Source organism: Hydrogenophaga sp. (assembly GCF_051858985.1).
In the GTDB taxonomy this organism is placed as follows: domain Bacteria; phylum Pseudomonadota; class Gammaproteobacteria; order Burkholderiales; family Burkholderiaceae_C; genus Hydrogenophaga.
This window is the reverse complement of the sequence record NZ_JBHYGM010000002.1, coordinates 1-56,381: the sequence shown is the minus strand read 5'-3', so window position 1 is coordinate 56,381 and position 56,381 is coordinate 1. Positions and strand designations below refer to the sequence as shown.

The 56,381-nt window shown below is 64.9% G+C and carries 52 protein-coding genes (1 of these 52 running past the window's edge); 28 read left to right on the top strand and 24 right to left on the bottom strand.

Going from position 1 to position 56,381, the window contains the following annotated elements:
- Positions 1–252, bottom strand: partial view of a cytochrome c oxidase assembly protein gene (locus tag ACTIEY_RS06660; RefSeq protein WP_439518336.1) — the start only. Its footprint begins 513 nt before the window's first position; the window shows 252 of its 765 coding nt (coding positions 1–252); its start codon is at positions 250–252; its stop codon lies off the left edge, out of view.
- Positions 253–434: 182 nt separating this feature from the next.
- On the opposite strand from ACTIEY_RS06660, the gene ACTIEY_RS06655 reads away from it, so the two are divergent.
- From ACTIEY_RS06655 to ACTIEY_RS06640, 4 genes are all read left to right on the top strand, one after another.
- The gene (locus tag ACTIEY_RS06655) at positions 435–3,014 is read left to right on the top strand and encodes a PAS domain-containing protein (protein WP_439518335.1); all 2,580 of its coding nucleotides are present in this window, start codon (positions 435–437) and stop codon (positions 3,012–3,014) included.
- Positions 3,015–3,078: 64 nt separating this feature from the next.
- Positions 3,079–4,263, top strand: a complete 1,185-nt coding sequence (locus ACTIEY_RS06650; protein ID WP_439518334.1) for a serine hydrolase — start codon at positions 3,079–3,081, stop codon at positions 4,261–4,263.
- Positions 4,202–5,275, top strand: a complete 1,074-nt coding sequence (locus tag ACTIEY_RS06645; RefSeq protein ID WP_439518333.1) for a serine hydrolase — start codon at positions 4,202–4,204, stop codon at positions 5,273–5,275. Before ACTIEY_RS06650 ends, ACTIEY_RS06645 begins: the two co-directional genes overlap by 62 nt.
- An 88-nt stretch (positions 5,276–5,363) precedes the next feature.
- Entirely contained in the window at positions 5,364–5,831 is a 468-nt protein-coding gene (locus tag ACTIEY_RS06640; RefSeq protein ID WP_439518332.1) for a hypothetical protein, read from the top strand.
- Here ACTIEY_RS06640 and ACTIEY_RS06635 read toward each other — a convergent pair.
- Both ACTIEY_RS06635 and ACTIEY_RS06630 read right to left on the bottom strand, forming a co-directional pair.
- A complete protein-coding gene (locus ACTIEY_RS06635; RefSeq protein ID WP_439518331.1) occupies positions 5,828–6,835 on the bottom strand; it encodes an endonuclease/exonuclease/phosphatase family protein in 1,008 nt (335 codons plus the stop codon). The two genes, ACTIEY_RS06640 and ACTIEY_RS06635, sit on opposite strands and share 4 nt — an antisense overlap.
- Positions 6,836–6,845: 10 nt before the next feature.
- A complete protein-coding gene (locus ACTIEY_RS06630) occupies positions 6,846–7,478 on the bottom strand; it encodes a CDP-alcohol phosphatidyltransferase family protein (RefSeq protein ID WP_439518330.1) in 633 nt (210 codons plus the stop codon).
- Positions 7,479–7,587: 109 nt separating this feature from the next.
- Here ACTIEY_RS06630 and ACTIEY_RS06625 point away from each other — a divergent pair, with 109 nt between their 5' ends.
- Positions 7,588–10,641 (top strand): response regulator, encoded by a 3,054-nt coding sequence (locus tag ACTIEY_RS06625; protein WP_439518329.1) that lies wholly within the window; start codon positions 7,588–7,590, stop codon positions 10,639–10,641.
- A gap of 67 nt (positions 10,642–10,708) precedes the next feature.
- Here ACTIEY_RS06625 and ACTIEY_RS06620 read toward each other — a convergent pair whose 3' ends face one another.
- The 3 genes from ACTIEY_RS06620 to ACTIEY_RS06610 form a co-directional block, all read right to left on the bottom strand.
- Positions 10,709–11,125, bottom strand: coding sequence for a CBS domain-containing protein (locus tag ACTIEY_RS06620; protein WP_439518328.1), 417 nt, complete (start codon positions 11,123–11,125; stop codon positions 10,709–10,711).
- 45 nt (positions 11,126–11,170) lie between these two features.
- A complete protein-coding gene (locus ACTIEY_RS06615; protein WP_439518327.1) occupies positions 11,171–11,404 on the bottom strand; it encodes a hypothetical protein in 234 nt (77 codons plus the stop codon).
- A 94-nt stretch (positions 11,405–11,498) separates the two neighbouring features.
- A complete protein-coding gene (locus tag ACTIEY_RS06610; protein WP_439518326.1) occupies positions 11,499–11,945 on the bottom strand; it encodes an NYN domain-containing protein in 447 nt (148 codons plus the stop codon).
- A gap of 531 nt (positions 11,946–12,476) precedes the next feature.
- Between ACTIEY_RS06610 and ACTIEY_RS06605 the strand changes: the two genes are divergently transcribed.
- From ACTIEY_RS06605 to ACTIEY_RS06585, 5 genes are all read left to right on the top strand, one after another.
- On the top strand, positions 12,477–13,931 hold the full coding sequence (locus ACTIEY_RS06605; RefSeq protein ID WP_439518325.1) for an N-6 DNA methylase: 1,455 nt from the start codon (positions 12,477–12,479) through the stop codon (positions 13,929–13,931).
- Positions 13,931–15,778 (top strand): restriction endonuclease subunit S, encoded by a 1,848-nt coding sequence (locus ACTIEY_RS06600; RefSeq protein ID WP_439518324.1) that lies wholly within the window; start codon positions 13,931–13,933, stop codon positions 15,776–15,778. Before ACTIEY_RS06605 ends, ACTIEY_RS06600 begins: the two co-directional genes overlap by 1 nt.
- A gap of 54 nt (positions 15,779–15,832) precedes the next feature.
- Positions 15,833–18,178, top strand: coding sequence for an EcoAI/FtnUII family type I restriction enzme subunit R (hsdR, locus tag ACTIEY_RS06595; protein ID WP_439518323.1), 2,346 nt, complete (start codon positions 15,833–15,835; stop codon positions 18,176–18,178).
- Positions 18,179–18,263: 85 nt separating this feature from the next.
- Positions 18,264–19,730, top strand: a complete 1,467-nt coding sequence (locus tag ACTIEY_RS06590) for a DUF3696 domain-containing protein (protein WP_439518322.1) — start codon at positions 18,264–18,266, stop codon at positions 19,728–19,730.
- A gap of 3 nt (positions 19,731–19,733) precedes the next feature.
- Positions 19,734–20,534 (top strand): hypothetical protein, encoded by an 801-nt coding sequence (locus ACTIEY_RS06585; protein ID WP_439518321.1) that lies wholly within the window; start codon positions 19,734–19,736, stop codon positions 20,532–20,534.
- A 188-nt stretch (positions 20,535–20,722) separates the two neighbouring features.
- Here the strand turns inward: ACTIEY_RS06585 and ACTIEY_RS06580 are convergent, their stop codons facing one another.
- On the bottom strand, positions 20,723–21,322 hold the full coding sequence (locus ACTIEY_RS06580) for a MarR family winged helix-turn-helix transcriptional regulator (protein WP_439518320.1): 600 nt from the start codon (positions 21,320–21,322) through the stop codon (positions 20,723–20,725).
- On the opposite strand from ACTIEY_RS06580, the gene ACTIEY_RS06575 reads away from it, so the two are divergent.
- Positions 21,321–22,295: a tripartite tricarboxylate transporter substrate binding protein gene (locus ACTIEY_RS06575; protein ID WP_439518319.1), complete on the top strand. Its 975-nt coding sequence runs from the start codon at positions 21,321–21,323 to the stop codon at positions 22,293–22,295. The genes ACTIEY_RS06580 and ACTIEY_RS06575 overlap by 2 nt on opposite strands.
- Positions 22,296–22,309: 14 nt before the next feature.
- Positions 22,310–23,533, top strand: a complete 1,224-nt coding sequence (locus ACTIEY_RS06570) for a flavin-dependent oxidoreductase (RefSeq protein WP_439519414.1) — start codon at positions 22,310–22,312, stop codon at positions 23,531–23,533.
- Positions 23,534–23,559: 26 nt separating this feature from the next.
- Here the strand turns inward: ACTIEY_RS06570 and ACTIEY_RS06565 are convergent, their stop codons facing one another.
- Positions 23,560–24,330 carry a TOBE domain-containing protein gene (locus ACTIEY_RS06565; RefSeq protein ID WP_439518318.1) on the bottom strand — a complete coding sequence of 257 codons (771 nt, stop codon included), beginning with the start codon at positions 24,328–24,330 and terminating at the stop codon, positions 23,560–23,562.
- A gap of 124 nt (positions 24,331–24,454) precedes the next feature.
- Here ACTIEY_RS06565 and modA point away from each other — a divergent pair, with 124 nt between their 5' ends.
- Genes modA through modC form a run of 3 tightly spaced genes read left to right on the top strand, consistent with a single transcriptional unit; the run spans position 24,455 to position 26,998 of the window.
- Positions 24,455–25,213: a molybdate ABC transporter substrate-binding protein gene (gene modA / locus ACTIEY_RS06560; protein ID WP_439518317.1), complete on the top strand. Its 759-nt coding sequence runs from the start codon at positions 24,455–24,457 to the stop codon at positions 25,211–25,213.
- Between the two features lie 4 nt (positions 25,214–25,217).
- Positions 25,218–25,901 carry a molybdate ABC transporter permease subunit gene (modB, locus tag ACTIEY_RS06555; RefSeq protein WP_439518316.1) on the top strand — a complete coding sequence of 228 codons (684 nt, stop codon included), beginning with the start codon at positions 25,218–25,220 and terminating at the stop codon, positions 25,899–25,901.
- Positions 25,898–26,998, top strand: coding sequence for a molybdenum ABC transporter ATP-binding protein (gene modC, locus ACTIEY_RS06550; protein ID WP_439518315.1), 1,101 nt, complete (start codon positions 25,898–25,900; stop codon positions 26,996–26,998). Before modB ends, modC begins: the two co-directional genes overlap by 4 nt.
- Positions 26,999–27,024: 26 nt before the next feature.
- Here the strand turns inward: modC and ACTIEY_RS06545 are convergent, their stop codons facing one another.
- The 11 genes from ACTIEY_RS06545 to ACTIEY_RS06495 form a co-directional block, all read right to left on the bottom strand.
- Entirely contained in the window at positions 27,025–27,285 is a 261-nt protein-coding gene (locus ACTIEY_RS06545; protein ID WP_439518314.1) for a hypothetical protein, read from the bottom strand.
- A gap of 69 nt (positions 27,286–27,354) precedes the next feature.
- Positions 27,355–27,768, bottom strand: coding sequence for a DUF3597 family protein (locus tag ACTIEY_RS06540; RefSeq protein WP_439518313.1), 414 nt, complete (start codon positions 27,766–27,768; stop codon positions 27,355–27,357).
- Positions 27,769–27,778: 10 nt separating this feature from the next.
- Positions 27,779–29,218, bottom strand: a complete 1,440-nt coding sequence (locus tag ACTIEY_RS06535) for a UDP-glucose dehydrogenase family protein (protein WP_439518312.1) — start codon at positions 29,216–29,218, stop codon at positions 27,779–27,781.
- Positions 29,219–29,324: 106 nt separating this feature from the next.
- The gene (locus ACTIEY_RS06530; RefSeq protein ID WP_439518311.1) at positions 29,325–31,502 is read right to left on the bottom strand and encodes a SulP family inorganic anion transporter; all 2,178 of its coding nucleotides are present in this window, start codon (positions 31,500–31,502) and stop codon (positions 29,325–29,327) included.
- Positions 31,503–31,594: 92 nt separating this feature from the next.
- On the bottom strand, positions 31,595–32,377 hold the full coding sequence (locus tag ACTIEY_RS06525) for an ABC transporter ATP-binding protein (protein ID WP_439518310.1): 783 nt from the start codon (positions 32,375–32,377) through the stop codon (positions 31,595–31,597).
- A complete protein-coding gene (locus tag ACTIEY_RS06520; protein WP_439518309.1) occupies positions 32,374–33,372 on the bottom strand; it encodes a FecCD family ABC transporter permease in 999 nt (332 codons plus the stop codon). Before ACTIEY_RS06520 ends, ACTIEY_RS06525 begins: the two co-directional genes overlap by 4 nt.
- Positions 33,372–34,418 carry an iron ABC transporter substrate-binding protein gene (locus ACTIEY_RS06515; protein WP_439518308.1) on the bottom strand — a complete coding sequence of 349 codons (1,047 nt, stop codon included), beginning with the start codon at positions 34,416–34,418 and terminating at the stop codon, positions 33,372–33,374. The genes ACTIEY_RS06520 and ACTIEY_RS06515 overlap by 1 nt, the downstream gene beginning before the upstream one ends.
- Positions 34,399–35,205: a molybdate ABC transporter substrate-binding protein gene (locus ACTIEY_RS06510; RefSeq protein ID WP_439518307.1), complete on the bottom strand. Its 807-nt coding sequence runs from the start codon at positions 35,203–35,205 to the stop codon at positions 34,399–34,401. Before ACTIEY_RS06510 ends, ACTIEY_RS06515 begins: the two co-directional genes overlap by 20 nt.
- A gap of 6 nt (positions 35,206–35,211) precedes the next feature.
- Positions 35,212–36,009: a substrate-binding domain-containing protein gene (locus ACTIEY_RS06505; RefSeq protein ID WP_439519413.1), complete on the bottom strand. Its 798-nt coding sequence runs from the start codon at positions 36,007–36,009 to the stop codon at positions 35,212–35,214.
- Between the two features lie 17 nt (positions 36,010–36,026).
- A complete protein-coding gene (locus ACTIEY_RS06500) occupies positions 36,027–36,812 on the bottom strand; it encodes an ATP-binding cassette domain-containing protein (RefSeq protein WP_439518306.1) in 786 nt (261 codons plus the stop codon).
- Positions 36,809–37,546: an ABC transporter permease gene (locus ACTIEY_RS06495; protein WP_439518305.1), complete on the bottom strand. Its 738-nt coding sequence runs from the start codon at positions 37,544–37,546 to the stop codon at positions 36,809–36,811. Before ACTIEY_RS06495 ends, ACTIEY_RS06500 begins: the two co-directional genes overlap by 4 nt.
- Positions 37,547–37,647: 101 nt before the next feature.
- On the opposite strand from ACTIEY_RS06495, the gene ACTIEY_RS06490 reads away from it, so the two are divergent.
- Positions 37,648–38,781, top strand: coding sequence for a substrate-binding domain-containing protein (locus ACTIEY_RS06490; protein WP_439518304.1), 1,134 nt, complete (start codon positions 37,648–37,650; stop codon positions 38,779–38,781).
- Between the two features lie 10 nt (positions 38,782–38,791).
- On the opposite strand, the gene coaBC is transcribed toward ACTIEY_RS06490, so the two are convergent.
- On the bottom strand, positions 38,792–40,018 hold the full coding sequence (coaBC, locus tag ACTIEY_RS06485; protein ID WP_439518303.1) for a bifunctional phosphopantothenoylcysteine decarboxylase/phosphopantothenate--cysteine ligase CoaBC: 1,227 nt from the start codon (positions 40,016–40,018) through the stop codon (positions 38,792–38,794).
- Positions 40,019–40,131: 113 nt separating this feature from the next.
- Here coaBC and ACTIEY_RS06480 point away from each other — a divergent pair, with 113 nt between their 5' ends.
- The 5 genes from ACTIEY_RS06480 to ACTIEY_RS06460 all read left to right on the top strand — a co-directional run bounded on the left by ACTIEY_RS06480 (position 40,132) and on the right by ACTIEY_RS06460 (position 44,843).
- Entirely contained in the window at positions 40,132–41,802 is a 1,671-nt protein-coding gene (locus ACTIEY_RS06480) for a CTP synthase (RefSeq protein ID WP_439518302.1), read from the top strand.
- A gap of 24 nt (positions 41,803–41,826) precedes the next feature.
- Positions 41,827–42,684, top strand: coding sequence for a 3-deoxy-8-phosphooctulonate synthase (kdsA, locus tag ACTIEY_RS06475; RefSeq protein ID WP_439518301.1), 858 nt, complete (start codon positions 41,827–41,829; stop codon positions 42,682–42,684).
- 40 nt (positions 42,685–42,724) lie between these two features.
- Positions 42,725–44,011: a phosphopyruvate hydratase gene (gene eno, locus ACTIEY_RS06470; RefSeq protein ID WP_439518300.1), complete on the top strand. Its 1,287-nt coding sequence runs from the start codon at positions 42,725–42,727 to the stop codon at positions 44,009–44,011.
- Between the two features lie 107 nt (positions 44,012–44,118).
- A complete protein-coding gene (gene ftsB, locus ACTIEY_RS06465; protein ID WP_439518299.1) occupies positions 44,119–44,403 on the top strand; it encodes a cell division protein FtsB in 285 nt (94 codons plus the stop codon).
- On the top strand, positions 44,403–44,843 hold the full coding sequence (locus ACTIEY_RS06460) for a hypothetical protein (protein ID WP_439518298.1): 441 nt from the start codon (positions 44,403–44,405) through the stop codon (positions 44,841–44,843). Before ftsB ends, ACTIEY_RS06460 begins: the two co-directional genes overlap by 1 nt.
- Positions 44,844–44,926: 83 nt before the next feature.
- Here ACTIEY_RS06460 and ACTIEY_RS06455 read toward each other — a convergent pair whose 3' ends face one another.
- Positions 44,927–45,904, bottom strand: a complete 978-nt coding sequence (locus ACTIEY_RS06455; protein WP_439518297.1) for an Hsp33 family molecular chaperone HslO — start codon at positions 45,902–45,904, stop codon at positions 44,927–44,929.
- 42 nt (positions 45,905–45,946) lie between these two features.
- Positions 45,947–46,471: a gamma carbonic anhydrase family protein gene (locus ACTIEY_RS06450; RefSeq protein WP_439518296.1), complete on the bottom strand. Its 525-nt coding sequence runs from the start codon at positions 46,469–46,471 to the stop codon at positions 45,947–45,949.
- 37 nt (positions 46,472–46,508) lie between these two features.
- Between ACTIEY_RS06450 and ACTIEY_RS06445 the strand changes: the two genes are divergently transcribed.
- The 7 genes from ACTIEY_RS06445 to ACTIEY_RS06415 all read left to right on the top strand — a co-directional run bounded on the left by ACTIEY_RS06445 (position 46,509) and on the right by ACTIEY_RS06415 (position 54,652).
- A complete protein-coding gene (locus ACTIEY_RS06445; RefSeq protein ID WP_439518295.1) occupies positions 46,509–47,345 on the top strand; it encodes a ferritin-like domain-containing protein in 837 nt (278 codons plus the stop codon).
- A gap of 170 nt (positions 47,346–47,515) precedes the next feature.
- Complete coding sequence (locus ACTIEY_RS06440) at positions 47,516–48,541, top strand: sensor histidine kinase (RefSeq protein ID WP_439518294.1); 1,026 nt, start codon at positions 47,516–47,518, stop codon at positions 48,539–48,541.
- Positions 48,538–50,028 (top strand): response regulator, encoded by a 1,491-nt coding sequence (locus ACTIEY_RS06435; RefSeq protein WP_439518293.1) that lies wholly within the window; start codon positions 48,538–48,540, stop codon positions 50,026–50,028. Before ACTIEY_RS06440 ends, ACTIEY_RS06435 begins: the two co-directional genes overlap by 4 nt.
- On the top strand, positions 50,025–51,419 hold the full coding sequence (gene dbpA / locus ACTIEY_RS06430) for an ATP-dependent RNA helicase DbpA (protein ID WP_439518292.1): 1,395 nt from the start codon (positions 50,025–50,027) through the stop codon (positions 51,417–51,419). Before ACTIEY_RS06435 ends, dbpA begins: the two co-directional genes overlap by 4 nt.
- A gap of 88 nt (positions 51,420–51,507) precedes the next feature.
- Positions 51,508–52,857 (top strand): FAD-dependent oxidoreductase, encoded by a 1,350-nt coding sequence (locus tag ACTIEY_RS06425; protein ID WP_439518291.1) that lies wholly within the window; start codon positions 51,508–51,510, stop codon positions 52,855–52,857.
- A 48-nt stretch (positions 52,858–52,905) separates the two neighbouring features.
- Positions 52,906–53,877 (top strand): Bug family tripartite tricarboxylate transporter substrate binding protein, encoded by a 972-nt coding sequence (locus tag ACTIEY_RS06420; RefSeq protein ID WP_439518290.1) that lies wholly within the window; start codon positions 52,906–52,908, stop codon positions 53,875–53,877.
- Positions 53,867–54,652: an IclR family transcriptional regulator gene (locus ACTIEY_RS06415; RefSeq protein WP_439518289.1), complete on the top strand. Its 786-nt coding sequence runs from the start codon at positions 53,867–53,869 to the stop codon at positions 54,650–54,652. The genes ACTIEY_RS06420 and ACTIEY_RS06415 overlap by 11 nt, the downstream gene beginning before the upstream one ends.
- Here ACTIEY_RS06415 and ACTIEY_RS06410 read toward each other — a convergent pair.
- A complete protein-coding gene (locus ACTIEY_RS06410; protein WP_439518288.1) occupies positions 54,616–55,506 on the bottom strand; it encodes a universal stress protein in 891 nt (296 codons plus the stop codon). The two genes, ACTIEY_RS06415 and ACTIEY_RS06410, sit on opposite strands and share 37 nt — an antisense overlap.
- Before the next feature lie 83 nt (positions 55,507–55,589).
- Positions 55,590–55,991 (bottom strand): GreA/GreB family elongation factor, encoded by a 402-nt coding sequence (locus ACTIEY_RS06405; protein ID WP_439518287.1) that lies wholly within the window; start codon positions 55,989–55,991, stop codon positions 55,590–55,592.
- Between the last annotated feature and the right edge of the window lie 390 nt (positions 55,992–56,381).

The window sequence follows — 56,381 nt, the reverse complement described above, 5'->3', positions numbered from 1 at the left end:
CCGCACCGTGAAGAAGGCTGAGCTCAGCGCACACAGCGGCGAGACAAAGAGCACCACCGCCAGCACCCAGGCGCCCCACAAGCTGTGGCGTCGCCCCAGCGTGAGCTCTCTGCCGACGGGCGCGCGCCACAGCGACAGCGCCAGCAGCAGCAACACCGCACCCAGCACCGGGTCAAGATTCCAGCGGCTCAGCCAGACCTCGGGGCCTGGCGCCTCGCCGCAATAAGGGAACCACCTTGTTGCTTCGTCCACCGGGGGTCCTCCGTCCAGTCTGGGTGTTGTTGAACACGGTTGCTCTCGCTTCTATCAGAACACGAAGCCACCGCGCGCACTGTTCGATAAACCACAGACGGTGTGCACGCGCGAATTTTCGCCGTCACGCCCCGTAGTACCCTTCCCGCGAACTGTACAGGCGTGAAGAGGTACTGATGAATATGCCACTGAACAGAGGCACTGCGAGCGAGGACCTGCGCCTCGCAGGACTGGATGATGGAACCGACCCGTTCGTGGCTGCCGTGCGCGCCACCCGGATGCCCATGGTCATTACCGACCCCCGCCAGCCCGACAACCCCATCGTGTTCGTCAACGACTCCTTCTGCCGGCTCACGGGCTACGCGCGCAAGGAAATCGTGGGCCGCAATTGCCGTTTCCTGCAGGGGCCGGACACCGACCCCGAGGCGGTGAGCCAGATTCGCGAGGCGGTTGCGGACCGAAGATCGATCCAGGTCGATCTGAGGAATTACCGCAAGAACGGTGAACCGTTCTGGAACCGGCTGTTGCTCGGCCCGGTGCGCGGCGCCGACGGAGAAGTGGCGTACTTCTTTGCTAGCCAGGTCGACGTCACCCTTGAGCGTGAGCGCCTGGTCGGCCTTGAAACCTCCAATGCCGCGTTGACGGTGGAACTGGCGGACCGGGTGCGGGAAATCGAGACCGCTGAATCCCGATTGCGAGCGGCCACCGACGCCGGCGAGCTGGGCGTCTGGCAGCTCGAGCTGTCCAACGCGGAGTTGTTCGCCTCCCCCCACTGCAAGCGCAATTTCGGTCGCGATGAAAACATGCCGTTTTCCTACCGGGAACTGCAGGAGGCCGTGCACCCGGATGACCAGCCGCGCATGCGTGCCGCCGTGGAGCACACCGTGCGCACGGGCGAGGACTACCGCATCGAATACCGCGTCGTCCGTCCCGACGGACAACTGGCCTGGGTCAGGATCGTCGGTCGACTGGAACGCAACGCGCTGGGCCAACCGGCGTTCATGTCGGGCATCTCCCAGGACATCACAGACGTGATGCTGGCGCAACGGCGCAGCGAATTGCTGGAATCGCTCGAGCGCGACGTCTACAGCGCGGTGCACGATCCCGCCGAGATCGCCTACCGCGCAGCCGAATCCCTGGGTCGCGCGCTCGACGTGAGCCGTGCCGGCTTCGGGCTGGTCGACAACCAGAAAGAAACGATCACCATCGAACGGGACTGGAACGCCCCCGGCATTGCCTCCCTGGCCGGCACACTGCATTTTCGGGACTACGGCAGCTACATCGAAGACCTGAAGCGCGGCGAGTCGGTGGTCTTTTCGGACGCCCGCCAGGATCCGAGAACGGCCAGCACAGCCGATGCGCTGATTGCCATCAGCGCCCAGGCGGTGATCAACATCCCCGTCAGTGAAAACAAGGGCCTGGTTGCTCTCCTGTACCTCAACCACGCCAGTGCCCGGCAATGGACCGAACACGAACTGAGCCTGATTCGCGACGTGGCGCAGCGCACTCAGCAAGCCGTGGAGCGTCGACGCGCCGAGCAGAACCTTCAGGCTCTGGCGGATTCGCTGGAGCGCAAGGTGGAGGAGCGAAGCCGGGAGCTCATGAGAACGGAAGCCGCGTTGCGGCAAGCCCAGAAAATGGAGGCGGTGGGACAACTGACCGGTGGCCTGGCGCACGACTTCAACAACCTGCTGGCGGCCATCAGCAACAGCCTGGAGCTGCTCAAGCGAAAACTGCCGGATGAGGCCGGCTTGGGACGGTACGTCGACATCGGCCAGAACGCCACCCGGCGCGCCGCTGCGCTCACCCACCGGCTGCTGGCGTTTTCCCGGCAGCAGACGCTCGAACCGAAGGTGGTTCAAGTCAACCGCCTGATCGGGGGGTTTGAAGATCTGGTGCGCCGCACTATGGGTCCGCAGATCGGGCTGGAGGTGGTGGCCAGCATCGGCACCTGGCCCATCCACGCGGATCCGGGACAACTGGAAAATGCGCTGCTGAACCTGTGCATCAACGCCAGGGACGCCATGCCGGATGGCGGCAAGGTCGTGATCGAAACCGAGAACCGCACGCTGGACGACCGTTTTGCAAGAGAGCTGGATGTGCCGCCCGGCCCCTATGTGTCCATCTCCGTGCGCGACAGCGGCACCGGCATGGCGCCGGGCGTGATCGCGCGCGCCTTCGACCCCTTCTTCACCACCAAGCCGCTGGGCGTGGGCACCGGGCTGGGGTTGTCGATGGTGTACGGCTTCGCGCGCCAGTCAGGTGGGCAGGCCCACATCCAGTCGGAGGTGGGCGCGGGGACCACGGTGTTCATGTACCTGCCGCGCCACGACGGCGATGAAGGCACGCTCGATGAGACGGAGCATCGGCAGCCCGGCGTGGAGCAACAAGGCGTGGGCGAAACCATTCTGGTCGTCGACGACGAATCGGCGATGCGCGAGTTGATGTCGGAAGTGCTGATGGAGCTGGGGTACCGCGTGTTGCAGGCAGCCGATGGCCAGCGAGCGGTGGAAGCGCTGCACGCCGATCGATCCATTGCCCTGCTGGTCACGGACGTGGGCCTGCCCGGCGGCATGAGCGGCAGGCACGTGGCCGATGCGGCGCGCGCCCTCAACCCGGAACAGCGCGTGCTCTTCGTGACCGGATACGCCGAAAGCTCCGCCATCGGCCTGGGCGAGTTGCCACAAGGCATGCAGGTCATGACCAAGCCCTTCGAACTGAGCACCTTCACCCAGCGCGTGCAGGCGCTTCTGCGGGCATGAACGCAGGTCAGCAAAAACATACAGATACAGCCTGACCTGGCCGCTCGTAGTACGGTCGAGGCTCATGAGGTTTGTCATTGCTTATCTGAGCGGCCGGCGGATCCGCCTTGCGTGCCTTGCCGCGCGGCTGGCCTTGGCCGGCGCCCTGGCCAGTGGGGCTGCTGCAGCGAGCGCTCAGCAGGCGCCGTCACTGGCACCTGCCCCCGCATGGGCCGAGCAGCTGCAGGCCGAACTGGCCCGCGTGGCCGCGCGGCACACGGCGGGCCTGGGCATCCACGTGCGCGACCTGGAGACCGGCGTTTCCGTGTCGCACCGCGCTGACGAGACCTGGTACCTGGCCTCCACCGTGAAGGTGCCGGTGGCGCTGGCCGTGCTGCGCGCGGTGGAGCGCGGCGACTTCACGCTGGACACCACCCTGCGCCTGCGCGCTGCCGACTATGTGGACGGCGCCGGCGCCACCAATTCCAGAGCCGTGGGCACACCGCTGAGCGTGCGCTACCTGATCGAGCAGATGATCATCTACAGCGACAACACCGCCAGCGACATGCTCATCGAACTGGTGGGCCTGCGTGCGGTAAACGCGCTGGTGCAGGAGCTGGTGCCGCAGGGCTTCGAGCGCATCACCACGCTGGCCGACGTGCGCCGGCACGCCTATGGCCACCTCACCAGCGAAGCGGCGCACCTGAGCGGGCACGACTTTCTGCTGATCAAGCAGCAGCGCACCGATGCCGACCGGCTGCAGGCCCTGGCCACGCTGCTGCGCGTGCCCGCCGCGTCGTTTCAGATGCCCAGCGTGGGCGATGCGTTCGAGGCCTACTACGCCAGCGGCCTCAATTCCGGCCGGCTCGACGCCTATGCCGACATGCTGCAGCAACTGGCCGAAGGCCGGGTGCTCAATGCGGGCCACACCGCGTATCTGCTGCGGGTGATGGAGCGGGTGCAGACGGGCAAGCAGCGCATCCGCGCCGGCCTGCCGGCCAACGTGAAATTCGCGCACAAGACCGGCACCCAGCGCGCGCGAACGTGCGACTCGGGATTGATCAGCGTGCCGCGACTCGGGCGCGACCAACGCGTTATCGTGGTGGCCTGCACGCGCGGTGAAATGCTCATCGGGCGTTCGGACCGTGCCCTCAAGGACGTGGGCACGGCGATCTGCAAGTCTGGCCTGCTGACCGATGGAAGACCCCATGACCCCACATGCCTTGCGGCTGCGAACGCTGTGTCTCGCGCTGGCCCTGACGACCGCTAGCCTGGCTGCCCACGCCCAGAAAAGCGCGGCCTGGAGCGACGCGCTGCGCCAGCAGATCGAGCGCATCGACAAAGCCACGCCCGGCCAACTGGGCGTGTACATCAAGCGGCTGGACAACGGCGAGACCCTGGCCTACCAGGCCGACCGCCCGTGGTACCTGGGTTCCACCACCAAGCTGCCCGTGGCCCTGGCCGTGCTGCAGCAAGCCGAGGCGGGCAAGCTGAACCTGGCACAAAAGGTGACGCTGCAGGAGACCGACAAGGTGGACGGCTCGGGCAACGTCGTGTGGCAGAAGAGCGGCACCACCTACACCGTGGAAGCGCTGCTCAAGCGCATGCTGATGGAGAGCGACAACACCGCCGCCAACATGCTGATCCGCACCGTGGGCGAAGACACGCTGAACCAGCGCGCCCGCCAGTACCTGGGCACCAACGGTTTCAACCGCCTCACCACCTTCACCGCCGTGCGCCGGGACGTGTATGGCGAACTGCACCCCAAGGCCCGCGAGCTGACCAACATCCAGCTGGTGCAGGTGGCCGCCCAGACGAACGGACCCAAGCGGGTGGACGCACTGGTGCGCACCCTCTCCATCCCCAAAAGCGAACTGCGCGCCAAGACCATGGACGAGGCCTACACGCGCTACTACGCCCGACAGTTCAACAGCGCGCCCCTGTCCGCCTACGGCAACATGCTGGAGCAGATGGTGACCGGCAAGCTGGTGAACCCCCAGCACCTGCAACGCCTGATGGCCGACCTGAAGTTTGAAACCTACGACGCCTACCGGCTCGAAGCCGGCCTGCCGCGCACGGCGCGCTTCATCCACAAGACCGGCACCCAACTGAACCGCGCCTGCCACATGGGCGTGATCAACCCGCAGGACGGGGCGCGCGCGGCCATCGTGGTGGCCACCTGTGCCGAAGAGCTGGACGAGCACCGCGAGGCCGGCCCCGCGTTCGAACAGATCGGCCGCGCCATCACGCAGACCCTGCTGGAAGACGCTGGCAAAAAATGACGTGAGGCGCTCCCCACGCGTGCCAGCCGCGACCGGGCACGCCAACTGCCCTTCCATGGAACCACCCACCCACCAGGAAGGTACGACCATGGCAAAGAGCAGCATTCAGGGCGTGAGCCCGGCACCCGCCGAACCCGCCGGCCGCGACACAGCGTCCCTCGGCCCCGGCGACAACTCCGACAGCGGCAGCGACATGATGGGCATCGAGGACAGCGAAGGCGGCGACCCCGGCCTGGCGACCGATGTGGCGGCGCGGGACGAACTGGGCGGCGCCAGCCTGCTGCCGCCCGACGCCCTGACCTCCGCTAGCGATGCCACCGGCACGGGCGAAAGCCGCAGCGCGGGCGGCGACAGCGGCAAGCAGGACGGCTGGGACATCGGCGTGGACCGCGTGTTCACGCCCGGTGTGGCGGATGCAGACGCAGATGCCGAAGAAGACCCTGACCTGGCGTTCGTGGACGAAGCCGAGGCCGGCGACCCGCTGGAGGATGAAACCGACGAGACGGAAGAAACCGACGAGCCTGATGACGGCGAAGACCGTAAGCCATCCACCTAGGCGTCTTCGCCCAGCGCCTCCTGGTCGCTCTGCGGTCGGGGGTGCAGCACCAGTTCTGTCAGCAGCGGGAAATGGTCCGATCCGATGGAGGGCAGGCGCCTGATGATGCGCAGCGTGAAGTGGTTGCTGTGGAAGATGTGGTCCAGCGGCCAGCGCAGGAACCAGTGCCCCGCGTGGAACGTGTTGTACATCCCGCGTCCCACGCGCGGGTCCAGCAAATGGCTCTGCTTGCGAAACTGGCGCGTGGTGCGCGACCACGCCACGTCGTTGAGGTCCCCGGTGACCAGCACCGGTTCGGTCAAGTCAGCCACGCGCCGTGCCACTGTCATCAGTTCGGCGTCACGCGGTCTGGAGCTGTCCTTTTCGGTTGGTGCCGGCGGCTCGGGGTGTACGAAGTGCGCCTGCACGACCTGGCCGTTGGGCATGCGGATGCGGGTCCGCATCGACGGAACGTCGTCCTCCAACAGAAATTCCACGTGGCTGTCTTCCAGCGGCAACCGGGCATACACGTGCATGCCGTAACGGTTGTCCAACGGGCACTGGATGGTGTAGGGGTAGTCGGCCTTCAGGGTGTCCAGTTGCTCTTGCCACCGGGCGTCCGATTCCAGCGTCACCAGCACATGCGGGCGGTGCTCCAACACCAGGTCCAGCAGAGCCTGGGTGTTGTGATTGGACATGAGCACGTTGGAAACCAGCACCAGAAGCGGTTCTCCCCCGTCTGCCGCCGCAGCGGATTTCACCTCTTTCGGAAACCAGCGGGTGTAAGGAATGATCCACCACGCGTGGTACGCGAGACATCCCGCCGCGGCCAAGGGCACCAGCCACGCCTGCCACCCCTCGCCGAACGCCACGAGCAGATCCACCACCAGCAACGCAGCCGTCATCGCGCACAGCTGCAGACGCGGAAAGTCCAGCGAGCGCACCCACCAGACCTTGCTGTGCGAGAGCGGGATCAGGGTCAACAGCAGGATGACGCCCGTTGCACAGGCGGTGTAGGGGTTCATCCTGCCTCCTTCAGAACTTGGGGATGCGCAGGGTCTTGCTGATCATGGCCGTACCCGACAGCGCGAACAGCAGGCTCATGGGATGCAGCTGCCAGGGCCCGAGCTGCCACACCCCGCCCCACAGTTGCGCACCCAGCGCACCCTGCCAGGCGGCCCATGACAGCACCGCCGTCAGGACCACGCTGGTGGGGATCGGCGTGCCTTCAAAGTAGGCCACCTTCCCCGCGTCGGTGGTCAGTTGTTCGGCGGTGACGTTGAAGCGCGCCAACCGGCTGACGCCGCAGCAGACGAAGTAGCAGAGGATGGCGATGTCCCACCCACCCTGGAGCCCTGCGGCAAAGCCCAGCGCTGCCGGGCCGACCCCGAAGGAGATGACGTCGGCCAGTGAATCGAGCTCGCGGCCCAGCGGCGAATGCTGGTGGCGCCAGCGCGCCACCTTGCCGTCGAAGACATCGAAGACGAAGGCCAGCGGCGTCATGGCGGCCGACAGCAGAAAGTGCGCGAGCGAGCCGCTGGCCATGTACATCATGGCCAGGAACACCGACAACACGCCGCAGGCGGCATTGCCCAGTGTGATGAAGTCGGCCAGATGAAAGCCGCGGATCATCGAGAAGCGGCGTGGTGGGGGATTAGAGGGCGTCATGTCAGGGTCTCCGTCGTTAGCTTTGATTAAACAGGACGACGCTCCGAGCCAGACCGGGCGTCCCATGCAGAATGCAGGGTTCGGCCTCCACCCCCAGCGGCAAACCACCATGAAAGACACGCAAAGCGCTCAAGACTTGCTCGCCAGCATATTCGTTGGCAACAGCGACATGGCGAAGCTCATGCGAAGCCACGACTGGGGCTCCACAACGCTGGGAGACCCGGCCGGCTGGCCGCTCACGCTGCGGAGTGCGGTGAACATTCTGCTCACCTCCAAGTTCGAGATGTGGGTGGGATGGGGTCCCGACATTGCCTTTCTCTACAACGACGCCTATCGGCCCACCCTGGGCAAAAAGCATCCCAATGCATTGGGCGTGCCCACGCAGAAGTTGTATGCGGAGATATGGGAAGACGTAGCGCCCAGGTTGCGCCTGGTGTACGAGCAAGGTGAGTCGACGTGGGACCGGGCGCTGCTCCTGATTCTTCATCGCCATGGCTATCCGGAAGAGACCTACCACACGTTCTCGTACAGCCCGCTCAGCGGCGACGATGGCAAGGTGGAGGGCATCTTCTGCGCCGTGAGCGAAGAGACGGATCGGGTGATCAGCGAGCGGCGGCTGGAATCGCTGGGTTCGCTGGCGTCGTCCATCGCCGGGGCGGAACAGCTCGACACCCTTTTCCAGGCCGTGTCGCGTGCGGCGGCCAAGGCAGACCGGGACATTCTGTTCAGCGCGCTCTACCAACTCGATGAAACGGGTGCGCCGACGCCGCTGTACGAAGAACTGGGCGGCGCCGTTCTGGAACCCAGGTCCGTCTGGCGGCTGGACGCCTTGGGCGGGGACGTCAACCAGTTCACCGTGAAGGCCCCGGAGGGTCTGCCCAGCGGCGCCTGGGGGATGCCGGCCACCGAAGCGGTCGTCATCGCGCTTTCACAACCCGGGCATGACCGCCCCACCGCCGCGCTGGTGGTGGGACTGAACCCGTTCCGACCCTTCGACGACGACTACGCCAGCTACCTGAAGCTCTTCGCGGGTCAGATCATGGCGCGCTGGCAGTTGGTCAGGGAGGTGGTTGCGCGAACCGAAGAGCGGGACCGCCTGCGTGCCATGTTCAAGCAGGCGCCGAGCTTCATGGCCCTGCTCTCGGGACCCAACCACGTCTTCGAACTCGCCAACGACGCCTACCTGAATCTGGTGGGTGCCCGGCCCTTGATTGGCCTGCCGGTGCGCGAGGCACTGCCGGAGGTGGACGGCCAGGGCTACTTCGAACTTCTTGACAAGGTCTATGCCACCGGCGAGGCCTTCGTCGGCGAAGCGATGGAGGTCCGCATCCAGCGCACACCCGACTCGGCGCCGGTGGAGCGATTCGTCCATCTCATGTACCAGCCTGTTTGGGTGGCCGGCCGCGTCGAAGGGATCTTTGTCGACGGCTACGACGTGACGCACCAGAAAGACGCCGAACACGCGCTGCGGCAACTGAACGCCACGCTGGAGAGCCATGTGCAGGCCCGAACCTCGGAGCTGGAGCAGGCACTGCAGCGCCTCAAGCATGAAAGCGAGGAACTCCACCGCGCAGAGAGGGCCTTGCAGCGGGCGCAGAAGATGGAAGCGCTGGGTGCGCTGACGGGTGGCGTGGCCCACGACTTCAACAACTCATTGCAGGTCATCAGCGCCAACCTGCAGATCCTCTCCATCCACACCAAGGGCAATCCGGTCGCGACCTCACGTGTGGAATCCGCGCTCCGGGGTGTGGAGCGAGGGGCCAAGCTGGCATCGCAACTGCTGTCGTTTGGACGCCGGCAGCCGCTGGAGCCCAAAGTGGTCAACGTGGGCCGCTTCATCCGCGGGCTGGAAGAAATGCTTCGGCGCACTTTGGGCGAAAGCATCGAGATAGAGACCATTGTTTCCGGCGGCCTGTGGAACACCTCGATCGATCCGAGCCAGGTCGAGAACGCCGTCCTCAATCTGGCCATCAACGCACGCGACGCGATGGAGGGTCGCGGCAAGCTCACCATCGAGGCGGGCAACGCCTATCTGGATGCCGACTACTGCAGGCAGCACGACGATGTGCGCCCTGGGCAGTACGTGATGATCGCCGTGACGGACACCGGAACGGGCATGCCGCCCGATGTGATTGAACGGGCTTTCGAGCCCTTCTTCAGCACCAAGCCCGAAGGCAAGGGCACAGGGCTTGGCCTGTCGATGGTGTATGGCTTCGTCAAGCAGTCGGGTGGGCACGTGGTCATCTACAGCGAGCTGGGAGAAGGAACCACCGTCAAGCTGTACCTCCCGCGATCCCTGCACGTGGAGAACACGACGACGCCTGTGGCTCCGGAAGGACAGGTTGTCGGAGGTACCGAGACGGTGCTCGTGGTGGAAGACGACGAAGATGTGCGCGAAACGGCCGTGGCCATCCTGGCCGATCTGGGCTATCGGGTGCTGCGGGCCCGGAATGCAGACAGCGCGCTCACGGTCATCGAGAGCGGCGTGTCCATCGATGTGCTGTTCACCGACGTGATGATGCCCGGCCGCCTGCGCAGCCCGGAGCTGGCGCGCATCGCCAAGCAACGCCTGCCCGGCATCGCCGTGCTCTTCACCTCCGGCTACACCGAGAACTCCATCGTCCACGGCGGCCGACTGGACGAAGGCGTTGACCTGCTCTCCAAACCGTATTCACGGGAAGCTCTGGCGCGCCGCATTCGGCACCTGCTTCGCAACGCCGCGCAACGCTCGCAGGCAACGGAGAAGCCGGCGATACCCGCTGAAGTGGAATCACCGACACGCTTCAAGGTTCTGATGGTGGAGGACGAGGAAGCCATACGCACCGTGGCCGCCGAGCACTTCCGTGACATGGGGCATGAGGTAGAGGAAGCCGCCACCGCCGCAGACGCGTTGCGCGCCCTCAAAGGAACCGGGCATTTCGACGCCCTGGTGCTGGACCTGGGACTGCCCGACATGGACGGCGCCGAACTTGCACGCCTGGCGCTGCTGGCCAGGCCAGGCCTTGGTGTGGTGTTTGCCAGTGGCGCGCATCCGCCCGAGCAAAGAAGGCTGCCCCCAGGCTCCCGTTGGGTGCTGAAGCCTTACTCCACCGCCCAGCTGGTTTCGGAATGTGCGGCGGCGATACAGGCGGCCACTGCAGCGCCTGGGCGGCTTCAGGGCTGAACTTCGCAAGACTCGCCGAACTGAGCTTGCTTTCCTGTGGTTTGCCGCTTGCTTTGACGAATCCGCCTCAGGAGCGGGAAATGTCAACCAGTGCGTCAGCCGCAGGTTCGATGTCGTCTGCTTCGACGGCAAAGTCACCCAGCGAAACGATGCCCACCAGTCGCTTGTCTCGATCCACCACAGGAAGACGCCGGATCTGGTTCTCGCTCATGATGCTTGCGCCCCTGGCCACGGTGTCGTTCTCATACGCCCAGGCAATGCCTTCCGACATGACATCGCGAACTTGGGTGTCGCAGTCCTTGCCTTCGGCCACGGCGCGAATGACGATGTCGCGATCCGAGATCGCGCCAATCATGCGATCGTTCTCGCCCACCGGCATCATCCCGAAACCTTCATCCAGCATCAGCTTCGCGGCCTCTCTGATGGACGTGTCGGGGCTGATGACCTTTACATTGCGGCTCATCACTTCTTTCAACAGTTGCATGGTTCTCTCCTTGGACGATGGTGAAAAAAATGTGCTGCAAGCCGCTCAAGCGCGGTCCCGCAGCTCCTCGATCCCCATGTGTTCGGCGCAGTGGTTGCAACAGAACATCTGACCGTCTTTTTCCAGCCCGTGGCCGACGATGCGCACGCCGCAACGGGTGCAGGCGGGCGCCAGCGCAAAGATCGCGCATTCAAAACTGTCGAACGTATGGGTTTTTCCCTGCATGACAACTTCGAACGACTTGTCATAGTCGTTGCCGCAGGCTTCGCACTTCGCCATGGTGGTCTCCTGAAAGTGAACGGGAAGAACCCATCCTGCGCGCTTGTGGGCGACAACTCTGTTCGCTATGTCACACAGGACCCATAGCAGCGCTTCATCCCGCCGCTTCGATCGAATCCGTGTAGATGAAGCTGCTGCACGCCGCCACAAACGCACGCGGCGTCTGCCGCGCGCCAAAGCCATACACCCGCACCCCCTCGCGCCGCAGGCAGAACGCCAGCGGCGTGAGGTCGCTGTCGGACGACACCAGGCACACGCCATCGAACTGCCCCGTGTTCACCAGGTCCATCGCGTTCAGGCACAGCGTGATGTCGGCCGCGTTCTTGCCAGGGGTGTAGGAGAAGAGATGCACCGGCTCGATGGCGTGGTGGTGCAGCACGGTCTTGAAGCGCCGCATGCCGGGCCGCGACCAATCGGCAAACGCGCGCTTGACGATAAGCGAGCCATAACAGGCGGCGCGCAACAGGATGGAACGGATCAGCGTGTGGGAAACGTTCTCCGCGTCGATCAACACGGCGAGCTTCTGTTGCTTGGTCGTCATGCGGCCACTCCCCTCTTCTTCTTTCCTGTTCGTGGTTGAACAGCCGCCGCCACGGCAGGCAGAGTGTGCAGAGTGGCGGCGGCCCGAACGGGCTGAGAACCGGGGATCTTCTCGCGAAAAGCCGGCAGGTCTTGCGACCTCCCATCCGAGCCGCCAAAAAGCATGCACGAACGACGAAGGCCGCTGCACCAGTAGCGGTTTACAGCGGCCTTCAGGCCGCGACAAGATCCCGGGTTCTCAGGCCCGACTCACCTTTTTGGTGAGCGGGGGAGACTTTAACTCAATACGACGAAAGCATTCACGGCTTGCGGGTGAAAATTCTCAAAAGTGGCAATGAGTCCGGGCTCTACGGGGGTGGGAAGCGTGAGCCGGTACTACCTTTTGATCGAGGCTAGGGCTTACCTCATTGGCACAAATTGATCGCCGTGTACAGTCCCCCGGTTGGAGGCGACTGAAGCATCAGCGAAGGATGCTGATCGCAATGCACCTCAGGTGAAACGAGGAAGAGCACTATATGGGCGGGCGAGGCTAATGTTCGAGCAAACCTTCAAGAACATCGATGACATCTTGCACAAGGATGCGGGCTGCACCAGCGAACTGGATTACACCGAGCAGTCATCGTGGCTCCTGTTTCTCAAGTACCTCGAAGCGCTGGAGCATGACAAGGCTGGTGAAGCCGCGCTGGAAGGTCGAACCTACAGCTATATCTTGACTGAGCAATTCCGCTGGGGCAATTGGGCTGCCCCACGCGATGCCTCAGGCGCCCTTGACCACAACGCCGCGATGACGGGCGATGACCTCCGCGAGTTCGTCAACGGCAAACTATTCCCCTATCTGGCTGGGTTCAAGCAGCGAGCCAGCGGCCCCAACACCATCGAATACAAGATCGGCGAGGTCTTCGGCGAGATCAAGAACAAGGTGCAGAGCGGGTACAACCTGCGCGACGTGATCGACCTGGTGGACGAACTTCGCTTCCGTTCACAAACCGAAAAGCACGAGCTTTCGCACCTGTACGAAGCCAAGATCAAGAACATGGGTAACGCCGGCCGCAACGGCGGCGAGTACTACACCCCGCGCCCGTTGATCCGCGCCATGATCAAGGTCCTGGACCCGCAGATCGGCGAGCGCATCTACGATGGTGCCTGCGGCTCGGCCGGATTCTTGTGTGAGTCTTTCGACTACCTCAGCGCCAAGGCCAAGACCACGCAAGATCTCGCCACGCTGCAGACACGCACGTTCTACGGCAAGGAGAAGAAGAGCCTCGCCTATGTGATCGCGATCATGAACATGATCCTGCACGGCATCGAGGCGCCCAACATTGTTCACGCCAACACCCTGGGCGAGAACATCAACGACATCCAGGAGCGCGACCGCTTCGATGTGATCCTCGCGAACCCGCCGTTCGGCGGCAAGGAGCGCAAGGAGGTCCAGCAGAACTTCCCGATCAAGACCGGCGAGACCGCCTTCTTGTTCCTGCAGCATTTCATCAGGTCGCTGAAGGCAGGCGGGCGGGCGGCCATCGTCATCAAGAACACATTTCTCTCCAACAGCGACAACGCCAGCACCAGCGTCCGCAAGCTGCTGCTGGAAAGTTGCAATCTGCACACGGTACTTGATATGCCCGGCGGCACTTTTCAGGGCGCCGGCGTCAAGACCGTCGTGCTGTTCTTTGAGAAAGGCGCACCCACGCGCAAGGTCTGGTTCTATCAGTTGAACCCAGGCCGCAATATGGGCAAGACCAACCCGCTGAATGACGACGACTTAGTCAACTTCGTCGAGCGGCAGAAGACCTTTGCCGACTCGGCGCAGAGTTGGTCGGTGGATTTGCCGGGCATAGCCACCGCCACCTGTGACCTGTCGGTGAAGAACCCGAACGGTGGAAATGAGGTCGCGCTACGCACGCCGCAAGACATCATCGACGAGATCACTGCGCTTGATGCCGATAGCGCGGAAGTGCTGGCAAGGATTCGGGAACTGGTGGCGTGATGGCTGAGTGGAAAGTTAAGACGCTTGGTGAGGTTTGCACGATCAGACCGCCGAAATCTGAAGCTAAGGCCAAGCTCGCCGACGATAAAGAGGTTTCCTTCGCTCCGATGGAGGACTTGGGCATTGGTGTGAAGTACATGCAGCCGCGTCAGACTCGCCGCCTCGGCGAGGTGAGTGGCAGCTATACCTACTTTGCCGATGGAGATGTTTTGTTAGCGAAGATCACGCCGTGCTTCGAGAACGGCAAGCTGGGCGTAGCGCGCGGTTTGACGAACGGTGTTGGCTTCGGCTCCAGCGAGTACATCGTATTGCGGCCGACCTCAACACTAGATTCAGAGTTTCTCTATTACTTTCTTGCACGCCCGGCGTTCTTGGAAGATGGCGCACGGACCATGACCGGCGCGGTGGGTCACAAGAGGGTCACCAAGGAGTTCGTCGAGAGCTATCCGATTCCGTTGCCGCCGATGCCCGAGCAGCGCCGCATCGTCGCAATCCTCGATGATGCCTTCGAAGGCATCGCCACGGCCAGGGCCCACGCCGAAAAAAAGCGGCTGAACGCTCGGGAGCTGTTCGAGAGTGTTTTGGCGCAGGTCTTTAGCGCAGACTGGTCTCAGGTTCGGATTGAAGATGCCTGCCAGTCCATCATGGACTGCGTCAATAAGACCGCGCCAACGGCTTCAGAAGCTACCCCATACAAGATGATGCGCACCACCAATGTGCGGAACGGTGTAGTCAGCCTGGCCTCTGTGAACTATGTGTCCGAAGATGTATACAAGGTTTGGACGCGACGTCAGGTGCCTTGTCGAGGTGATGTGATTCTGACCCGGGAAGCCCCAATGGGCGAGGTTGGCATGCTGGAATCCGACGAGCCGGTATTTCTTGGGCAACGTCTGGTCTCGTATCGGGCGGAGCCGACCAAGCTCGACGCTCGATTCCTGCTGTACGCGTTGCAGTCCGAGCCGCTTCAGCGCCAAATTCACGCCAAAGCCTCCGGCTCCACGGTTCAGCACATGCGTGTGCCGGACTCGAAGAACTTGCTACTTCCGCTTCCAGGTCTTCACCAGCAGCTTGAAGCCGTGGCCAAGCTCGACGCAATGCGCGAGGAGACCAGAAGCCTGGGAGCTATTTACGGGCGGAAGATTGCGGCCCTCGACGAACTCAAGAAGACCCTGCTCCACCAAGCCTTCACCGGCCAGCTGACATCCGCCAAGACCAAGCCGATCGCCGCTGTGCTGGCGCTTCAAACGACTTCCCCAGAGTACTCGGCCAACGTTATCGCCCTCGCCTACGAACGGCACAAGCGGCAGCAACGAGAAAGGACATTCGGTCACGTCAAGGAGCAGAAGCTGCTGCATCTGGTGGAAGCCATTGCCAAGGTGGACCTAGGCCGCCAACCCATGAAGGACGCCGCCGGCCCGAACGATTTCCTGCACATGCTCAGGGCAGAAGAATGGGCGAAGCGGAATGACTTCTTCGAGATGGTGCAGCGCGAAGGCGGCTACGACTTCAAGAAGCTCCCTGCCTTCGATCAATTGCTGACCAAGGCTCCGCAGGTATTGGGCGCTGACCTTTCCCGGATCGAGTCAGTCATTGACTTGTTGGTGCCCATGGACACGATGGATGCTGAAGTCTTGGCAACCTTGCATGCGGCATGGAACAACCTGCTGATCGACGGCACTGAAGTCACGGACGCGGCCCTGATTTGGGAGGCAAGAGACGGATGGCACGCCGACAAACTCGCCATTCCAGAAAGCAAGTTCCGGCAGGCAATTGCATTGATTCGATCCAAGGGCCTGGTGCCCGACGGATCCGGCAAATACGTGGGCGGCCAGACGTCCTTGCTATAGCGAGCCCGAGACTGCCTATCATTGCCGTGCTGCTTTTGGGAGGAAGCATCATCCATGAACGAAGCCGAAACACGCGCCGAACATCTTGACCCCGCTTTGAAGGTCGCCGGCTGGGGCGTCGTTGATGGAAGCCGAGTCCTTCGCGAGCACCGCCTCACGAACGGGAGGCTGCTGGGTGCTGGCAAGCGCGGCAAGGCTGACATTGCGGACTACGTGCTCGTCTACCGCAACACCAAGCTGGCGGTGATCGAGGCCAAAGCCTGGGATACGGCCTACACCGAGGGCGTCGGGCAGGCCAAGGCATATGCCGCCAAGCTGGCCGTGCGCTTCACCTACGCGACCAACGGGCAGGCGATCTACGGCATCGACATGACCACAGGGGCCGAGGGCGCAGTGGCGGCCTTCCCCAGCCCAGATGAGCTTTGGGCAAAGACCTTCGCCGTTGCCAATGCATGGCGCGATCGCTTCACCGCCGTACCCTTTGAAGACAAGGGAGGCACATGGCAGGGGCGCTATTACCAGGACATCGCCATCGACCGCGTGCTCGGCGCAATCGCTGACGGGCGCGACCGCATTCTCCTGACACTGGCAACAGGCACTGGCAAGACCTTCATCGCTTTCCAACTGGCGTGGAAGCTCTTTCAGAGCCGCTGGAACCTGAACGACTGGAAGGATGGCAACGCCGACGCGCCGACGCGACGTCCGCGCATCCTGTTCCTGGCCGACCGCAATATCCTGGCCGACCAGGCCTATAACGACTTCTCGGCCTTTGCCGAAGACGCACTGGTGCGCATCGACCCGGACGCCATCAGGAAGAAGGGGCGTGTGCCGAAAAACGGCAGCGTGTTCTTCACGATCTTCCAGACCTTCATAAGCGGTCCCGGCGATTCGCCTTATTTCGGCGACTACCCGAGCGACTTCTTCGACTTCATCGTGATCGACGAATGCCATCGTGGCGGAGCCAAGGACGAGAGTTCCTGGCGCGCAATCCTGGAGTACTTCGCACCTGCAGTGCAACTAGGGTTGACAGCCACGCCCAAGCGCACGATCAATACCGACACCTACGCCTACTTCGGCGAGCCGGTGTACCAGTACTCGTTGAAAGAAGGTATCAAAGATGGCTTCCTGACGCCGTTCAAGGTGCGGCAGATTGCAACCACCTTGGATGAATACGTCTACACGCCCGACGACGAAGTGACGGCCGGCGAGGTCGAGGCCGGCAAGCGCTACGAAGAGAAGGATTTCAACCGCATCATCGAGATCAAGGAGCGTGAGGCCTACCGCGTGCAATTGATGATGCGGATGATTGACCAGCGCGAGAAAACCATTGTCTTTTGTGCCACGCAGTTGCATGCGCTGGCCGTGCGCGACCTGATCAACCAGACTAAGACCAGCACCCAGCCGAACTACTGCGTGCGCGTGACCGCCAATGACGGTGCTCGCGGCGAGCAGGATCTGCGCGACTTCCAGGACAACGAGAAGACCATCCCGACGATCCTCACCACCTCGCAGAAGTTGTCGACCGGCGTGAACGCGCGCAACGTGCGCAACATCGTGCTGATGCGGACGGTCAATTCGATGATCGAGTTCAAGCAGATCATTGGCCGGGGCACGCGCCTCTACGACGGCAAGGATTACTTCACGATTCTGGACTTCGTAAAGGCGCACCACCATTTCAGTGACCCGGAGTGGGACGGCGAGCCGTTGGAGCCTGAGCCACCTAGGCCTCCGCCCACACCAGCCGGTCCGCCTGGACCGCCGTTGCCGCCACCTCCTCCGCCACCACCACGGCCTGAAAGGATCACGGTCAAGCTGGCAGATGGCAAGTTCCGACGACTTCAACACATGACGGCCACGACGTTCTGGAGTGCCGACGGGACGCCGATGTCAGCAACACAGTTCTTGGAAGTCTTGTTTGGCGTGCTTCCAGAGTTCTTCAAGGATGAGGACGAATTGCGCAAGCTTTGGAGCGCGCCGGATACGCGCAAGACGCTCCTGGCTGGTTTGGCAGACAAAGGCTTCGGCCGCGATCAACTGACCGAGATGCAGAAGGTCATCGAGGCCGACAACAGCGACCTGTACGACGTACTTGCGCATGTGTCGTACGGCGCGGATCCGATTTCCCGCGCCGATCGCGCGATCGCGGCCCGACTGGCGGCTGTGGCCGATCAACTTTCCGATAAGCAGCAGGCATTTATCGACTTCGTGCTTGCGCAGTACGTCAGGCAGGGAGTGGAGGAGCTAGACGCCGAAAAGCTATCGCCACTGCTGAAGCTGAAATACAGCGCGATTTCAAACGCATTTGTCGAGTTGGGCAATCCCGATCAAGTGCGTCGTGTGTTTGTGGGATTTCAGCGGCATTTGTATGACAAGCGCGATCGTGATCGCGCGAGTGGCTAACCGCTGAAGCGGCATAACTTTTATGCACAATTCCTAGCCAATCGCATCCGGAAACCCAATAACATATACCCACAAAGGATGTAATATGCGAATAACAGTAGAGAACTTCAAAGGGATTGCCAGAATCGAGGATTTTTGCTTGGAGCAAATTTCTATATTGGCAGGAACCAACAGCGGTGGAAAAAGTTCGCTTGTTCAATTGCTCATGTTGCTTAAACAATCGCTGGAGGCACGATCACCGGAAACACCCCTGAAACTGAACAAACCGTACATTTCCCTCGGTAGATTCGAAAACGTTATCCGGCGCTCGCCGGGAGTTAAGTCCTTCAAGGTTGCGATAGTCCTCGAAAGAGCCGATCTAGATGAACGATTACTTGAGGTATTCGCAGGGAAGCGACGGGTGCCTGGCCTGCTAGGCACGGAGTTAGCTGATGTTAAGGAGGTGCGGGTGGTCGCAGAATTCAAGAAGCCAACGAACAGAATAGTCGTGAGTTCGTTTGAAATTGAAATCATTGCTGATCGGAATATATCTCTCACAATTGCACGAAAATCTCACGGTAAATCCCACACGCTAAAAACGAACGCTGATCAATTCTTCTTTCGTCGAATCAAGTTTAAAACCTCCGGCATAGGTAGCCAAGAACACCCAAGTAATGGGGGACGATCATACGATGGAAAGGTTGGCTACACAGCATTCTTCCCTTTGGAACTGGATATCGAACCAAGTGAAAGCGAGTATGTATCTTTTTCGCCCTTGATGAACTACATACGAAATTCTTTACATTCTGCGTTTGAAAGAATCTCTTACATCGGACCTCTTCGAGAAGAACCCAAAGAATTTTATTACCACGATGACGATCTAATCGACCACATTGGGAATAAGGGTGAAAATGCTGCATTTTTACTTTCCAAGCACGCAGAAGACCATGTTCAATACATAAGGTTTGGCATGGGAACCCGAGCAGAAGCGATCGTGCGGAATGGGAATCTCAAAGAGGCAGTTAACTACTGGCTTTGTGAAGTCTTTGGTCTCGCCAAGGAGGTTCGAGTTACCCGAGCTAAGACAAACCGTCATCTCTATTCAGTATCACTTAAGGGATGGGATGGTGGGATCGTTCCAATTACGCATGTAGGGTTTGGGGTGAGTCAGATTTTCCCGATCTTGGTAGAAGGCCTTAGGTCTACTCCAGGTCGACGAATAATAATTCTTGAGCAGCCCGAGATTCATTTGCATCCAAAAGTTCAAAGCTGGCTATTTGATTTCGTTCGGTCGGTATCTAATGTTTCGTTCTTGGTTGAAACTCACAGCGATCATTTCATTAATCGGCTACGACGAAGAGTTGCAGAGGATGAATCTAATTCGCTGGCCGACAGAATCAACTTAACCTTTGTTAATCCCAGCGAAGAAGGTACTAACTACGAGAGACTGAAGTTATTTGATACTGGTTCACTCGCGAAGTGGCCTGTAGGTTTCTTTGATCAATATGATGAAGATGTTCGAGCTCTAGTCCGCGCCCAAGCGGACCGCCGTAAAAATTTGCCGGCAGAATGATTCATGCCATCAGAAACATTGGTTTTTGACCCTGCACTTCTCGTGTGGGACCGCGAGCACTTTAGGAGCGACGAACGCAGTTATTGGCAGCTGGTCGGTGACCTAATGACTCTGTTTGATGTCATAGACCGCACAACTTATGAGCTTGTATTAAGTTCAAGACTTGCAGAGCTTGTGATAAATGACTTTCCGGCGGATGAACTTTCGAGCACTGGTAACTTTACCGATTTCCTGCGTGCCACGTATTCTTTTCTAGCAAGAATTTCTGAGGCGCGGCGCCTTTACACACCTAAGATGAGCCCCTCAAATATTGTTCCGGACATCGCCTCGCGACCTCATTTTTCTGCGGGAGTTTCCCTCGAGTGTCGGACTGCGGTTATTTACGCATTTGAGCAGCCGATCAATGGACACGTACTTTCACATGGTCTGATTTGGCCGGTAGGACATGCACATTTGACAAGTGAGGAAGTCGTATCAAAGGTACTTCCGGCACGCCTGGGCGCGGATGAGTATTTGTCTCTTTGTGAAGCGACACGGCGAATATACGAGAAGAACGATAAACATGATTCTGCTTGTGGATACGGATCTCGACTCCCAGACCTACTTGACGATACTGCCATTCAATCAATGTTGGATGTTGCAGTTGAAGTAAGAGGGCAGGACTGCCTCTGTGCAAGGTCAGTTGCAGGGGAAAGAGTGTTGCTATTCCGTCGGCATCACAAAAATTGCTACCACGCTTATCCAATCGAGGAGCATGAACTTTCAAAATATGGAATCAATCCAAGGTTGATTCCTGCGGTCTAAGCAAACTCTCTTTGGCAACCTCGGAACACACGCAAACCTGCCGCCACACTTGAGCATGATTGGCTGACCATAGACGAGTCCATCGCTCTGTCCGAACTGAGTGCGCAGTTGCACCACACCATGGGGTCGTCGGGCGAGGCGGTTTCGCATTCATGTATCCACGATCTGTGGCTCTGCGCAGAGGTCCGCTATCGTGACCGCTTGGCCCGGCTAGGTCTCGCGGTCTCTGCTTTCAATTCGAGCGGCACAAACGGAGCACGCGCTTCATCGCTCAGGCCTTCCGTGATCGCGCTCAGCAGTTCGATGAGTTGGCGGCGCTGCGCGGGGTTCAGGGGAGACAGCAGTTTCTGGTAGGCCCGCTCCGCCGGCTCGCGCGCCGCTTCGACCAATCTGCGCCCCTCCTCCGTCAGGTTGAGATTCATCTGACGCCGGCTGACCGTGGATCGTTCGCGCCTGACCAGGGCTCGGTCTTCAAGGCCCTTGACCACGCGCATCACGGTGACCTTGTCGAACGCCAAGGCCCGCGAAAGGCGGGTCTGATCGATGCCCGGTTCAGCGGCCAGCACGGTCAACACGCCGTACTGGGCGGGCGTGAGTGCGACTTCGGCGCACGCGTTTTCGAACACGGCCGCTGAAATCTGGTGGGTTCGGCGAAGCAGGAAACCTGGGCGCTGGTAGATGTCGAAATGAGGCATGGCTTGTTGGGCAGGCTTCGGGATTTTACGGATGTGCACCGTCTTTCGACCCAGGACAATAGGAAGCATGCTAACAGTAGGAGCCGTTTCCATGACCATCCTGAACTCGAAGATTCGACGCGCCGTGGCGGCCCTGGGGCTCGTGGTGGCAGCGGGCCTGGCGGCCGCGCAGCCGGCCGAAGGGCCGATTCGACTGATCGTGCCCTTCACACCGGGAACAGGCATCGACCTGATCGCACGGACGGTGGGTCCCAAGCTGTCGGAAAGGCTCAAGCGGCCGGTGGTGGTGGAGAACCGGGCCGGCGCGTCCGGCAACATCGGCACGGAAGCCGTGGTGCGCGCCGCGCCGGACGGCAGCACGCTGCTGGTGAGCGTGAACACCCTGGTGATGAACCGCAGCCTGTATCCGCAACTGAGCTTCGACCCGGTGCGCGACCTGGAGCCTGTGAGCCTCACGAGCTGGGGGCAACTCATTCTGGTCACCCATCCTCGCTCTGGCTTCAAGACGGCAACCGATCTGGTGACGGCGGCGCGCAATGCCCCCGGCAAGCTCAACTACGCCTCGCCGGGCGTGGGCACACCGCACCACCTGTCGATGGAGCTGTTCAAAACCACGGCAAAGGTGTTCCTCACGCACATTCCCTACCGTGGCACCGGCCCTGCCGTCACGGACATGCTCGGGGGTCAGGTCGACGCCATGTTCCTGCCGATCCACGTGGCGCTGCCGCAGGTGCGTTCGGGCCGCCTGGTGGCTCTGGGCATCGGCAGTGAAAAACGCCATCCATTGCTGCCCGATGTGCCCACGCTCAGCGAAGCCAAGGCCGGCGATGTGAACGTGGACATGTGGTACGGCATCTTCGCGCCCAAGGGCATGCCGGCAGCGCAGATCGCCACGCTCAACCGTGAGATCAACGACATCCTTCGCAGCGAAGACGTGCAGAAGGCGTTTGCCGGCCAGGGCATGGACCCGGCGAGCAACACGCCCGACGCGTTCGGGCGCCTGGTGGCCAAGGACGCGGATCGATGGGCCGCACTCATCAAATCCCAGGGCATCAAGGCCGAATGACACGCGATAAAGACATCCCGGTCGCCGTGGTCGGCGGCGGCATCGGCGGACTGGCCTTCGCGCTCGCCATGCACCAGCGCGGACAGGTCTGCGACGTGTTCGAGGCGGCACCCGAGGTGAAGGAAATCGGCGTCGGCATCACGCTGCTGCCACACGCCATGCGCGAACTCGATGCGCTGGGGCTGACGGCGGAACTGGAAGCCGAGGCCATCGAAAACCTGGAGAGCGTGTTCTACAACCGGTGGGGGCAGTTCGTTTACGCCGAACCGCGCGGACGCCACGCGGGATACGCACTGCCCGAACTCGGCATCCACCGTGGCAAGCTTCACCGCGTGCTGTGGAACGCAGCCGTGCAGCGGCTCGGTGCGGATCGCCTGCATGTGGGGCACCGGTGCATCGGCATTGATCCTGTCGAGGGTGGCGCGACGCTGCGCTTTGAAGCAGGTGGTCAGGGCGAGCCTGTGCAGGTGAACGCCGGCGTCGTGGCGGCGTGCGACGGCGTGAACTCGACGATTCGGCGGCATTTTTATCCGGACGATCGCATCTGCTACGCGGGCATCAACACGTGGCGAGGCGTGAGCGTGCACAAGCCCATCCTCACCGGAAAAAGCTACATCCGCATCGGCTCCATCGACACCGGCAAGATGGTGATCTACCCGATCGTCGACAACGTCGATGGCAAGGGGAACCAGCTGATCAACTGGGTGGCGGAAATCCGCGACCCGAATGGCGCCATGAACGACTGGAACCGACCCGGCCGGCTCGAGGACTTTCTCCCGGTGTTCGAGTCCTGGCGCTACGACTGGCTGGACGTGCCCGCCTTGATCGGGTCTGCCCAGAAGGTGTTCGAGTACCCCATGGTCGACAAGAACCCCTTGCAGCAGTGGTCGTTCGACCGCGTGACGCTCATGGGGGACGCAGCCCATCCGATGTATCCGCGCGGCTCCAATGGTTCTGCGCAGGCCTTGCTCGATGCCCGCACGCTCGCCGACGAAATGGCGGGCTCGCCGGACGATCCTGCGGCGGCGTTTCGCCGGTACGAAGCGCTGCGAATGGGACCCACGGCCAAGGTGGTGGAGACCAACCGCACACTGCCGCCGGACTTCATCATCATGAAGGCCGATGAACTCAGCGGGGGCCAACCGTTCAGCCACATCGACGACCTCATCAGCCAGGAAGAGCTGCGAGCGATTTCGGACAACTACAAACAGATTGCAGGCTTTGCCCTGAAGCCATGAGTGCTTTCAGCGCCCGGGGGGCGCGATCAACCTGGCAAACCCACCACCAACGCCGCATAAGGCATGGTCGCCACCGCGCGCGCACCCACACGCGCCGTGAACGGATGCGGCGCAAAGCCCACCCAATGCCCTCCTCCTTCGAGCGCAATCACCACCTCATCGCGGTCGGCACCCTTGGCCACGCGGTCCACGCGGCCTTCCAGTGAACACTGCTGCGCTGCGGTATCTCCTTTTGCAGCGCTCGCGGCTCGCGCCGCGCTGAGCACGGTCACTGCCGTGGCCTTGCACAGCGCCAACACCTCCAGCCCCGGCGCCAGGCCCAGCAGATCAGCGCTTTCGCGCGTGACGCTGGCCGTGAGTGCGGCGCCACCGGGTGTGCGCAATTGCACCCACACCATGGGGTCGTCGGGCGAAGCGGGTTCGCATTGCAGCACGCGGCAGGGCAACTGGTTGCGCATGCTGGTGCGCAAGCCGAAGCCGCTGGCGAGTTGCATGCCTTGCGAGAAGCGCGACAACACCTGTTGGCGCGCCTGGGCCAGTGCGTCGGCCAGCTTCAGCAGTTGTTCGCCGTGCGGGGTGATCTGTGCGCCGCCGCCGCCCACGCCTCCTACGGTGCGTTCCACCAGCGGCTGGCCGCTGAGGTTGGACAGGGTGTCGATGGCCTGCCACGCAGCTTTGTAGCTGATGCCCACTTCGCGTGCGGCCTGCGAGATGGAGTGGCCGGCGGCGATCTGGCGCAGAACGTCCAGGCGCTTGTCGCCGCTGCTGTCGGCCAGAGCCTGGGGCAGCGTGGTCAATGCATTTTTGGCTGCACTTCGGGTGGAAGGTTTTCGTGTGGAAGCCACGGGTTTTCTCAAGGGCCTATACTCGCACCGCTATTCCGGATTGGAATAGCGAGTTCTCTTGACAAGGAGCGGCCCGATGTTCGCACGTTCTCTTCTGCGCTGGCCTCTGTTTGCGCTCGCCGCCGTGGCCAGTGGCACGTTGCACGCGGCCGAAGCGCAGATTGCCGTGGCGGCCAACTTTGCCGAGCCCATCAAGGCCATTGCGGCGGTGCTGCAGAAGACCACTGGCCACACGCTGAAGATCAGCGTGGGTGCCACGGGCGGGCTGTATGCGCAGATCACGAACGGCGCGCCGTTCGACGCGATGCTGGCCGCCGACACCAAGACGCCCGCGCAACTGGAAGCCGATGGCTTGGCGCAGCCGGGCAGCCGCTTCACCTACGCCACGGGCAAGCTGGTGCTGTGGTCGGCCGATGCGGCCAGGGTAGATTTACAGGGCGCGGTGTTGAAGGGTGGCGCGTTTCGCAAGCTGGCGCTGGCCAACCCCAAGACGGCGCCCTATGGCGCGGCCGCCATGCAGACGATGGACAAGCTGGGGTTGACGGCCGCGCTCACACCGAAGCTGGTGCAGGGCGAGAGCATCGGTCAGACCTACAACTTTGCGTTCACTGGCAATGCGGAGATTGCCTTCGTGGCGATGTCGCAGGTGCTGGAAGGGGGCAGGCTCAAGGGCGGTTCGATGTGGGTGGTGCCGCAGAACCTGTATGCGCCCATCGAGCAAGGCGCGGTGTTGCTCAAGCGGGGCGCGAACAACGAGGCTGCGGTGGCTTTGATGAAGCTGCTTCAAAGTCAGAACATCAAGGCGCTCATCCGCTCCTACGGCTACGACATCTAGTCCCATGCTGCTCACCCCGTCCGACCTTCTAGCCATCGGCCTCACGCTGCAGGTGGCCACGCTCACCACGCTGATCCTGCTGGTGGTGGGGGTGCCGCTGGCGTGGTGGCTGGCGCGCAGCAACTCGGCCTGGAGCCGGCCGGTGGGTGCGCTGGTGTCGATGCCGCTGGTGTTGCCGCCTTCGGTGCTGGGGTTCTATCTGCTGGTGCTCATGGGGCCGAACGGGCCGGTGGGCCATTTCACGCAATGGCTGGGCCTGGGCGTGCTCACCTTCAGTTTCACGGGGCTGGTGATTGCCTCGGTGTTCTATTCGCTGCCCTTCATGGTGCAGCCGGTGCAGAACGCCATGCAGGGCCTGGGCACGCGTCCGCTGGAAGCGGCGGCCAGCCTGCGTGCCTCGCCCGTGGACACGTTTTTCTCTGTGGTGCTGCCGCTGTGCAAGCCGGGGCTCATCACCGGCACCATCATGGCGTTTGCGCACACGGTGGGTGAATTCGGGGTGGTGCTGATGGTGGGCGGCAACATTCCGGGCGTGACGCGCGTGGTGTCGGTGCAGATCTACGACCACGTGGAGGCGCTGGAGTATGGCGACGCGCACCGCCTCGCTGCCATCATGCTGGGCTTTGCTTTCGTGGTGCTGCTCGCGCTGCAGCTCTACCAGCGGCGCCAGCGCGGGAGCGCCGCATGAACGAAGGCCTGCAACTCACGGCGCGCCTGCAGCGCAGCGGCTTTTTGCTCGATGTGGACCTGCACCTGCCGGGCAAAGGCGTGAGCGTGCTCTACGGCCCTTCTGGCTCGGGCAAGACCACCTGCCTGCGCGTGCTCGCCGGCCTGGAACCGCTAGCCACCGGCACAGTGCGTGTGGGCAACGACGTGTGGCAAGACAGCGCGCGCGGCATGTTGCGCCCGGTGCACCAGCGCGCGCTGGGCTATGTGTTCCAGGAGGCCAGCCTGTTCGAACACCTGAGCGTGCAGCGCAACCTGATGTTCGGCTACACGCGCACTTCCGCCGCCGAACGCCGGCATGGCTGGGACCATGGCCTGGAGCTGCTGGGCATTGCGCACCTGCTGCGGCGCATGCCGCATGAACTCTCTGGCGGGGAACGCCAGCGCGTGGCGATGGCGCGGGCGCTGGCCGCCAGCCCGCGTGTGCTGTTGATGGACGAGCCGCTGGCTTCGCTGGACGCGGCGCGCAAGGCGGAAATCTTGCCGTGGCTGGAGCAGTTGCACGAACAGCTGGACATTCCGGTGGTGTACGTGACGCACTCGCCGGACGAAATGGCGCGCCTGGCCGATCACTTGGTGCTGCTGGAAGCGGGCCGCGTGCGGGCACAAGGCCCGGTGGATGCGCTCATGACGCGGCTCGATCTGCCGCTGGTGCAGGGCGATGCGGCGGCTTCGCTGATCGACGCGCGGGTGGTGGGCCATGAACCCACCGACCAACTCAGCGTGCTGGCGTTCCATGGTGGCCGGCTGCTGCTGCCGCAAGCCACCGCCGCCGCCCTGCCGGCCAACACGCCGGTGCGCGTGCGCATCCAGGCGCGGGACGTGAGCCTTTCCCTGCAGATGCCCGAGCACAGCAGCGTGCTCAACATCCTGCCGGCCACGGTGGTGGACGTGATCGACGACACGCCGGGGCAGGTGCTGGTGGCGTTGAAGCTGGGGGAAGCCGATGGTGCCGTGCGCCTGCTCTCGCGCATCAGTGCGCTGTCAGCGCGGCGGCTGGGCGTTGCGCCCGGGCTGGCGGTCTACGCCCAGATCAAGGGCGTGGCCATGGTGCGCTGAATGAGGTGCTTGCGCTCAGCGGGCTGTCAGCCAGCGGCTGCGCCCACCGCGTCTTTCACGCACTTCTTGGTGAAGCTGGTCTTGGCGGCCCCGTAGATCTTCTTGTCGGCCGCGGCGGTGTCGCAGGTGGCTGCGGCGTCTTTCTCGCACTTCTTCAGGAAAGAGGTCTTGGCCGCGCCGGCCAGCTTTTTCTCGGCAGCGGCGGCGTTGCAGCTGGGGCCTTCGGCAAACGAAGCCACAGGCAAAAGTGCCGCCAGAACGAAGGAACACAGGACCAGTTTGCGCATGGGAGTCTCCATCAATGAACCCAGCCATTGAAGGCGACGCCCCATGCGGCGTCAAGGCAGCCGAAAGTATCAGTCGAGCATGTCCTTGGGGATGTTGCCGCCGTTGGCGGCGATATGCGCCAGCACGTTCTTGTGCAGCCACATGTTCATCTTGGCGGAGTCGCCCATGAGCTCGTCGGGGCAGTAGAGCTCCTTGGCCAGTTGCTTGCGGGCTTCCAGGCTGCTGTCCAGATCGAGCAGCTTGAGCAGGTCGACGATGGAGGTTTTCCAGTTCAGCTTCTGCGGGTTGGCGGCGGCCTTCTTCTCCATGAGCGCCATCACATCGACCATGGTGATGGAGGCCACGGGTGGCGGTGCGGCCACGGCGGGTGCGGGCGCGTCAGCGGGCGCCTGAGGCACGGGCGCGCTGGCCACCGGCGGCTGCGGGACGACCTTGGGCGATCCCATGCCGAGTTTTTCGAGGATGTTGCTGAAAATTCCCATGGTGTTCTCCTTATGAATGAACGGGCACGCCGTGTTCCGGATCGGCGACGTGCGGGACAAGCATAGGCCATAACGGTTCGCGCAAGCCACCCCGCCGCCCAATGCCCTGGTACACAAAGCCGAGGGCGTCCATCAGGGCCGGGTCGTAGAGGTTGCGGCCATCAAAGATCACGCGCCTGCGCATGCTGCGGGCCATGGCGTCGAAGTCGGGGTTGTGGAAGCACTTCCATTCGGTGAGCACCAGCAGCGCGTCCACGCCGGCCAGCGCGTCTTGCGGTGAATCCACAAAGCTCAGGGCGCGCACTTCATTCACCGGGCAACCCAGGTCGGCGCTGAGTGCGCGCTGGGCTTCGTTCAGGGCCACCGGGTCGTGCACCAGCACCTCGGCACCGCGCCGCAGCAGTTCGGGAATCACCTGGCGGCTGGGTGCATCGCGCATGTCGTCGGTGTTGGGTTTGAAGGCCAGGCCCCACACACCCAGGCGCAGGCCGCGCAGGTCGGGGCCGAAGTGCGCGCACACGCGGTCCACCAGCACCTGCTTCTGCGTGCGGTTCACCGCCTCGGTGGCCTCCACGATGCGCATGCGCAGCCCATGCGCAGACGCCGCGTGCACCAGCGCGCGCGTGTCCTTGGGGAAACAGCTGCCGCCGTATCCCGTGCCGGCATAGAGAAAGCTGTGGCCGATGCGGCTGTCCGACCCAATGCCCCGGCGCACGGCGTCGATGTCGGCACCGAGCGCGTCGGCCAGGTGGGCCATCTCGTTCATGAAAGAGATGCGCGTGGCGAGCATGGCGTTGGCCGCGTACTTCGTCATTTCCGCGCTGGCCACGTCCATCCACAGGCTGCGCTCGTGGTGGCGGTTGAAGGGTGCATACAGCCGCGTCATCAGGCGCCGCGCGGCATCGCCCGCGCTGCCCGGCGGCAGGCCGATGACGATGCGGTCCGGGTGCATGAAGTCGTCGATGGCGGCGCCCTCTTTCAGGAACTCCGGGTTGGAGACCACGGCGAAGTCCAGCGCTTCAAGCCCCCTGCCCGCCAGTGCCTGGCGCAGCACCTGCTCCACGCGCGCGCCGGTGCCCACGGGCACGGTCGACTTGTTGACCACCACCTTGAAATCGTTCATGTGCTGTCCGATCTGCGCGGCCACCGCCAGCACATGCTGCAGGTCGGCGGAGCCGTCTTCCTGCGGTGGCGTGCCCACGGCAATGAAGACCACCTCAGCATGCCGCACCGCCATGGCCATGGCAGTGGTGAAGCGCAGGCGCTCGGCCAGGCGGTTGCGCTGCAGCAGGTCTTCCAGCCCGGGCTCGAAGATCGGTACGCCGCCGGCCTTCAGCACTGCAATGCGCCCGTGGTCGCGGTCCACGCACACCACGTCGTTGCCCAGTTCCGCCAGGCAGGTGGCAGCGACCAGCCCCACATAACCCGCGCCCACCACTGCGATCTTCATGGCCGTTCTCCATTGGTTGGAGAACATGCTGCGGGCCGAGGATGACCTGACGTTGGCAGAGCGATGACAGTTGCGTGAATCCCGGACGACTCAGCGCGCCCCGCCGCTACTGTTGCGCGTCGATGATGGTGGTGGCAATCACCAGCCGGTTGGCCAGGTGCACGCCCAGGTTGCGCAAGATCTGCGCATGCAGCCGGGGTTCGAGCTGTTCCAGTGTGTCCAGCGCCTCGCGCGTGAGTTCCAGCAGATGGCTGGGCTCGACGCACCAGGCATCGGCGGTGCGCGCGCCGGTGCTGAGCAGCGAAATCTCGCCAAAGATGCTGCCGCGCCCAAAGCTCGCCAGGCGCGTCGCCTTCGAGGCTCGCGCGTTGCGCACGCTGATCTCCACCCGGCCGCTCTCCACCAGGAACATGGAACGCGCAGGTTCTCCGCTGGCGAACAAGCGGCCCGATGCCACCTGGTGCGGCACCAGCAGCGCGCGCAGATGCGCCGTTTCCGCAGCGTCCAGCCCGTTCATCAGCGGCAGGCTGGACAGCACGTCGACGCCGTCGGTGTCCATGGCAGCGCGGCGCAGCAGGTCGGCCTCGGCGTGCTCCAGCGCGTGGTCCATGTCGGGCAGCCAGCCTTCGGGGCCGGGGTGGTCCAGCCCCAGCGCCACCAGCGTGCGGCCCTCGGGCGTGTGGGCCTCGAAGCCGGCAATGAGCGTGCGCGTGCCCTGCGCCTGCAGCCGCAGCGCGCTGGCAGACAGCAACTGGCAGCCGCTAGCGTCCAGCGTGGTGAGTTTGTCCATGTCGACGACGCAGTGCGTCTGACCCGGCGCCACCGACGCCATGGCGCGCCCGAGTTGCTCGGCCGTACCGAAGAACAGCCCACCGCGGGGCCGCACGATGGTGATGCTGCGCCGGTGCTGCGCGAGCCACGCCGCCTGCTCAGGGGGCCACACGCGCATGGACGCCAGGCGCGAGGCGTCTTCCACCGTGGTGCGCGTGGAACGCGACAGGTTGAACGCCAGCAGCACGGTGGCGAGGATGGAACCGATGAACAGCGCCAGCGGCACGCTGCCCAGCAGGAACGACGCCACCACCGCCGTGACCACGCCCAGGTTGGACATGACCAGCCGGTTGCGCCCGCGCGAACGCACGGCGTTGCGCGCAAGGCGCTTTGCCCAGCCGTCCACCAGGCCGAGCCCGCTCATCACCAGCGTGCCCGCCAGCGCTGCGATGGGCACATACACCAGCAGGCCGCCCACCAGGAACACGATGATGAAAACGATCAGGCCGCTGCCGGCCACGTCCTGCCAGCGCGAACGCTGCCGTGCCGCTGCGAGCGTGATGGTGGTGTTGGTGCACACCGGCAAGGCGCCGAGCGCGCCACAGACGATGTTGGCGAAGCCCTGCGCGCGCACGGTGCGGTGCACGTCGACCACCTGCCCGGTGACCGCCGCTGCCGCCGAGGTCACCACGGCGGCATTCATGAGCGCCTGCAGCACCAGGAAGGCCACATAGGGCAACACGATGCGCAGCGTGCGGAACACCGAGTCGGGCGGCGTTGAAAGCAGTGCGACGGCGGTGTCGATCTGGGTGGACACGGGGTGGATGCTGCCCAGCGTGGGGCCGACATCGACACCCGCGACCGACACCAGGTGGTGCACCGCCATGGCCACCAGCACCGCCACCACGTTGGCCGGCCCCGGCAGAGCGCGCCGCTGGTACAGCCACACCACCAGGGCCGCCGCGCACGCCACCAGCACCGCGCCGGGCTTGACCGCGGCCCACAGATCCTGAAGCGAAAGTCCCTGGAGCCGGCCCGAAATGCCGAGCAGCGGCCCCACCTGCGACCACACCACCAGCAGGCCAATGCCGCTGATGAAACCCGCGCTCACGGGTGCGGGCAGGAAGCGGATCGCGTCGGCCAGGCGCAGGCGTGCGGAGAGCAGCAACAGCACGCCCATGAGCACCACGGTGATGGAGAGCGCGGCCCAGATGGAGCCGAAGGTGGCGCCGGGTTGCCGCGCGAGTTCAGCGGCCAGCGCCGCGTACAGCACGGCCACCGACGACGACGGCGAGGTGAACTGGAAAGGCGCGCGCGCGAAGAACGCCACGATGGCGCTGCCGAGCACCGCTGACGTGGCCGCAGCCGCCACCGCCGTGGCCACCGCGTTGCTCCCCAGCGGATGCGCCACCAGCGCCCCCACCGCCATGAAGAAGCCCAGGTTCAGCAGCGCCAGCGACGTGGGCACGCCCAGGGCGTCGAGCAGGCGTCGGGGACTCGAAGACGTGCGCAAGCGGGCGCTCCTGGGTTTCTGAAAAGAGGGAGTGACGCGGCACGGCCTGCCATGTCGGCAGCTTGGCATTGTGCACGCCGGGCGGCGCAGGCTTACGAACCGAACTCGGGCAAAAATACCGGCGGCCCGCCCGCCGCGTCGTTCACCTGATGAAGGCCCGCGTGGTAGAGCGCGCGCAGGCCTTGCGCCTCGATCACCCGCCCCACCGCGCCTTCGGCCAGCACGCGCCCGTCGCGCATGAGCAGCGCGCGGTCGGCGCAGCGCAGCGCCTGGTTGGGGTCGTGCGTGGTGAACAGCACCGCGAGACCATCATCGGCCAGCGTGCGGATGGCGCGCATGACCAGGCCCTGGTTGCCAAAATCGAGGCTGGCGGTGGGCTCGTCGAGCAGCACGGCCTGGGGCTGTTGCGCCAGCGCGCGGGCAATCAGCACGAGCTGGCGTTCTCCGCCGCTGATGCGGTGCACCGAACGGTCGGCCAGGTGTGCAATGCCGAGGCGTTCGATGGCGGCGCGGGCGATGGCACGGTCTTTGGTGCCGGGCCGTGCGATCAGGCCCAGGTGCGCGGTGCGGCCCATGAGCACCATCTCCAGCGCCGTGAAGCCGAAGGTGCTGGCCTGGCCCTGCGGCACGTAGGCCAGCACGCGCGCGCGTTCGGCCAGCGGCCAGTCCGCCAGCGAACGCCCTTGCAACCGGACCGAACCAGCGAGGGCAGGCAGCAGGCCCAGCAGCGTCTTGAGCCAGGTGGTCTTGCCGCAGCCGTTGGGCCCCAGCAGCGCCAGCACCTCGCCGCCCTGCAACGACAGCGACAGGCCAGAGCCCACCCCGCGGCCGGGGTAGCCCACGCTCAGGTCGGTGGCATCCAGCACCGAGGTCACACCCAACCCCGGGAAGCGCGCCGCAGCAGCACGATGAAGAACGGCGAACCGATGAGCGCGGTGAGGATGCCGAGCGGAATCTCCACCGGCGCGAGCGTGCGCGCGAGTGTGTCGATGAGCAGCAGCAGGCCACCGCCGAGCACGGCCGAGGTGGGCAGCAGGCGCACGAACGAGGGCCCCACCAGAAAGCGCGCCAGGTGCGGCACCACCAGCCCCACCCAGCCCACGATGCCGGCGGCGGCCACGCTGGCCGCCGTGACCAGCGTGGCGGCCGCCACGATGAGCAGACGCAGCCCGGTGGTGCGGGCGCCGAGCGAACGCGCTTCTTCTTCGGGGAGCGACATCACGTCCATGCGCCAGCGCAGCAACAGGAGCACCACGGTGCCCAGCGCCACCGGGGCGATGAGCGTGGGCAGGTCGTCGGCGTGCGCGGCTGCCAGGCTGCCCAGCAGCCAGAAGGTAATGGCCGGCAACTGGTTGTAGGGATCGGCCAGCACCTTCACCAGCCCGATGCCCGCGCCCAGCAACGAGCCGATGACGATGCCCGAGAGCAGCAGCACGAGCACCGGGTCGCCATGCCGCACGGTGGAACCCACGCCGTACACCAGCGCCACCGCGAGCAGACCGCCCACGAAGGCGGCGGCCTGGATGCCGAACACGCCGAACGAAAAGAAGATGCCCAGCACCGCTCCGAGCGCCGCACCGGCCGAGGCGCCGAGGATGTCGGGCGAGACCAGCGGGTTGCGGAACAGGCCCTGGAAGGCCGCACCCGCCACGGCGAGCGCCGCGCCCACCGCGATGGCCGCCAGGATGCGCGGCCCACGGATCTGCATCACCACGGTCTGCACCTGATCGTTGGGCGCGGGCGCGCCCTGCAGCACGGAGGCGAACAGCTGCCAGAGATCGGCGAGCGGGATGTCGGTGCGGCCTTGTGTGAGCGCCAGCAGCAGGCCGATCAGCAGCAGCGCGAACGCCCACAGCCCGCCTGCGCGCATCAGTCTCTTCCTGCGAGCACGCGCTGCACCTGGGAAGGCGACAGATCCACCTGGTAGAACAACTTGTAGAAGTCGCGCGTGACCACCGCCAGGTCTTCAGGAAACAACTCGGGAAACACCTTGCTGCCCAGCCACCACAGCCCGGGCAGGCGGTTCACGCTGGGCGGGAAGTCGATCCAGCCAAAAGGCAGCTTGGGCGAGAGGTGCACGCGCCCGCTCTTCACCGCGCTCACGCTGCGCCAGAGCGGGTTGGTGCGCACGGTCTGCGCGAAGGTCTGGTCGATGGTGACGATGACCTCCGGGTCCCAGCCCAGCACCTGCTCCATCGACACGGTGGCCAGGCCGCCCTGCAGGCCGGCCGCGACATGGCGGATGCCCATGGCCTCAAACATTTCCACGTTGATCGAACCGCCCAGCCCGGTCTCCAGGCCTTCGGGGCCGCGCGCGTAGTACACGCGGGGTTGTGCGGTGGCGCGGGCGACGCGCTCGCGCACCGTGCGCAAGGTGTCTGCGGCGACCTTCGCCAGCAACGCCGCGCGTTCGTGCCGGCCGGTGAGTTCGCCGAGCAGCAGGTAGCCGGGTGCCGTGGCTTCCAGCCGGCCGTCCAGCAGCGCGTAGGGAATGCCGGTCTGCGCCTGCACGCGGTCGGCCAGCTCCACGAAGGTGGCGCGTGTGGAACCCGAATCGACGATCAGGTCGGGCTTGCTGAGCAGCAACTGCTCGAGGTTGGTGGTGTTGCCGCGCCCGGTGAGGCGCCCCACCTCGGGCCGGTTGCCGATGCCGGGCAGCAGGAACTCCAGCTCGGGCGCGCGGTTGGCGCGCGGCCAGCCGATGAGTGCGTCCGGCGCCAGTGTGTAGAGCCAGATGGCCGCCGGTGGCCCCGCAGGAAAGATGCGCTGCACCTGCGGCGGCACGTTGACGCGGCGGTTCGCGCCATCGACCACGCTGCGGGTCTGCGCCCACGCGGGCAGGCAGGCACCCGCGCCGGCGGCGATCAGCAGATCGCGCCGGCGCAAGGCCGTCGCGTCAGGGTTGGCCGAACCCATACAGGGCAAACGTGGCCTGCGCGGGCGCCGCCAGCAGCGCCTGGGCAAAGGCATCGGCCGGGGCGGGTGCGCCGCGCCGCACCGTGAGCCCATACGAGGCACCCACCTGCAGGGCAGGCGGCACCTGCACCACCTTCAGGCGCGGCACTTCTTTCTGTGCCGCCACGGCGTTGGTGCAGTAGGTGAGGAACACGTCGGCCTGGCCCTGGGCCATCACCCACGCGTAGGTGCCCTGGCCGGCCGGCGGCTTGGGCGAATCGGCACCACCCGTGAGCTTGAGCGCCTTGGCGTCGAGCGCGGCGTAGGCGCCGCTGCGCACGCCATCGGCCTTGCGGAACAACTCCCAAGCGTAGTCGCCCGACGGATCGGCCTTGGGCGTGGACGTGCCCAGCTTCACCGCCGGGCTGAGCATCGTCTCCAGCAGCGTCTGAGGGGTCACGTTCACGCTGGCCTGCGTCAGCGCACACAGGCTGTTGCGCACAAACACCGTGTGCGGCGTCCAACCCCCGGCCGCTGCCAGCCGCTGCGGGTGCTGGGTGTCGGCCGAGGCGAACACCTGCGCGCCCTCGCCTTTCTCGATGCGCTCGCGCAAGAGTCCCGAAGCGCCGAAGGTCAGCGCGATCTTCTGGCCCGTGCGCGCTTCGTGATCGCGCGCGATCTCGGTCAGCACCTCGCGCAGGCTGCCGGCGGCGTAGACCTGCAAGGGTTCCTTCATCACGGGGGCTTCAGGCGTTGCGCAGGCGGTGAGCGAGGCCAGTGCGATGGCGGTCAGGCTGATGCGCTGCATCTCGCTTCACTTCGTTGCGTTCGGGAAGAACAGCTGTTCGCCACCGATCTTGTAGCCGGCAATCGCCGCCTGGCCGGCCGGGCCGGTCACCCAGTCGACGAACTTCTGGCCTTCGGCGGTCTTCACCTGCGGGTGCTTGGCGGCGCTCACCAGCATCACGCCGTACTGGTTGAACAGGCGCTTGTCGCCTTCCACCAGCACGGCCAGGTCGGCGCGGTTCTTGAAGTTGAGCCAGGTGCCTCGATCCGCCAGCACATAGCCGCCGCTGCTGGCCGCGATGTTGAGTGCGGGACCCATGCCGCAGCCGCATTCCTTGTAGCCCGTGCCCTTGTTGGCATCGGTGTCGGTCATCTTCCAGAAGCGAAGCTCGGCCGCGTGCGTGCCGCTCTTGTCGCCTCGCGAGATGAACTCGGCGTTGGCCGAGGCCACCTTCTTCATGGCGGCCACGATGTCGTTGCCTTTGGCCTTGACCGGGTCGGCCTTGGGGCCGATCAGCACGAAGTCGTTGTACATGACCTCCTGGCGCTTGGCGGCAAAGCCATCGGCGACGAACTTCTCTTCGGCCACCTTGTCGTGCACGAACAGCACGTCGGCATCGCCCCGGCGCGCCATGTCGATGGCCTGGCCGGTGCCGAGTGCGACCACCTTCACGTCGATACCGCTGGCCTTCTTGAATTCGGGCAGCAGGTAAGAGAACAGGCCCGATTGTTCGGTGGACGTGGTGGACGCCACCACGATGCTTTGCGCGAAGGCGCCCGCACTGGCCAGCAGGCCGGCGGTGCCGAGGACGGCGGTGAGGGTCAGTTGGCGGAAGGTGGTTTTCACAAGCTTTCTCCTTGAACAAACAAATGGGCCTGCGGACACAGGGAACGCAGCAGGTCGCGGTTGAAAAATTCGTGCACCGGCAGATCGGCCAGCAAGCGGCCGCCCTCCAGGTAGATGACGCGGTTGGCCAGGCGCTTGACCTGGCCCAGGTTGTGGCTGCTGAAGACCAGCGTGGTGGGCCGCCCGCTGGGCTGGCCGCTGGCGTCGCGCTGGCCGGTGGCCGTGAACTCGCTGATGAGCGCTTCCACCTCGCGCTTGGCGTGCGGATCCAGGCTGGCGGTGGGCTCGTCGAGCAGCCACACGGCCGGTCGCAATGCCCAGGCCCGCGCCAGCGCCAGGCGCTGCTGCTGGCCGCCCGAAAGCGCGCGCGCATTGCGCTCGGCCAGCGCGCCCATTTCCACCCGTTCAAGCGCCGCGAGCGCCACCGCATCGGTCTGGCGCCACGGCATGCCCTGCAGCCAAAGGCCGAGCTGGATGTTGCGTCGCGCGCTGATGCGCAGCATGTGCGGCCGCTGGAACAGCATGGCCACGCGCTGGTGGGCCGGGGTGTGCAGCTCGCCCGCGCTCCTGCGTTGCAGCCCGTGCAGCGTGCGCAGCAACGTGCTCTTGCCACTGCCGTTGGCGCCGACCAGCGCCACACGCTCGCCCTCTTCGATGCGCAGGTAGATGTCGGTCAGGGCCTGGATGTGCGCGGCGGCGCCCAGGCGCACCTGCACGCCGCGCAGTTCAAAACAGGGGGCGGGCACCACGGGGTGGTGGGTGGTGGAGGGAAGTCCGCTCATACCGCCACCATCGCCGTGGCCGCACTCGCCTTGCCATCCGCCCGCTCGCGCCAGCGGCGCACCAGCGACACCATGGCGTTGAGCAGCAGCACCACAGCCAGCAGCACCACGCCCAGGCCCAGGGCCAGCGGCAGGTCGCCCTTGCTGGTCTCCAGCGCGATGGCGGTGGTCATCACGCGCGTGAAGCCTTCGATGTTGCCGCCCACGATCATCACCGCGCCCACTTCCGACACCGCGCGGCCGAACGCGGTGAGCAGCACCGTGAGCAAGGCGTAGCGCTCGTCCCACGCCAGCAACAGGCTGCGCAGCGTGGCGCCCGCGCCCAGCGAGGACAGTTGTTCCCCATGGCTGCGCTCGGCGTCTTCCACCACCTGGCGCGTGAGCGCGGTCACCAGCGGCAGCACCAGCACGGTCTGCGCCAGCACCATGGCCTGGAAACTGAACAGCCAACCCAGGAAGCCGAGCGGGCCGGAGCGCGAGAGCAGGAGGTAGATCACCAGGCCCACCACCACCGACGGAATGGCGAGGAAGGTGTTGAGCACGGTGAGCACCGCACCGCGCCCGGGAAACCGCGCCGCTGCCAGCCAGGAGCCAAGCACCAGACCCAGGCCACAGGCCAGCAGGCACGCGGTGGCGCTCACGCCCAGCGAGCGCATCACCACCGACCACAGGCCCGGGTCGCCAGACAGGATCAGTTCGAGCGCGGTCGCCAGACTTTCGGAAAAGGTGTTCATAGGTTGCGACGGAGCTTACGGGCGTGCTCTCGAATTGGGAGTACGTAATGACGCGGTATGAATCGCCGGACATAAGATGGTTTGGGGCACACTTCCCCACCATGCGAAAGATCGAGCTCTCCTACACCCTGACGCCGTCGCGGCCTGGGCCTTCGCAAACCTCCGCGCTGCTGCGCAATCCCATGATGGATGTGCTGCATGCCTTGCGCAGCAGCGGCTCGATCTCAGGGGCGGCGCGCGAGCTGGGTCTGTCCTACCGCCACGTGTGGGGTCAGCTCAAGGAGTGGGAAGCCCAGCTGGGCCAGGGGCTGATCTTCTGGGAACGCGGGCAGGCTGCGCGCCTCACGCCCTTTGGCGAACGGCTGCTGATGGCCGAGCGGCTGGCGCAGGCCCGCCTGGGGCCACAGATGGAGGGCCTGCGCGCCGAACTGGAACGCGCGTTCGCGATGGCGTTCGAGGAGCCCCGCAGCGCCAGCGCCAGCGCGAGCGATGTGATCACGCTCTACGCAAGCCACGACCATGCGCTGAGCGAGCTGCAGCAATTCGCCAGCGCGCCCCCCGCGAGCAAGGAGGCGCCGCCGCCGTTGCACCTGGACATCCGCTTCAGCGGCAGCGTGGACGCGATCCGCGCGCTCAACGAAGGTCGCTGCACCCTGGCGGGCTTTCACACACAACCTTTCGCCGCTGCCGGCAGCCTGAGCGCGCGCACCTACCGCCCGCTGCTGCGCCCGGGCCTGCACAAGATCATCGGTTTCGCCCGCCGTTCGCAGGGGCTCATGGTGGCACCCGGCAACCCGCTGCGGCTGAAGGCCATGGCCGATGTGGCGCGCCTGCAGGCCCGATTCGTGAACCGTGCCATCGGCACCGGCACCCGGCTGCTGCTGGAAGAACTGCTGGCACAGGCCAGCCTGGCGCCGGACGACATCGCCGGCTTCTCCCATGTGGAGGCGTCGCACGCCGCGGTGGCGCAGGCGGTGCACAGCGGCAGCGCCGACGTGGGACTGGGCACCCAGTACGCGGCCAGGCGCGAGGGCCTGGATTTCGTGCCCCTCACCGACGAGCGGTACCTGCTGGTGTGCCTGAAGACCGCGCTGGAGCAACCTGCCCTGCAGCGCCTTCTGCAACACCTGCAGAGCCGCGCATGGCACGAGCGGCTGGAAGCTCTGCCGGGCTATTCAGCGGATCATTGCGGCGAAGTGGCTGCCATGAAACGCCTGCTTCCCTGGTGGCCCTGATCGGGGCCGCTCAACGTGGCAGTCGCCGAGCGATCTCGCCCACCAGTTGCCGCGCCAGCACCAGCTTGGACGCGCGGGGCAACTCGGTCATGCCCTTGTCGTCCACCAGCAGCAGCGCGTTGTCGTCCTGGCCAAAGGTGGCCGGGCCGATGTTGCCCACCAGCAGGGGCACGCCCTTCTTCAGGCGCTTGGCCTGCGCGTTTTCTTCCAGGTCGTGGCTTTCTGCCGCGAAACCCACGCAGTAGAGCGCACCACTCTGGGCGCGCGGCGTGGCTGCGATGCCGGCGAGGATGTCCGGGTTCTCCACAAACGAGACGGTGGGCACGTGGCCCGAACCGTCTTTCTTGATCTTGTGTTCGGCCGCCTGCACCGGGCGCCAGTCGGCCACGGCGGCGGTAGAGATGAACACGGTGGCGCTCTGCACCAGCAGGTCCAGGCTCTTCTGCATGTTGAGGGCCGACTTCACGTTCACCCGGCCCACACCCCGCGGCGTAGCCAGGCCGACCGGGCCCGCCACCAGCGTGACCTGTGCGCCCGCCTCGTGCGCCGCGCGCGCAATGGCAAAGCCCATCTTGCCGCTGGAAAGGTTGGTGAGGCCGCGCACCGGGTCGATGGCTTCAAAAGTGGGGCCGGCGCTCACCAGCACCTGCTGCCCGGCCAGCGGCTTGGGGCTGAAGAAGCGGATCAGGTCGTACAGCAGTTCGTCGGGTTCCAGCATGCGGCCATCGCCGGTTTCCCCGCAGGCCTGCTCGCCCGCGCCCACGTCGAGCACGGTGGCGCCATCGGCGCGCAGTTGCTTCACATTGCGCTGCGTGGCCGGGTGCGCCCACATCTCGCGGTTCATGGCGGGCGCCAGGATCAGCGGCACCCTGTCAATGGGGCGCGCCAGGCACATCAGGCTCAGGAGGTCATCGGCCCGGCCATGCACCAGCTTGGCCATGAAATCGGCGCTGGCGGGCGCCACCACGATGGCGTCGGCCTCGCGGCTGAGGTTGATGTGCGCCATGTTGTTGTCGACTCCGCCCGAGGTGCGCGAATCCCACTGCGAGGTGAACACCGGCCGGCCCGACAGCGCCTGCAGTGTGACCGGCGTGGCGAACTGCTCGGCGGCTTCGGTCATCACCACCTGGACGGTCGCGCCCTCCTTCACCAGCGCCCGGCACAACTCGGCCGATTTGTAGCAGGCAATGCCGCCGGAGAGGCCCAGGACGATGTGTTTTCCGGCGAGGTCGTTCATGGGCGCAATGTAGCAGTTCGGGAATGCCCGGCAGGGGCGCGGGGCGGGTTCCCGAGGGGTGGCATTTATAATCGCCATTTCCACCTCCTGCGAGCGACCGGCTCGCCCGAGACATGACCAAATTTGTGTTCGTCACCGGCGGTGTGGTGTCCTCCCTGGGCAAAGGCATAGCCTCCGCATCCCTGGCCGCGATTCTCGAATCCCGCGGCCTCAAAGTCACCCTCATCAAGCTCGACCCGTACATCAACGTGGATCCGGGCACCATGTCCCCCTTCCAGCACGGCGAAGTGTTCGTCACCGACGACGGCGCCGAGACCGACCTGGACCTGGGGCACTACGAGCGTTTCATTGAAACGCGCATGAAGAAGACCAACAACTTCACCACCGGCAAGATCTACCAGTCGGTGCTGGAGAAGGAACGCCGGGGCGACTACCTCGGCAAGACCGTGCAGGTGATCCCGCACGTGACCAACGAGATCCAGGAATTCATCAAGCGGGGCGCGGGCATCGGCACCACCGATGCCGTGGACGTGGCCATCGTCGAGATCGGCGGCACCGTGGGCGACATCGAGTCCCTGCCCTTCCTGGAAGCCGTTCGCCAGATGAGCCTGCGCATGGGGCCGAACAACTCGGCTTTCGTGCACCTGAGCTACCTGCCCTGGATCGCCGCGGCCGGCGAGCTCAAGACCAAGCCCACCCAGCACACCGCCAAGGAACTGCGCGCCATCGGCATCCAGGCAGACGCCCTGGTCTGCCGCGCCGACCGCCCGATCCCTGAGGAAGAGCGCGCCAAGATCTCGCTCTTCTCCAACGTGCCCGAGTGGGGCGTGATCTCCATGTGGGACGTGGACACCATCTACAAGGTGCCGCGCATGCTGCACGAGCAGGGGCTGGACGGCCTCATCTGCGACAAGCTGCGCATCAACACGCCGCCGGCCAAGCTCCAGCGCTGGGACGATCTGGTGTACGAGGTCGAACACCCCAAGGCCACGGTGAAGATCGCCATGGTCGGCAAGTACGTCGATCTGTCGGACAGCTACAAGTCGCTCAACGAAGCGCTGCGCCACGCCGGCATGAAGAACCACGCCAAGGTGCAGATCGAGTACATCGACTCCGAAACCATCAAGCCCGACAACGTGGCCACCACGCTGAGCCGCTTCGATGCCATCCTGGTGCCCGGCGGTTTCGGCAAGCGCGGCATCGAAGGCAAGATCTGCGCGGCCCGCTACGCGCGGGAGAACAAGGTGCCTTACCTCGGCATCTGCCTGGGCATGCAGGTGGCCACCATCGAATACGCGCGCCACGTCGCCGGCCTGAAGGACGCCAACAGCACCGAGTTCGAGCCCGACACGCCGCACCCGGTGATCGCGCTCATCACCGAGTGGAAAGACGCCGACGGCAGCATCCAGCAACGCACCGCGAGTTCCGACCTGGGCGGCACCATGCGCCTGGGCGCGCAGAGTTCCGACGTGGCCAAGGGGTCGCTCGCCCACAGCATCTATGGCGATGTGGTCACCGAACGCCACCGCCACCGCTACGAGGCCAACGTCAACTACCTGGACCAGCTGCGCGGTGCCGGGCTGGTGATCTCGGCGCTCACGCAGCGCGAGCAGCTCACCGAGATCATCGAACTGCCGCAAGACGTGCACCCCTGGTATGTGGGCGTGCAGTTCCACCCCGAATTCAAGTCCACCCCCTGGGCCGGCCACCCGCTGTTCAACGCCTACGTGAAGGCAGCGCTGACCCACCAGGCCCAGGGCGCCGAAGCGCTCGCCACGGCCTGAACCCAACACCCACTGGCGCGCTGCATGAAACTCTGCGACTTCGACATCGGCCTCGATCAACGCATCTTCCTCATCGCAGGCCCCTGCGTCATCGAGTCCGAGCAATTGCAGATGGACGTGGCGGGTCGGCTGAAAGAGATCACCGCCGGGCTGGGCATTCCCTTCATCTTCAAGAGCAGCTTCGACAAGGCCAACCGCAGCAGCGGCACCAGCTACCGCGGCCCGGGCCGGGAGAAGGGCCTTGAGATCCTGGCCAAGGTGAAACGCGAGCTTGGCGTGACGGTGCTCACCGATGTGCACAGCGAAGAAGACATTGCCGACGCAGCGAAGGTTTGCGACGTGCTGCAGACGCCCGCCTTCCTGTGCCGCCAGACCGACTTCATCCGCGCCGTGGCGCAAAGCGGCAAGCCGGTGAACATCAAGAAGGGCCAGTTCCTCGCGCCGCACGACATGAAGAACGTGATCGACAAGGCGCGTGCCGCCGCGAAGGAAGCCGGCCTGAGCGAAGACCGCTTCATGGCCTGCGAGCGCGGCGCCAGCTTTGGCTACAACAACCTGGTGAGCGACATGCGCAGCCTGGCCATCATGCGCGAGACCGCTGCGCCCGTGGTGTTCGACGCCACCCACAGCGTGCAGTTGCCCGGCGGGCAAGGCACCACCAGCGGCGGCCAGCGCGAAATGGTGCCGGTGCTGGCGCGCGCGGCGGTGGCCGTGGGCGTGGCCGGCCTCTTCATGGAGACCCACCCCGACCCCGCCAAAGCCATGAGCGACGGCCCCAACGCCGTGCCACTGCAACACATGAAGGCACTGCTGGAAACCCTGCTCGCCCTGGATGCGGTCACCAAGAAAAACGGTTTCCTCGAAGACCATTTCAGCGCCTGATTTTTCCCTTTTCTGTTTTTGATCCAAAGGTATTGAATCCATGAGTGCAATCGTTGACATCGTTGGCCGCGAAATCCTGGACAGCCGCGGCAATCCCACCGTCGAATGCGACGTGCTGCTGGAGAGCGGCGTGATGGGCCGTGCGGCTGTGCCTTCGGGCGCTTCCACCGGCTCGCGCGAAGCCATCGAGCTGCGCGACGGCGACAAGGCGCGTTACCTGGGCAAGGGCGTGCTCAAGGCGGTGGAGTTCATCAACACCGAAATCTCGGAAGCCGTGCTGGGCCTGGATGCTTCCGAGCAGGCCTTCCTGGACAAGACGCTGATCGACCTGGACGGCACCGAGAACAAGGGCCGCCTGGGCGCCAACGCCATGCTGGCCGTTTCCATGGCCGTGGCGCGCGCAGCGGCTGAAGAAGCGGGCCTGCCGCTGTACCGCTACTTCGGCGGCATGAGCGCGGTGCAGATGCCCGTGCCCATGATGAACATCATCAACGGTGGTGCGCACGCCAACAATTCGCTGGACCTGCAGGAACTCATGATCATTCCCGTGGGCGCGCCGAGCTTTCGCGAAGCGCTGCGCTGGGGCGCCGAGGTGTTCCACGCCCTCAAGTCCATCCTGCACGACCAGCACATCAGCACCGCCGTGGGCGACGAAGGCGGGTTTGCGCCGTCGGTCGAGAACCACGAAGCCGCACTGCAGATGATCCTGCAGGCGATCGAGAAAGCCGGCTACACCGCCGGTGAACAGATCGCCCTGGGCCTGGACTGCGCGGCCAGCGAGTTCTACAAGGACGGCAAGTACGTGCTGGAAGGCGAAGGCGGCATCAGCCTGAGCGCCGAAGAGTGGACCGACATGCTGGCCACCTGGGTCGACAAGTACCCCATCATCAGCATCGAGGACGGCATGGCCGAAGGCGACTGGGACGGCTGGAAGGTGCTGACCGACCGCCTGGGTGCCAAGGTGCAACTGGTCGGCGACGACCTGTTCGTCACCAACACGAAGATCCTGAAGGAAGGCATCGACAAGCGCATCGGCAACTCGATCCTGATCAAGATCAACCAGATCGGCACGCTGACCGAAACCTTTACCGCCATCGAGATGGCCAAGCGCGCCGGTTACACCGCCGTGATCTCGCACCGCTCGGGCGAAACCGAAGACAACACCATCTCCGACATCGCCGTGGGCACCAACGCCGGCCAGATCAAGACCGGCTCGCTCTCGCGTTCGGACCGCATGGCCAAGTACAACCAGTTGCTGCGCATCGAGGAAGACCTGGGCGACGTGGCCGTGTACCCCGGGCGCGCGGCGTTCTACAACTTGAAGTAATGGCCCCCACGCTCCGCCGCTTCGCGGGTCGCTGCCCCCCAAGGGGGCTGGCCTTGCTTGGGGCGGCCCTGCGCTGCGGCCGGTCACTTCGGTAACAATCGCACGTCATGGCCCGCCGCTTCATCCCCGCCCTGCTGATCGCACTGCTGCTGGCCGTGCACGCTCAGCTGTGGTTCGGGCGGGGCAGCGTGCCGCAGGTGGCGAGCATGAAGCAACAGCTGGCCGCGCAAGAGCAGGCCAACCGCGACTCTCAGTTGCGCAACGACCAGCTGGCCAACGAGGTGCGCGACCTGCAGGAGGGCGTGGAGATGGTCGAGGAGCTCGCCCGTCAGGAACTGGGCATGGTCAAGCCCAACGAAATCTTCGTACAGATCGCGCAAGGCAAGCGCTGATGACGTTTGCCGTGGCCTTGCTGGGTGGCGACGCCAGCAGCACGGCCGCTCTGGCCGCCGCACTGCGCCGGGCGCTGGCGCTGCAGGCTCCTGACGCGCAGGTCTTGATGCACGAATCCCCGGCCCTGGCCAGTTCGGCTCGGCATGACCTCACCCTGCTCCTGGCGCCCGACCCCGTCCAAGGCCTGCACGGCGAGGCGGCCGACGCGCTGCTTCGCGAGGCACTGCACAGCGCCGGCACGGCTTTCCAGATCGTGCATGGACAGGGCGCTGCCGGTCTTCAGCAGGCGCTGCGCGCCATCGGCAGCGCCACCGGCCGATCGCTGGTGGCGGACGATCCCGCGCTCACCGTGGGTCGCGGTCAGTGGCGTTGTGAGAACTGCAGCGATCCGGACTGCGAGCACCGGCTGTTCACCGGGCTGGTTTCCCGTTCGGGCTGATCCCACTCCCGTTCGGGCTGAGCCTGTCGAAGCCCCGTGCAGATGTCGGAGAACCCTTCGACAGGCTCAGGGCGAACGGGGGCCTACTGCTTCTGGTCGGAAGACGGCGGCTGCAGTTCGGGCTGCAGGAACACCTGGGCCGCATCGACCGGGTCGAACCGGTACTGCGCCCCGCAGAACTCGCAGCCCACCTCCACCTGACCCTGTTCTTCCAGGATGGATTCCACCTCCTCGCGCCCCAGGCTTCGCAGCATGTTGCCCACGCGCTCGCGCGAGCAGGTGCAGGCGAAGTGCGGGCCTTCAGCGCCAGTGAGCGGTTCGAAGCGGCGCAGGTCTTCTTCCCAGAACAGGCGGCGAAGAATGGTGTCGGCGTCCAGGCTCAGCAACTCCTCGCGCTTCAGGCTGGACGCCAGGATGGCGATGCGGTTGTAGTCCTCGTTCTGGCCGATCTGGTCTTCATCGCGCTGCTGCGACACGCCCGAAAGGTTGGTGGCGCCCTGAAGCGGCAGCCGCTGGATCAGCAGGCCGGCGGCCATGTGTTCGTTGGCCGCCAGCACCATGCGCGTGTCGAGCTGCTCGCTCTGGAGCATGTAGTGCTCGATCACTTCGCTGAGCTTCTCCAGCTTCTCGCGCCGGTCGCCAAACAGCGGCACCACGCCCTGGTAGGGCTGCTGCCCCGGCAGGCGGTCCTTGGGATCGAGCGTGATGGCGCAGCGGCCCTGGTTGGTCACATTCACCATGTGCGAGAGCGGCGCGTCTGCGGCCACGTCGCCCACCACCGTGGCGGTGGCGCGCAGGCTCAGGTCGGGTTGCACTTCGGCCACGGCCAGCTTCACCGGCCCGTCGCCCATGATCTGCATGATCAGCGCGCCATTGAACTTGATGTTGGCCTGCATCAGCGTGGCCGCGGCCGTCATCTCGCCCAGCAGTTCGGTGACCGCCGTGGGATAGCCGCCACCGTCGCGGTGCCGCTGCAGGATCTCCTGCCAGGCGTCGGTCAGGCGCACCAGCATGCCCCGCACCGGCAGGCCTTCAAAGACGAATTTGTGGAGTTCGGACAAGCGCTTCTTTCGTTCAGAAAATCGAATCCTTGCACATCGGGGTCAGCCGATCTTTTTCAAGCCCCGGCGGTAGCGCTGGGCATTCTCGATGTAGTGCTCCGCGCTGCGGCGCAGGCCATCGATCTGCTCGGGCGTCAAGGAACGCACCACCTTGGCGGGGCTGCCGAAGATCATGCTGCCGTCCGGGAATTCCTTGCCTTCGGTGATCAGCGCCCGCGCACCCACCAGGCAGTTCCTGCCGATCTTCGCGCCATTCAGCACCGTGGCGCCGATGCCGATCAGCGTTTCGTCGCCAATGGTGCAGCCGTGCAGCATGACCTGGTGCCCCACCGTCACGTGCTCGCCCAGCGTCAGCGGAAAACCGTAGTCGGCGTGCAGCACGCTGCCGTCCTGGATGTTGCTGCCCTTGCCCACAGTGATGGTTTCCGTGTCCCCACGCAGCACGGCGCCAAACCACACGCTGCTGTCTTCTGCCAGCGTCACGTTGCCCATCACCTGCGCGCTGTCGGCCACCCAGGCCGATTCGGCCAATTGCGGCGCCTTGCCGTCGAGTTCGTAGATCGCCATCTGTGAGTCTCCGTTCGCGAAACCTAGAATTGTAGGGATGCAAGCTGCCACGCACCTGTCTCCCCCGTCCCTGCGTGCCCAGGCGCTGCGCGCGCTGTGCGTCACCGAACCCGGCGCCAAGGTCGCCATCACGCACGAACTGTTCAACGCCTCGCAGGCCGGCCGCACCTGGCTCGATCCTCAAGAGTCACTGACTCCTGAACCCTCCGCGCGCCTGCCCGGCCGGCCAGACCGTCCCGAGCTTCTGCCGCCCAAGGACGTGCCCCAGCGCTCCCCCTTCACACCCGATGGCCTGGCCATGCTGCTGCACGCGGTCACGCACATCGAGTTCAACGCCATCAACCTCGCGCTGGACGCGGTGTGGCGCTTCCCCGGCATGCCTGAGGAGTTCTACACCGACTGGCTGCTGGTTGCCCACGAGGAAGCCGTGCACTTCACGCTGCTGCGCACGCACCTGCAAAGCCTGGGGCACGACTACGGCGACTTTGCCGCGCACAACAGCCTGTGGGAAATGTGCGTGAGAACGCAGCACGACGTGCTGGCCCGCATGGCGCTGGTGCCCCGCACCCTGGAAGCCCGGGGCCTGGACGCCACGCCGCCCATGCAGGCGCGCCTGCGCAAGGTGGGCACGCCCGAGGCGGATCGGGCCGTGGAAATTCTCGACGTGATCCTGCGCGACGAGATCGGCCACGTGGCCGTGGGCAACCGCTGGTACGGCTGGCTGTGCGCGCAACAAGGCATCGAGCCGCTGTCGCACTACCGGCGGCTGGCGCGCGAGCATTCCGCACCGAGGCTGAAGCCGCCATTCAACGAAGCGGCGCGGCGCGCGGCGGGATTCAGCGATCAGGAAATGTCGGCCTTGCACGACGCGTAGTTCCGACCAGGGCTTTCGCGAATGAGGTCTTTGGTTTGAGTGGCCGGGCTCAAGGTGGGGGGATGAAACCGGCGGCATGGATGCACGAATGTTCTTCGGGGACGCCTGGGTGACGCCCACTCGGGTTTTGGAGCAAGGCATTCGCCTGGCAGAGGCCTACGATGCTTCGCATGACGGAGAAGCGGATACAGCTGGATGAATACCTGGGACAGGCGTTCGATCGCATCCCGGTGGCCATGATCGTGGTGAATCAGCGTGGCGAAATCACCCGTTTGAACCAGCTCGCCGAAACCACCTTCGGCTACCGCAGCGACGAGCTGATCGGGCAGACGGTGGAAAAGCTCATTCCGGCGCGCTACCACGGCCGGCACCCGGCCTACCGCAATGGATTCCTGGCAGAGACCAATGCGCGCCCGATGGGCGCTGGACGCGACCTGAGCGGACTGCGCAAGGACGGCAGCGAATTCCCGGTGGAGATCGGTATCAACCCCGTGCAGACCGGCGAGGGGCCGATGGTGCTGTCCGTGATCCTGGACCTGAGCGAACGCAAGCAGAGCGAGAAGCGCATCCAGGACGCCCTGCAGCAAAAAGACCTGCTGTTGCGCGAGGTGCACCACCGCGTGAAGAACAACCTGCAGGTGATCCACAGCCTGCTCGACCTGCAGGCCCTCAAGAGCGAGGACCAGGCGGTGGCGGGCATGCTGCGGGACAGCCAGAACCGCATCCGCTCCATGGCGCTGATCCACCAGACGCTGTACCAGTCGCAGAATTTCGCGCGGGTCAACTTCCAGCGCTTCCTCGATGAACTCCTGCCCCGCCTGACCGAAGCCTACGGCCACCTCTCGCACCAGGTCCGCATCCGCATCGACGCGACGGACGTCAGCCTGCCGATCAACGAGGCCATTCCCTGCGGACTCATCGTCAACGAACTCGTGAGCAACGCGCTCAAGCACGGCTTCCCCGATCAGCAGAACGGCACCATCGATGTCGGCATCACGCAGAACGACAACCGGGTGGAACTGTCGATCAGCAACGACGGAAAGGCGATTCCCGAAGACATGGACCTGCTCAAGACCGGATCGCTCGGCCTGCAGCTGGTGCACCTGCTCACGCGCCAGCTGCATGGCGCCCTGGACATTCAGCGCGGACACCCGACGCGCTTCACATTGAGCTTTCAGTTGGGGGACAACGCATGAAGTCACCGGCCCGCATCCTCATCGTGGAGGACGAAACCATCGTCGCCTTCAACCTGCAGCAGCGCCTGACCCAGCTCGGCTACGACGTGCCCGCCGTGGCGGTGTCGGGCCAGGAAAGCCTGGACCTGATCGGCCAGACCCGTCCCGACCTGGTGCTGATGGACATCCACATCGAAGGCGACATGGATGGCATCGAGGTCGCGGCGCGGCTGAAGGAGCAGAACCCGGTGCCGGTGATCTACCTCACCGCGTATTCGGAGGACTCCACGCTGGAGCGCGCACGCAAGACCAGTCCCTATGGCTACCTGATCAAGCCGTTTTCCGAACGCGAACTGCACGCCACGATCCAGATGGCGCTGGAGCGACACACGGTGCAGGAAGCGCTGGAAGAAAACCGGCGCCTGCTGCAGCAGGCACTGGACGCCGCCAGCATGGGCGTGCTCGAGCTCGACACCGTCACCACCGCCATGACCATCAGCCAGCACACCGCCGACCTGCTCGGCAGGAACAACCGGCAACTGACCCTGGCCGATTTTCTGGCCGGCGTGGACGAGAAAGACCGTGCGCACGTCGAAGCCAAGTTCCGCGAGGCCCTGGCGCCGCTCCAGCAGTTCAGCCACGAATTCCGCCTGCTGACCGAGACCCGGCCCCGGCGCTGGATCAAGGTGGACGCCAGCCCTGTGTCGGCGCACCGCGTGAGTGGCGTCGTGCAGGACATTTCTGCCCGAAAGCACGCCGAGATCCGGCTGCAGCGGCTCAACGAAGGGCTGGAGCACATGGTGAACGAGCGCACCACCGAACTGCGCGAGAGCCTGAAAGAGCTGGAGACCTTCAGCTACTCGGTGGCGCACGACCTGCGCTCACCCATCCGCTCCATTTCGGGCCTGAGCAACATCTTGCTGGAGGAACACCGCAACGCCCTGGGCGAAGAAGGCAGCACGCTGATCGCCCGCATCGCCGCCAAGAGCACGCAGATGGGCAACCTGATCGACGCGCTGCTGAACCTTTCCAAGCTCTCCACGGTGACGCCGCAATTGGGCGCCGTGGACCTGAGCGAGATGGCCACCGAGATTCTTTCGCAGCAGATGGAGACCGAGCCCGAACGCGTGGCCGACGTGCGCGTGGCCGCCGGCCTCACGGCGCATGGCGACCCGGTGCTGGTGCGCAGCGTGCTCGACAACCTGCTGCGCAACGCCTGGAAGTTCTGCGCCAAACGCGACGTGACCCGCATCGACGTGGGCCAGGAAATGCAGGACGGGCAACAGGTGTTCTTCGTGAAAGACAACGGCTGTGGTTTCGACATGGCCTTTGCCGACCAGCTCTTCAGCCCGTTTCGCCGGCTGCACAGCGAAACCGAATTCAAGGGCACAGGCATTGGCCTGAGCATCGTGCAACGCATCGCGGCGCGGCACGGGGGGCGCGTGTGGGTGCAAGCCGAGGTGGACAAGGGCGCCACGTTCTACTTCACCCTCGATAATCGGGAATGACCACCGCCTCCCCGACCGACTTCGCGTCCCTCCCCCTCTCCCCGGCCACGCTGGCCAACCTCAAGCAGCTCGGCTATGCCGACATGACGCCCATCCAGGCGGCGGCGTTGCCCCCCGCGCTGCTGGGCAAGGACCTCATTGCCCAGGCCAAGACCGGCAGCGGCAAGACCGCCGCCTTCGCGCTCACGCTGCTGGCCAACCTCAACCCCCGCCGCTTTGCGGTGCAGACGCTGGTGCTGTGCCCCACACGCGAACTGGCCGACCAGGTGACCACCGAGATCCGGCGCCTGGCGCGCGCGGAAGACAACATCAAGGTGGTGACGCTCTGCGGCGGCGTGCCGCTGCGCGGGCAGCTCGCCACGCTGGAGCACGGCGCGCACATCGTGGTGGGCACGCCGGGCCGCATCATGGACCACCTGGAACGCGGCAGCCTGAAGCTGGGCGCGCTGAACACCCTGGTGCTCGACGAGGCCGACCGCATGCTCGACATGGGCTTCTTCGACGACATCGTGACCGTGGCCAAGCAGTGCCCGAAGGACCGCCAGACGCTGCTGTTCTCGGCCACCTACCCCGAGGGCATCGCCAAGCTCAGCGCGCAGTTCATGCGCGACCCGCTCACGGTGAAGGTGGAGGCGCAGCACGCGGGTGCGCAGATCGAACAGCGCTGGTACGAAATCACCGAAAACCAGCGCCTGGACACCGTGAGCAAGCTGCTGGCGCACTTCCGCCCGGCCAGCACGCTGGCTTTCTGCAACACCAAGGCGCAGTGCCGCGACCTGGTGGCCGTTTTGCAGGCGCAAGGCATCAGCGCACTCGCCCTCTTCGGCGAACTGGAGCAGCGCGAGCGAGATCAGGTGCTGGTGCGCTTTGCCAACCGCAGTTGCTCCGTGCTCGTGGCCACCGACGTGGCCGCGCGCGGGCTGGACATCGCCAGCCTGGCCGCCGTGATCAACGTGGACGTGACGCCCGACCCCGAGGTGCACATCCACCGCATCGGCCGCACCGGCCGCGCGGGTGAAAGTGGGCTGGCGCTGAACCTGGCGAGCCTGAACGAGATGGGCAGCGTGGGCAAGATCGAACAGCTGCAAGGCCGTGAATCGCAGTGGCACCCGCTGAGCGAACTCAAACCGGCGAGCAACGAGCCGCTGGTGCCGCCCATGGTGACGCTGCACATCCAGGGAGGTCGCAAGGAAAAGATCCGCCCCGGCGACGTGCTGGGCGCGCTCACCGCCGACCTGGGCTACACCCGCGAACAGGTGGGCAAGATCAATGTGAACGAATGGTCCACCTATGTGGCGGTCGACCGCGACATCGCCCAGCAGGTCGCGAGCCGCCTGAACGACGGGCGCATCAAGGGCAAGAGCGTGAAGGTGCGCGTGCTGGAGGACTGACTTTCCGTTCACGGATGCGAACTGGCGCCCCTCAGGCGCCCCCGTCTCGATAGGATTTTGATGACCGAAATCCTGACGAGACAAACCCTTGAACCCTCAACACCTCACCGAGCACCTGAGCACCCCTTTCGTCGATGACTACGACGTCGTGGTGGCGGGTGGCGGGGCCTCCGGGCTGATTGCCGCCGTGTCCGCGAGCCGCACCGGCGCTCGCACCCTGCTGCTGGAACGCGCCAACTGCATGGGCGGCACCGGCACCACCAGCATGGTGGCGCAGTGGATCGGCTTCTTCAACCGCGACCGCCAGGTGGTCGGCGGCATCGCCAACGAACTCGCGCAACGGGTGGTGAAGCTGGGCGGCAGCGAGGGATTCAAGCGCTACCTGATGGCCGAAGCCAGCGCCCACCCCATTCCGCTGGTGCACTTTGCGTTCAACCCCGAGACGGTGAAGATCGCCTGCGACCAGCTCGCGCTGGCGGCGGGCGTCTCGGTCCGGCTGCACAGCCGCGTGGTGGCGCCGATTCTTGAAAAGGGCCGCGTGACCGGCGTGGTGGTGGAAGACGCGGCCGGCCGCAGCGCGATCCGCGCGCGCAGGGTGGTGGACGCCACAGGCGACGCGAGCGTGGCGCAGGCAGCGGGCGTCGAACTGGCGCACCCCGAGGTGCAGAGCAAACGAGACGCGCAACCCTGCACGCTGATGTTTCGCCTGTCGAACGTGGACGTGGCGGCCTTCCGCGCCATTCCGCGAGAGCACAAGCGCGCGCTGGCGCTCAAGGGCATTGCCGAGAAGAAGATCTACTGCGAAAGCCTGTCGTTCTGCAGCACGCCCGGCAACACCGACGCCATCTGCCTCATGAGCCGCGTCTCCGGCTTCGACACCACCGACCCGCAGGACCTGACCAACGCGGAGATGGAAGGACGGCGGCAGATCGGGACCATCGTGGAGTTCCTCAAAGCCAACGTGGCCGGCTTCGACCAGGCCATCCTCGCCGGCATCGCGGCGCACATCGGCGTACGGGAAACGCGCCGCATCGTGGGCCGCTACACGCTCACCGAAGACGACATCCTCGGCGACACGCGCTTTCCAGATTCGATTGCGCTGGGCGCCGGCCCGCTCGACATCCACGAGACCGGTGGCACCGGCATCCGCCTGCATGTGCCCGACCAACCGTTCGAGATCCCCATGCGCTGCCTGGTGCCTGCGCGTGTGCAGGGCCTGCTGGTGACCGGGCGCGCGATCTCGGCCACGCGCAGCGCCAACGGCGGCGCGCGCCACATGGCCACCGCCATGGCGCTGGGCGAAGCCGCCGGCGTGCTGGCGGCACTCAGCGTGGCATCGGACCAGGACGTGCCCGCCGACGAGGTTCGCGCGCTGCTGCGCGAACGCGGGGCTTATGTGAGTCTGGAAGACGCGGAGCAGATGTTCGAGCCCGCCTGAAGCAACAAGACCGTCGACGAGACCGTCGACAATACAGGAGACAGAACCATGATGAAAAAGACACGCCGACACCTCATCGTCGCCACGCTGGCACTGGCCGCCGCGGGATGGAGCCACGCCCAGGCCTACCCCAACAAGCCGCTCACGATGGTGGTGCCCTTCCCTCCTGGCGGCGCGGCCGACATCACCGCGAGGCTGGTGGCCAAGGGCATGAGCGAGCAGATGGGGCAGCCCATCGTGATCGAGAACAAACCCGGAGCCAGCGGCATCATCGGCGCCGAATACATGCTGGCGCGCCCGGCCGACGGCTACACCCTGCTGCTCGCTTCGAACTCCGTCACCACCTTCAAGTGGCTCTACCCGAACGTGTCCTTCGATCCGGTGAAGGACTTCCGCGGCATCGGCATCGCCCTTCAAAGCCCGTACATGGCCGTGGTGGGCGAGAAGTTTCAGGGCAACGAGGTCGCCGACCTGGTGCGCGCCGCGAAAGACAAGCCCGGCCGCATCGACTACGCGACCGCCGGCAACGGCACCGGCCCCCACCTGTTTGCCGAGATGTTCAAGCAGGCCACCGGCACCTTCATGACCGGCATTCCGTACCGGGGCTCGGCGCCCGCACTCACGGCCGTGATGAGCGGCGAAGTGCCGGTGTACTTCGACATCCTGCTCTCGTCCCAGCCGTTCCTGTCCAGCGGGCGCTTGAAGTCCTTGGGCGTCTCCAGCAAGGAGCGCGTGCCGCAGTTTCCGAACGTGAAGACCTTTGCCGAACAAGGCATCCAGGGTCTGGAGATTGCCGCCTGGTTCGGTGTGGTGGTGAAATCGGGTACGCCCGAGCCGGTGGTGCAGGCGTTGAGCCAGGCCATGACCAAGGTGGTGCGCAGCAGCGCCTTCAGCACACGGGCCAGCGAACTCGGCGCCACCGCGGCGGGCAACACGCCGGAATCGTTCCAGGCCACCATTGCGCAGGACACGGCCACCTGGGGCCGGCTCATCAAGGAGAAGAACATCCGTGTCGACTAGGGGATCAGGCAGACCGGGTGACGCGGCGGGCGGCGTGAAGTCCGCCGCGCGCACGCTGGACCTGCTTGAAACCCTGGCCAAGGCCCACCAGCCCTTGAGCCATTCCGACATGGCGCTGCGCACCGGCATTCCCAAGAGCAGCCTGACCGAACTGCTGCGCACGCTGCAAGACCGCCACTACATCGAAGCGCTCGGGCCCAACGGCCCGTTTCGCATCGGGCCGGCGGCGCGCGATCTCGTGGCCCATGGGCTGGACGTGCAGCACATCGTGGCCTGCGCTGCCCCGGTGATGGAAGCCCTCAGTGAAAAGGCAGGCCATTCGAGCGGCCTCTATGTGTTGCAGGGCGACGTGGCCGAGCGCGTGCACGGCGTCACCGCGCCACAGGGCCTGGCCATGCACGAAGGCGTGCGCGCACCGCTGTACGCCTGCTCCACCGGCAAGCTGCACCTGGCCTACCTGGACGCCGAGGCGCTGGAGGCCTATCTCACGCGCGTGGAGCTGCGGCCCATCACGCCACGTTCCGTGCGCTCGGTGACCGAGCTGCAACGCCAGTTGCGGCAGGTGCGCAGCGAAGGCGTGGCGTTCTCGCAGGAAGAATTCACCCACGGCGTGGTGGGCTTCACCGCGCCCATCTTCAACGTGCACTGCAGGATGGTGGCGAGCATTGGCCTGGCCGTGCCCATCAGCGGCTTCGAGCCGCGCAAGCAGGCGCTGACCGACTTGATCAAGGCGTCGGCTCAAGCGGTTTCGGCTCGCATCGCCTCCAGCGCGTGAGGCGCCCCCGCCTCGACCAGTCTTTCCAACGGCACCACCAGCACATCGCCCTCTGCCCACCGGGCGAGCCGCTGCGCCACGCTGCCCAGCAGCAGGCGCGCCAGCGTGGAGGCGCTGCGCCTGCCCACCACCACGAGATCTGCCCGGCTCGCTTGCTGCTCCACCGCCGTCTGGTACGCCGGGTCCCCGTTGCCCACCTGCACGTCCACCGCACGGCCCGGCGCGCCCAGCGTGCGCGTGAGCTGCAACAGGCGTTCCCTGGCGCGCTGACGTGAGCCCTGGCGGTGGGCTTGCCTGGCCTCCACGGTCACGTCGGCCAGCCGCAGGCGAGACTCTTCCACCGTGTTGATGGCGTGGAACAGTTTGACTTTGGACGCCGCAGCGAACTGGTTGGCGAAGCCGATCAGTGGGTGCGAACGCGGCGAGAGATCCACCGCCACCAGCACGTCGGCGTAGTCCCGCGCCACCGCCTGGCGCACCACCAGCACCGGACAGCGGCTTTCGCGAACCAGTTGATCCAGCGGCGTGCCCAGAAAAAAGGTCTTCCAGTTTCGACGCCAGTGCGGCCCAACCACCAGCAGGCTGGAAACCCCGCTTTCTTCCAGGATGTGGTTCACCTGCACGGGATGGCGCTGCAGCGCATGCACCCGAATGCCGTGACGCCGCGCAAGCTGGCGAGCGCGCTGGGCCAGGCGCGCCAGCGGGTCAGACAGATAGTGGTGCGCTTGTTCGGCGAAGTACATGAGGCGCAAGGGCGCCTGGTGCTGACTGGCCAGCAACGCGGCCCGATCGAGGGCGCGCTCGGAAGGCGCAGAAAAATCGGTGATGGCGAGAATGGAATCGAAGAAGGCCATGGGACATCCTTTTGACGTGCAGAGACCCGCCCCACGGCCAACGGCCATGGAGACACAAGTAACGAAGGGGGAACCGAGGTGGACTACGTGGTGTAGTCGCCGCTGGCTTCCGGCTGGAACAGCAGCGAAACGACCTCGGCTTCGCACACATCGCCATTCGGCGTGCGCCAGCGGGCCACTTCGCCCACGCGCTGGCCCAGCAGTCCCGCGCCCACCGGCGAGCACACCGAAATGAAGCCGTTGTGCGGCTCGGCCTCGTGCGGGTAGCACAGCGTGAGTTTCTGGCGCTTGTGGCCGTTCGCCTCTTCGATGAGCACCTGCGAATACATGGTGACCACATCGGCAGGGACTTCGCGCGATGGCACCACGTCCAGCGTGTCCAGCGCGTCGGCCAGCTCTGGCGGCAGGCCGGCATCGCGCAGGTTCGTGAGTCGCGCGTGGTCCAGGTCGGTGATCAATCGATCACGGGTCAGGGTCTTGGGCATGAATGCACTCCATGGGGTGCGGCCGCACTGCCAAACAAAATGCAGCGGCCGCCATCGCGCTGAGCTGTGGGCCCGGCGATGAATGGTTAGCGCAAAAGGGAGAGAAGAAGAGGTATCGCCGGGCTCAGGAATGTGCGGCCGGCTGGCGTGCACCGGCCGTGCCCATCTGCTTGCGAAGACCCACCACGGCGCCACCGGCCAGCAAAGGCAGGTGCTGCGCGAGCAGTGGGTGAAGCATTGGGGTGAGCCGGGAAGCCATGGCCGCCATTCTAGGCCGGGGGCAATACTGGCAAGGAAAGTGCGGTATTGGTGGAGCTGGGGGGTGTTTCGCCTGTCCGTCCTGCGGTGGCTTCGATGCGTTCCGCCCATTGAGCGAACGCAACGAGCCCG

What these genes read in the sequence shown, in the direction of transcription:
- ACTIEY_RS06655 (WP_439518335.1), top strand. Translation starts at nt 435, where the DNA reads ATGCCACTGAACAGAGGCACTGCGAGCGAGGACCTGCGCCTCGCAGGA.
- ACTIEY_RS06650 (WP_439518334.1), top strand. Translation starts at nt 3,079, where the DNA reads ATGAGGTTTGTCATTGCTTATCTGAGCGGCCGGCGGATCCGCCTTGCG.
- ACTIEY_RS06645 (WP_439518333.1), top strand. Translation starts at nt 4,202, where the DNA reads ATGACCCCACATGCCTTGCGGCTGCGAACGCTGTGTCTCGCGCTGGCC.
- ACTIEY_RS06640 (WP_439518332.1), top strand. Translation starts at nt 5,364, where the DNA reads ATGGCAAAGAGCAGCATTCAGGGCGTGAGCCCGGCACCCGCCGAACCC.
- ACTIEY_RS06635 (WP_439518331.1), bottom strand. Translation starts at nt 6,835, where the DNA reads ATGAACCCCTACACCGCCTGTGCAACGGGCGTCATCCTGCTGTTGACC.
- ACTIEY_RS06630 (WP_439518330.1), bottom strand. Translation starts at nt 7,478, where the DNA reads ATGACGCCCTCTAATCCCCCACCACGCCGCTTCTCGATGATCCGCGGC.
- ACTIEY_RS06625 (WP_439518329.1), top strand. Translation starts at nt 7,588, where the DNA reads ATGAAAGACACGCAAAGCGCTCAAGACTTGCTCGCCAGCATATTCGTT.
- ACTIEY_RS06620 (WP_439518328.1), bottom strand. Translation starts at nt 11,125, where the DNA reads ATGCAACTGTTGAAAGAAGTGATGAGCCGCAATGTAAAGGTCATCAGC.
- ACTIEY_RS06615 (WP_439518327.1), bottom strand. Translation starts at nt 11,404, where the DNA reads ATGGCGAAGTGCGAAGCCTGCGGCAACGACTATGACAAGTCGTTCGAA.
- ACTIEY_RS06610 (WP_439518326.1), bottom strand. Translation starts at nt 11,945, where the DNA reads ATGACGACCAAGCAACAGAAGCTCGCCGTGTTGATCGACGCGGAGAAC.
- ACTIEY_RS06605 (WP_439518325.1), top strand. Translation starts at nt 12,477, where the DNA reads ATGTTCGAGCAAACCTTCAAGAACATCGATGACATCTTGCACAAGGAT.
- ACTIEY_RS06600 (WP_439518324.1), top strand. Translation starts at nt 13,931, where the DNA reads ATGGCTGAGTGGAAAGTTAAGACGCTTGGTGAGGTTTGCACGATCAGA.
- hsdR (WP_439518323.1), top strand. Translation starts at nt 15,833, where the DNA reads ATGAACGAAGCCGAAACACGCGCCGAACATCTTGACCCCGCTTTGAAG.
- ACTIEY_RS06590 (WP_439518322.1), top strand. Translation starts at nt 18,264, where the DNA reads ATGCGAATAACAGTAGAGAACTTCAAAGGGATTGCCAGAATCGAGGAT.
- ACTIEY_RS06585 (WP_439518321.1), top strand. Translation starts at nt 19,734, where the DNA reads ATGCCATCAGAAACATTGGTTTTTGACCCTGCACTTCTCGTGTGGGAC.
- ACTIEY_RS06575 (WP_439518319.1), top strand. Translation starts at nt 21,321, where the DNA reads ATGACCATCCTGAACTCGAAGATTCGACGCGCCGTGGCGGCCCTGGGG.
- ACTIEY_RS06580 (WP_439518320.1), bottom strand. Translation starts at nt 21,322, where the DNA reads ATGGAAACGGCTCCTACTGTTAGCATGCTTCCTATTGTCCTGGGTCGA.
- modA (WP_439518317.1), top strand. Translation starts at nt 24,455, where the DNA reads ATGTTCGCACGTTCTCTTCTGCGCTGGCCTCTGTTTGCGCTCGCCGCC.
- modB (WP_439518316.1), top strand. Translation starts at nt 25,218, where the DNA reads ATGCTGCTCACCCCGTCCGACCTTCTAGCCATCGGCCTCACGCTGCAG.
- modC (WP_439518315.1), top strand. Translation starts at nt 25,898, where the DNA reads ATGAACGAAGGCCTGCAACTCACGGCGCGCCTGCAGCGCAGCGGCTTT.
- ACTIEY_RS06545 (WP_439518314.1), bottom strand. Translation starts at nt 27,285, where the DNA reads ATGCGCAAACTGGTCCTGTGTTCCTTCGTTCTGGCGGCACTTTTGCCT.
- ACTIEY_RS06540 (WP_439518313.1), bottom strand. Translation starts at nt 27,768, where the DNA reads ATGGGAATTTTCAGCAACATCCTCGAAAAACTCGGCATGGGATCGCCC.
- ACTIEY_RS06535 (WP_439518312.1), bottom strand. Translation starts at nt 29,218, where the DNA reads ATGAAGATCGCAGTGGTGGGCGCGGGTTATGTGGGGCTGGTCGCTGCC.
- ACTIEY_RS06520 (WP_439518309.1), bottom strand. Translation starts at nt 33,372, where the DNA reads ATGCGCGCAGGCGGGCTGTGGGCGTTCGCGCTGCTGCTGATCGGCCTG.
- ACTIEY_RS06515 (WP_439518308.1), bottom strand. Translation starts at nt 34,418, where the DNA reads ATGGGTTCGGCCAACCCTGACGCGACGGCCTTGCGCCGGCGCGATCTG.
- ACTIEY_RS06510 (WP_439518307.1), bottom strand. Translation starts at nt 35,205, where the DNA reads ATGCAGCGCATCAGCCTGACCGCCATCGCACTGGCCTCGCTCACCGCC.
- ACTIEY_RS06500 (WP_439518306.1), bottom strand. Translation starts at nt 36,812, where the DNA reads ATGAGCGGACTTCCCTCCACCACCCACCACCCCGTGGTGCCCGCCCCC.
- ACTIEY_RS06495 (WP_439518305.1), bottom strand. Translation starts at nt 37,546, where the DNA reads ATGAACACCTTTTCCGAAAGTCTGGCGACCGCGCTCGAACTGATCCTG.
- ACTIEY_RS06490 (WP_439518304.1), top strand. Translation starts at nt 37,648, where the DNA reads ATGCGAAAGATCGAGCTCTCCTACACCCTGACGCCGTCGCGGCCTGGG.
- coaBC (WP_439518303.1), bottom strand. Translation starts at nt 40,018, where the DNA reads ATGAACGACCTCGCCGGAAAACACATCGTCCTGGGCCTCTCCGGCGGC.
- ACTIEY_RS06480 (WP_439518302.1), top strand. Translation starts at nt 40,132, where the DNA reads ATGACCAAATTTGTGTTCGTCACCGGCGGTGTGGTGTCCTCCCTGGGC.
- kdsA (WP_439518301.1), top strand. Translation starts at nt 41,827, where the DNA reads ATGAAACTCTGCGACTTCGACATCGGCCTCGATCAACGCATCTTCCTC.
- eno (WP_439518300.1), top strand. Translation starts at nt 42,725, where the DNA reads ATGAGTGCAATCGTTGACATCGTTGGCCGCGAAATCCTGGACAGCCGC.
- ftsB (WP_439518299.1), top strand. Translation starts at nt 44,119, where the DNA reads ATGGCCCGCCGCTTCATCCCCGCCCTGCTGATCGCACTGCTGCTGGCC.
- ACTIEY_RS06460 (WP_439518298.1), top strand. Translation starts at nt 44,403, where the DNA reads ATGACGTTTGCCGTGGCCTTGCTGGGTGGCGACGCCAGCAGCACGGCC.
- ACTIEY_RS06450 (WP_439518296.1), bottom strand. Translation starts at nt 46,471, where the DNA reads ATGGCGATCTACGAACTCGACGGCAAGGCGCCGCAATTGGCCGAATCG.
- ACTIEY_RS06445 (WP_439518295.1), top strand. Translation starts at nt 46,509, where the DNA reads ATGCAAGCTGCCACGCACCTGTCTCCCCCGTCCCTGCGTGCCCAGGCG.
- ACTIEY_RS06440 (WP_439518294.1), top strand. Translation starts at nt 47,516, where the DNA reads ATGACGGAGAAGCGGATACAGCTGGATGAATACCTGGGACAGGCGTTC.
- ACTIEY_RS06435 (WP_439518293.1), top strand. Translation starts at nt 48,538, where the DNA reads ATGAAGTCACCGGCCCGCATCCTCATCGTGGAGGACGAAACCATCGTC.
- dbpA (WP_439518292.1), top strand. Translation starts at nt 50,025, where the DNA reads ATGACCACCGCCTCCCCGACCGACTTCGCGTCCCTCCCCCTCTCCCCG.
- ACTIEY_RS06420 (WP_439518290.1), top strand. Translation starts at nt 52,906, where the DNA reads ATGATGAAAAAGACACGCCGACACCTCATCGTCGCCACGCTGGCACTG.
- ACTIEY_RS06410 (WP_439518288.1), bottom strand. Translation starts at nt 55,506, where the DNA reads ATGGCCTTCTTCGATTCCATTCTCGCCATCACCGATTTTTCTGCGCCT.
- ACTIEY_RS06405 (WP_439518287.1), bottom strand. Translation starts at nt 55,991, where the DNA reads ATGCCCAAGACCCTGACCCGTGATCGATTGATCACCGACCTGGACCAC.